We start from the raw sequence: 57,671 nt of genomic DNA, 5'->3' as shown, positions 1-57,671 counted from the left end.
CACCACGCAGCCTGACTCCTTGGCGAGACGCAGTTGCCAGACAGCGCTTTACCATATTGTTCAGGCATTGGCGCGTTGGGTAGCCCCCATCCTTGCCTTTACGGCAGAAGAGATCTACGAAAACATTCCGGGTGAACACCTTGATAGCGTTCACCTTGAAGAGTTCTATGATGGCCTCTTCCTTCTGCCAGAAGATTTCGCCTACGGGCGTAATTTCTGGTCGGAAGTGATGGAAGTAAAAGGGGCTGTCAACAAGTGCCTTGAAAACGCGCGTAATGAAGGGCTGGTCAAAGGCTCTCTGGATACGGAAGTCACGCTCTACGTAAATGAGGCGCTTCACACATTACTTTCCAGCCTGGGTGATGAGCTACGATTTGTGCTGATTACGTCAGAAGCAACGTTGAAACCATTGGATCAAGCCAGTGAGGGCGCTCGTGATACAGAGCTTGAAGGCCTCAAGGTAGACGTTATTGCCAGCCCATGGCCCAAGTGTGAACGTAGTTGGGAGCACCGTCCTGATGTAGGGACACACGAAGAGTATCCGACATTATGTGAACGCTGCATTCAGAACCTCCCAGGCCATCCCGGTGAGGTGCGCCGGTATGCCTAATGCCAATGACAATAGTCGTGGAGATGCTCAGGCCGTTGGCAACAGCCAGCAGAAACATGGCGACCTTCAGGGGCAGGCAACTGCCCCACGTATGAAAGCGCCCCTACAGTGGCTGTGGTTGGCCGTGGTCGTGATCATTCTTGACCTTGGCTCCAAATGGTTGGCGCTCTTTGCACTCAACTATGATCAGCCGGTCACGGTCATACCGGGTTTTTTCAACCTGACCTTGATGTACAACCACGGTGCTGCCTTTAGTTTTCTGGCCGATAATTCGGGGTGGCAACGCTGGTTATTGGCTGCGATCGCGATCATTGCCGCGCTACTGCTGGGCTTTTGGCTCACTCGCCTTAAAGCGGGGCAGGCCCGTATGGCGGCTGCATTGGCTCTCATCATCGGGGGGGCTATCGGTAACCTCTTCGATCGCATGGTGAATGGCTATGTCGTCGATTTTCTGTCGTTTCACTGGCAGCAGGTCTATTACTATCCAACCTTCAATATCGCTGATAGTGCTATTACTATCGGGGCTGTGCTATTGATTCTCGATTCCTTTACCGGAAAAAAAGTGAAGCGTTAAGGGGGATACTGTGGGTCAGGATCAGTATGACGATGTGCGCGTGGGAGAGGGTACTCAAGTCAACCTTCATTTCACGCTTAGCCTTGAAGATGGAACGCAGATTGATTCCACTCGCGGCAAGCGTACGGCCAACTTCGAATACGGTGATGGTAATCTGCCGCCCGGGTTTGAGAAGCCACTCGTTGGTATGAAGGCCGGGGAAACCGGTACGTTTACCATCACACCGGAGCATGCTTTCGGGCAGTACAATGAACAAAACGTTCAGGTGCTCAAGAAAGAGAGTTTTGATGAACAGATCGAACTCGAACCTGGTGCAGTGGTTGCGTTCACTGATCCCAATGGTGGCGAGCTTCCCGGAGTCATCAAGTCGATTGAAGGTGAGCGTGTCGAAGTCGACTTCAATCATCCATTGGCAGGTAAAACGTTGATGTTTGATGTCGAAATTCTTGACGTCACTCCTGTCACGATGCACTGACCTTGTTGCGGACGGTGTTTAGGCACCCTCCGCATTTCACTTTGTCCTTTATCACCATACGCCCAAGATGGGTGGAATTGGGTACGGCATCGGTTTCATACTTATCTCGCTTCTCGCTTCTCGCTTCTCGCTTCTCGCTTCTCGCTTCTCGCTTCTCGCTTCTCGCTTCTCGCTTCTCGCTTCTCGCTTCTCGCTTCTCGCTTCTCGCTTCTCGCTTCTATTTCCTTTCTGTCTCTATTCACCCGTTTCATTGTCAGTGAATGTTTGCTGTCAATCCGATTGGACGCCTGTCCGTATTTGTCATGTACTGTATGAGTTGGTAACGCTTTAATTGTCTTTATATTTTTTACAATATGTCCATTATTGGTTTGTATATCAATCATCATGAAGGTGCTAATGTAGATATCAGTAAAGGGTTGAATGTCTCGGAGCTTTTGGTTCCCTGCAATAACAACCACGTATTTACAAGGCTCATACGAAATACCAGTGAGGTATTGCTTTGTAGTGTTTGTTGATGCGGGCCAAGCCCAGGGTTCCAGACACCCTATGATTGATTTCTGGAGGGGCACATGATTCAGATGAGATATGCGGCTGACCGCGGTCATGCCAACCATGGCTGGTTAAACTCCAACCATACGTTCTCTTTTGCGAATTACTACAATCCCAGTGAAGTTGGTTTTTCCGACTTGCTCGTGATCAATGATGATCGTGTGGCGGCGGGTAGGGGCTTTGGTCAACACCCTCACCGTGACATGGAAATCTTTTCCTACGTACTTGAAGGTGCATTGGAACATAAGGACAGCATGGGCTCTGGTGGAGTTATCTACCCCGGTGATATCCAGTTAATGAGTGCCGGCACCGGTGTTGTGCATAGTGAATTCAATCACTCATCTTCGGATGAGGTTCACTTTCTGCAGATATGGATAGTTCCTGATGCCTTGGGTTATTCTCCGCGTTATCAGCAAGAAAATTTTAGTGAAGCTGATAAACGTGGAAAATTCTGCAAAGTTATTGCTTCTGATAGTGATGGATCGACCAAGCTTAAAATCCGTCAGGATGTTTCTGTCTATGCCGGACTTTTCGATGGTGATGAAAGGGCGAGTATTGATCTTGCTGAAGGCCGTTATGCCTATGTTCACGTTGCGCGTGGGAGCGTAATAGTCAATGGGCAACTGTTCAATGAAGGTGATGGTGCTCGCGTTCGTGATGAGCGCACTCTCACGTTTACGGATGGTAAAGATGCGGAAGTCCTGGTATTCGACCTGCGTGGGCATGAACTTCCACAAATGCCGAATTAATTCAAGAATGGTATAGGCTATGATCTTCAAGCGCGTATTAGGATCACTGCGGTCACTTTTTTCAAAAACGCCAACACAACCCTCTACCAAGGAGCCCAAAATGGCCAAGGTATTAGTATTGTATTACTCCATGTACGGACACGTAGAAACCATGGCGAATGCCGTTGCTGAAGGTGCTCGCTCTGTTGCAGGTACAGACGTCACCATCAAACGTATTCCCGAGACAATGGACGCCGATGCCTTTGCTCAGGCCGGTGGTAAAACCGATCAACAGGCACCCGTTGCGACACCTGCTGAATTGGCCGATTACGATGCTATTATTCTGGGAACACCTACTCGCTTCGGTAATATGGCGGGTCAGGTACGTACCTTCCTTGATCAGACAGGTGGCCTTTGGGCTGAAGGCAAACTGCGTGGCAAAGTAGCGAGTGTCTTTACCTCTACCGGCACGGGAGGTGGTCAGGAACAAACCATTACGTCTACCTGGACGACATTGGCTCACCACGGCATGGTCATTGTTCCGATTGGGTATGGTGTACCTTCTCAGTTTGACATCTCTGTCCCCAAGGGGGGGACTCCGTATGGTGCAGCTACTTTGGCCGGTGGCGACGGTAGCCGCCAGCCCAGTGAAGATGAGTTGGGTGTTGCTCGCTTCCAGGGTGAATACGTAGCTGGGTTTGCCGCTAAATTGGCCTAATGCCTCTGGCTAGTGAGAGAACCGGACTTTAATACAGGTCCGGTTTTTTATTACGACGATTGAATTTACGTTTATCAGGGAGATATCTTATGGGATTGCTGGTGGATGGTGTATGGCACGATCGCTGGTACGATACCAGCTCTACTGGCGGACGTTTTGAACGTTCCAAAGCCCAGTTTCGCAATTGGCTGACGGCTGACGGCTCAGCGGGCCCATCTGGCAAAGCTGGCTTTAAGGCTGAAAAAGGGCGGTATCACCTGTATGTCTCCTTCGCTTGCCCGTGGGCTCATCGCACGCTGATTGTTCGCAAACTGAAAGGGTTGGAAGACCTGATTACCGTTTCAGTTGTGCATCCGGTCATGCTGGAACACGGCTGGACGTTTGCTACGGATTTCCCAGCAGCCACTGGCGATACACTGTATGGTCTGGATTACATGTATCAGATCTATCTGAAAGCAGACCCCAACTATAGTGGGCGCGTGACGGTTCCCGTGCTCTGGGACAAACAGGAAGAGACAATCGTCAGCAACGAGTCTTCCGAGATCATCCGCATGTTCAATACGGCGTTTGATGATCTGGGAGCCAAACCGGGGAATTATTATCCCGACGCGTTGCATGAGCAGATCGATGAATTGAACAGCTGGATCTACCCTTACGTCAACAACGGCGTCTATCGCTCCGGTTTTGCTACCGAGCAAGAACCCTATAACGAGGCGGTGATACAAGTATTCGAAGGGCTGGATCGTCTGGAAAAAATTCTTGATCAACATCGTTACCTCACCGGCAATGAGCTGACAGAAGCGGATATACGTTTGTGGACGACACTGGTGCGTTTTGATCCGGTGTATGTGACCCATTTCAAATGCGATCGTAACCGTATCAGTGATTATCCCAACCTGTTCGGCTTTCTTCGTGATCTTTATCAACACGATGGTATTGCTGAAACAGTCAACATGGCACATATTCGTAACCACTATTTCAGAAGCCACCCAACGATCAATCCGACCGGGATTATTTCCATTGGACCCAATGAGGATTGGAACGCGCCTCATGATCGCGCTTCTCGATTCGGATAATTGACTTCTGGTTTCTGGGTTTCTCAGGGCGGTGAGGGCATCAAACCTTCGTCGCCTTTTTCTTTTCTTCCGCCTGCTTTTTCAACAGAAGCCTTTTTAAAAAGAGACATGTAATCTTCCTTTCCTTTCCTTTCCTTTCCTTTGCTTTCCTTTCCTGATCACTGACTTTTTTCTTTTGCTGGCTTATATCCCGTTGCTACCAATAAATTTCTTGTTGTTATCTATAAAGAAAATGTGTTTCCGGCCGATACATACCTTTGAACATATCGTTGTCTAAATCCATGTTCATGCGTCGCTATCACAAAATGTCGGGATAGTTCTTCCCAAGGATAGTGAATCGGTGGGTTGATGAATTAATCAGGCTTCAATCAGTTTGAAGAAGAGAGCAGGTGAGTCAATGTCAATGAAGAGTCTTCCTGCCTCCAGCTCTGTCATCGTGATTCCTTTGTGTCTGCTAATGAAAATGCCGAAAGGTATTCGTTACATATTCCTTGAACTGACACGAAGTAGGCGAAGGTGGATAAATTGTCTGACAAAAAGAGCCAGTGACGCAGGCTCTCTGGGGAGTATCAGTTTGGAGATCATGACGGCCCTTTTTCTTGTTTCATTAACCTTCGCGGCATTCATCACTGTGACTGATCATTTGAAACACCAGGGGTATTTATTGCGCGTCAGGGGGGAAGGCGTGGCAGCCTTGAGCTCCCGGTATGAAATGGCATCTCTTGGCGTACCTTTTTTGCCCCTGCTACCGAATACGTTTCGTGTATGTCAGCAAGAATCAGGTATGTATCAACACCTGTGGCTCTCCATCGCAGCGGTGGGGCAGCGAGCTGATTGCAATATTCCAGACTCCATGAGCCTTGTGTTGAGGACATCTTCATTATGAGAACGGGAATGCTGTCGAAGACCTCTGGGGCCGCTGGGTTCATTTTGCTGGAAGTGGTAAGCCTTACCCTGGTAGCCGCATTAGTGATGCTTGTGGCGCTTGAAGCCTATATGGTTGCCCGTGCGGTAATTCAACGAGAGCTTGCCCAATGGCAAGTACATCATCGGTTATCGATGGCCTCCTCGCTCATGGAAAAGGAACTTCGAATGGCAGGTTATCGCGGAGGTTGGTTTCCTTTGGCAGAAACATTTGCACTACCAGCGATTCAAGGTGGCTATGGGCGTATTGATTGTACCGCCCCTCCTTGTGTTACTGCGCAAGGTGACCATTTTGAGCCAAGTGGGCAAGATAGGGGCGTACATGGAATCACGCCTTGGCAATCAACACATACTGCCGCCCCCCAGGGGGGCACGATAAAAGGTCATCGTGATGCGATCCTCCTTCGCTACTGGCGAACACGGGGGGACGCCTACGCCTATCATCTTCCTCTTGTTGAAGAGCAAAAAGGAGAAAGAACAACTACAGAAGCTCATTTTAATTACGTCACCGGTTTCTATATCGAAAAATCCCCGAGCGGGCAGTATGGGTTGTATCAACGCACAAGTGGTCAGCGTTATGGGCAGGAAATGGTTACAGGAGTGAATGGGCTCAAGTGTGAGTTTCTTGAGCGATTATCTGAAGGACATCTATCTGAGCATTTCGTGTCAGCTAACCACATTCGCCATTGGTATCGGGTTGTTGGTGTTCAGTGCCAGCTTTCTGCTGAAAGCGATCCACATTATTTGCGATCCGGCTTACCTTACAAGGCCAGCGGTACACGAATGTTCAGTGTTGCGCTTCGCAATATGGATTTCAGAATACGTGGCGAGCAGCGCTTTCAGCAATGGATGGCAGGAGCATCTCCATGAATGTCGCGTATGAAAGAGGAGTGATTCTTCCATTTGTTTTGGTGGTATGCCTTCTTATGACATTACTCCTGCAGGGTATGCTGACATTGCTCCAGCGAGAGCCGCATCTATTGCAAACTGAATGGCTCTCGTTATATCAGAAAGCACGGATGCAACAAGTCATTGATGAACACTGGCAACGATTGGAACAAAGCGGTGTGCCTCTCTACAGGAAAATCGAGCAATCACGAATGAATACGAGCGTCCCTTCCCGTTTTCTTTTGCAACACGCAGTAGATAACCAAATGGAGAAGATATTGACCAGTCAATCTTTGGCTCATAGTGATAGAAAATTACCCGCTGATTCTCTTCTCACCTCCAGTTCCTCAATGAGTCAGGCCATGGAAGAGCTGAACGGTTTTGATACAGTGACTTTACCTGATCCCTATATTCATTCTGACGGCGTTTTTAATATCCCCACCAGTAAACTCATCTATTGGCCATCCGATGCATGGTGCAGGATGAAAAAAAAGGCTAATGAAAAGGAATGGCACTGTACCCGTTTTGAAATATCGGCGCATATTGGTCACAAGGATAGGCTACCAGTCTCCGAAGAGCCGTCTGTCTGGCGCAATCAAATGGCGCGTTTGATATACGCACGCAAGTTAAAAACAGGCTTCGTGAGTATTGTGCAGGGCGGAGTGGAGCTGGTTAGAACACATGCAAACAACAAGGTTGAAAAAATACTGATACCGCTCTATTGGCGGTTATCCACAGCGGAATAATTTCTAGACAAAGGGTGTTGATAAAATAACCTCAAGTTGATTGGCAACGCTTATCCATGGAGGGGAACAGTACTCTGGTTCTTCCGACACGATTCACAATGATAGGAAAGCCAACGCCATGAGGTGTGCAAATAACAAAAGTAGCATTTAGAACATTGGCCGAGGGGTCTGGGAAAAACTCAAGCGAATGGTTTGGACCGTACAAATGTAGCGCATCTTCCAAACGTACTGTATAGGGAGCATCACGTGGGCCACCAGGGTGAAAGGTTATGAGCAGGGCACCTTGAGACCAGTTGTCAGCACAGGTATAAAAATTTTGTGTGCCGCATAGTGTGAGTGAAATACCACCTGTCATGCTTTTCAGGCGCGCATGTTCTATCAATTGAATCAATTCCAGCCTGCCTTGATAGGCATATCGCTCATTCAGCCAAATACGGCCATGATGGAATGCAAAGGTATAAAGTAGCGTCAGGCACAGTATTCCTGCCACCAACTCCAACATGGTCGCCCCATATTGATTGTGTTTCTCCAGCCTCGGCCGGCAGGAAATCATCATGGGGGGTACCATGCGAAAGCGGAAGGGGATGAGGTTGCCCGAAGGTGTGCGTAAGGCCACGATTACTCCATTATCAATCTTGGAAAGATAAATGAAATAACGGTCAGCACCGATAAAACTTAAGGAAGATGACAGGTGATTAAGCTAAATCACAGCTCCATGGTCTACGTACAGGGATGCTCATGATGGCTGCTATATATGTGGGCGAGTATTGAAAGGCCAGTACTTAAAGAGCTATTTACGTCTGAAACGTGGACCTTTTTCAGCATGCTCTGGCGTGCAGTAAAGCTTGTTATCACCGCGGGGGGAACGTACTGCTTCATCAACAGGCATATGTACACCACAGTGAGCACACTTAACGCTATCAATACTTCTAGGCGCATTGGCCGAGTACCTGGGCGAACCTGCATTATCCCCCAAAGGATTATGTTTTAGCCCTTTCCAGAAGCGGTAGATCACGTAGGCCAACAGGCCAATGGCAAGTAATTGCAACATGTGGAGTATTCTCCAAAATGGCGGTTGAGCGTACCGTGTTCTCAAGAAAGGATGGGATACGGCGCATGCCCGGAATAATGTCCCTAGTATATCAAAGGTGTTACCAAAAAAGGCAATGCAGGAGCTCCCCACATTGCCTTGTGATACGCCAGTTATAACGAAATGGGGTCGTTGATTAGCCTTGCTCGTTCAATGAGAGGCTATGGTGCAGATAGCGTGGATGGAACGTAGTGCCGTGCAAGCGCGGGTAATTCGGATCATTACGGACCAAAATGGCAAGTGTCTGACGAGCACGGTCATCCATGTTCAAGCCCATATAGCCTTCGATCATGTAGGCCAGCGCATCATAGCTGCCCTGCGCCTGCGGATAGTGCTCGATCACCCAACGACCACGTTCTACTGCAGCCACATAATCACGGTCGCGCAGATAAAAATCCGCTACCTGAAGCTCATGGCGTGCCAGCACGTTTCTCAAATAGATAATACGTTGGCGGGCATCGGGCGCATAGGCGCTTTGCGGATAACGATTGACCAGCGTATAAAAATCCTGATAGGCATTGGTGGTATCGCCCAGATCCCGCATGGAAATATCGGTCAGGCTCAGGCTTTCCAAGGTTCCACGGCCCGCTTCCCAATGGGATAATCCGCGTAGATACAACGCATAGGCGGCATCGGGGGAATTGGGGTGCAATTGCAGGTACGTTGCTGCCTGTGAAATGGCCGCGCTGTAATCCCCGTTCTGATAGTGGGCATAGATGAGGTCAAGCTGCGTCTGTGTCGCATACTGACCAAAGGGGTAACGTGAATTCAGCGCGTTGAGGGAGGGCAGTGCATCACTGTAACGCCCCGATTTCAAAGCCTTCAGCGCATTGTCATGCAAAACCTGCTGAGGGTAATTGGGAACTTGTTTGACACTACCACCGCAACCGACCAGCACAGCTGAAACCAGCGCGAGAGCACAAATTTGATAAGCGCGCATCATTATCCTCATGTCGGGGCAACCCACGGCGAGTGTGCTAGAATTCGCCGCTTGATTTACCCTGTATATTGCCGTTAACCAACGATGTTGTACAAGGGGTATAGGATTTCATATCGTACGTGACTAAACAGGCATCCCTCTGTTCGCGAATGCCGGTATAATTGTCCGATACGCTAAACGCTTTACTATAAAGCACACAAGCCTTTAATGACACCGCCAGTTAATGTAAATCCTGCGGTTTTGTCTTGAAGGGTGTCAGGAGTTTTCAATTTTATGAGTGAACAGGTGAGCTTGCGACAACGCGTCCCTGATGAATTCCATGGTCAACGTCTGGATCAGGTCGCGGCCAATCTGTTTGATGAATATTCGCGTGAAAAGCTCAAACAGTGGATTTCGGAAGGTGCTTTGCGCCTGGATGATAATATCGTCAAACCGAAAACCCGAGTGATGGCAGGGCAGACGCTTGCTCTTGAAGCCACGATCGAACCTGCGGGTGATTGGGAAGCAGAAGACATTCCTCTTGATATCGTGTTTGAAGATGAGCATCTCCTCGTCATCAACAAACCGGCGGGGCTGGTTGTGCATCCGGCGGCAGGAAATCCGGACGGTACTCTGTTGAATGCATTGTTGTTTCATTTGCCCGAACAGATACAGCTCCCCAGAGCAGGAATTGTTCATCGACTGGACAAGGATACCAGCGGGCTGATGGTCGTCGCGAAAAGCCCGTTGGCACAACGATCCCTTATCGCACAGTTGAAAGAACATACCGTGGCACGCGAGTATGATGCTGTCGTTACTGGTACACCGATCGCCGGGGGGAAAGTCGATGCACCCATTGGGCGCCATCCAAAGGATCGCAAACGGCAGGCGGTAGTGCCGGGAGGCAAGGAAGCTGTTACCCATTTTCGTGTACTTGAGCGCTTCCGGGCGCATACATTGGTACGTTGCCAATTGGAAACAGGCCGAACCCACCAGATCCGTGTCCACATGGCTCATAAAAAACTGCCCCTCGTGGGTGACCCTGTGTATGGTGGTCGCCTAAGGTATCCCCCGGGGCCGAGTGAAGCACTTAAAATCGAGCTGAGCGAATTCCCCCGTCAGGCACTGCATGCCCATCACCTGAAACTGGTGCATCCGGAAACAGGGCAAACAGTCTCGTTCAGTGCCCCTTTGCCGCCGGATATGAAAATGCTGATTTCCGCATTGCGAGAGGATGCCCAATAAATAACAGGAGGCCTCATGGCAGCCAATGATTCTGAAATACTGTCTCTCTTTGAGGGAGCACAAATGCCACGCTGGCTGGTACCCGACTGGCCCGCGCCGGAGTCAGTAAATGCATTGGTGACCACGCGTTCTCAGGGCCCCAGCCAATCCCCGTACGATCATCTGAATCTGGCTCAGCATGTAGGGGACGACCCAGTGATGGTGGATGCCTGTCGTACCTGGCTCTCCCATCAATTGGGCGATGACCGGCCCGTGTTGTGGATGGATCAGGTACATGGTACCGAAGTGCTTGATCATTTCCCTTCCGGCGATGAATTACCCAAGGCCGATGCCTCGGTCGTTTTCGATGCAGGTTATGCTTGTGCGGTATTGACCGCTGATTGCCTGCCGGTTTTCTTCTGCAACCGTCAGGGTACCCGCGCGGGGGTGGCTCATGCGGGGTGGCGAGGGCTGGCGGCTGGCGTTCTGGAGAACACGCTGGCAGCGCTTGATTGTCCTGCTGAAGACGTCATGGTGTGGTTAGGCCCAGCGATCTCCAACGAACAGTTTGAGGTGGGCGGTGAAGTCTTCGCTGCTTTTGTTGAGCAGCATGCCGATGATGAACTTGCGTTCGAACCCAGTGCCTATCGGCTTGGGCATTACATGGGGGATCTATACAAGCTGGCGCGATTGCGTTTGGAACGGGCAGGCGTTTCGAGTATTAGTGGTGGCAATTTCTGTACGGCTTCAGACCCTCGTTTCTACTCATATCGACGTGAAAATGGAAAGACTGGCCGAATGGCGAGTGTTATTTGGCTTGGGTACTAACTATTACAATTTATTATACGATAAAAAAATAGAGATTTTTTAGGCGTTTTTGTCTTGAAAAAAAGAGATGAAACCCCATATATCTTTACAGTTAATAATTTTATTTTATGCAAGTGAGTGTTTGTGGGGTGTGCCACCTAACTGCCAAACCCTGTATTGGATTCATACAAGGTGTGTTTATCAGGGCCCTTTGTTCGCCCGCTGATGCTTCATCATCATGGCATGGCTGGCGATACACGCCTGCTACCTTCACTTGCATAATTAATCCCGACCAACAATGACATCGGTGCCGCGTGTGCCTGTCGGATTATTCTTTCATCGCTTTTGTTTGCGTTGCGGGGATAACCGAGTGATTGCGTCGCTGGCGTATACAAGTGGATGACGATATTGGATAAATCGCCGCTGCAATTGAAATGTTACTGCGTGCCCTTATTTTTATTTTATAGATAGGTAACATGATGACCATAATGGCAGCGTAGTGTGTTGCCAGGCACGTTGATACCGAATGTCAGATTTGCAGGAGTCTTGTGAATGAGAATGGATCGTTTAACGACCAAGTTTCAAAGTGCACTTGCCGACGCCCAGTCCCGCGCAGTAGGGCTCGGCCAGAATGAACTTCAGCCAGTGCATCTGGTACTGGCGCTGCTTGAAAGCAGCGATGGTGGCTTCCGTGGCCTTGTACAGAAAGCCGGTGGCAACACCGATACGCTCCGTCAGGAGCTGACCCAACAGCTGGATAACCTTCCCAAAGTCAGCCAATTCGACGGCAACGTCAACATGGGGCAGGATCTGGCCAAATTGCTGAATCTGACGGATCGCGAAGCACAGAAACACGGCGATCAGTATATTGCTACCGAATGGGTATTGTATGCCGCGCTCGAAGCCGGTGGTGCGGTGGCCAAGGCATTGAAAAATGCTGGTGTGACACTCGATTCAGCCAAAACAGCGATTGATAGCCTACGGGGAGGTTCGGCAGTGGACGATGCAGGGGCAGAAGACAAACGTGAAGCACTGGAAAAATATACGCAGGATTTGACCGAACGTGCAGCCAGCGGAAAACTTGATCCGGTTATCGGCCGTGATGATGAAATCCGTCGCACCATTCAGGTGTTGCAACGTCGTACGAAAAACAATCCGGTACTGATCGGTGAGCCTGGCGTGGGTAAAACTGCCATTGTTGAAGGCTTGGCTCAGCGTATCATCAACGGTGAAGTGCCGGAGTCACTGAAAGACAAACGCGTATTGGCACTCGATCTGGGTGCATTACTGGCAGGTGCCAAATTCCGTGGTGATTTCGAAGAACGTTTGAAAGCCGTTCTGAATGAACTCGCCAAGGAAGAAGGGCGCGTTATTCTCTTTATTGATGAGCTTCATACCATGGTCGGCGCAGGTAAAGCGGATGGTGCCATGGATGCGGGCAATATGCTCAAACCGGCATTGGCACGTGGTGAGCTTCACTGCGTAGGGGCCACTACCCTGGATGAATATCGTCAGTACATTGAAAAGGATGCAGCGCTGGAGCGCCGATTCCAGAAAGTATTGGTGGATGAACCCTCTGAAGAAGACACCATTGCCATTCTTCGTGGCTTGAAAGAACGCTATGAAGTTCACCACGGTGTTCAGATTACCGATGGTGCCATTATTGCGGCTGCTAAACTCTCGACCCGCTACATACCGGATCGTCAGCTGCCTGATAAAGCGATTGACCTTATCGACGAAGCGGCCTCTCGTATCCGTATGGAAATGGATTCCAAACCTGAATCCATGGACAAACTGGAACGTCGCATTATCCAGATGAAAATGGAACGCGAAGCGCTTAAAAAAGAGGATGATGCGGCGACGGTAAGACGCCTTGAATCTCTTGAAGAGCAAATCCAGTCACTGGAGGAAGAGTACGCCAATCTGGAAGAGGTCTGGAAATCCGAAAAAGCCAGTCTGGAAGGCGCTGCTCAATTCAAGACGGAACTGGATCAGGCGCGTACCGATTTGGAAGCGGCCCGTCGAGCCGGTGATCTTGGACGCATGTCCGAGCTGCAGTACGGTGTCATTCCAACGCTGGAGCAGAAAATTGCCGAAGCCAATGAAACGGATGAGACTGACCAAAGCAAGTTGACGCTGTTGCGTGCGAATGTGACAGAAGAGGAGATCGCTGAAGTTGTCTCCCGCTGGACGGGGATTCCTGTTTCCAAGATGCTGGAAGGCGAACGTGAAAAACTGCTGCGTATGGAAGATGCGCTTCATGACCGTGTGGTAGGGCAGGATGAAGCTGTGAATGCGGTATCCAACGCTGTGCGTCGCTCACGCGCGGGTATCGGTGACCCTAATCGCCCCAATGGCTCATTCCTCTTCCTCGGCCCTACCGGGGTGGGTAAAACAGAGCTGTGTAAAGCATTGGCCTCTTTCCTGTTCGATACAGAGGAAGCCATGGTACGTATCGATATGTCCGAATTCATGGAGAAACACTCCGTGGCACGCCTGATCGGTGCACCTCCGGGCTACGTCGGTTATGAAGAGGGTGGTTATCTGACCGAATCAGTCCGTCGTAAACCCTATTCGGTTGTATTGCTTGATGAGGTTGAAAAAGCGCATCCGGATGTCTTCAATATTCTGCTTCAGGTATTGGAAGATGGTCGCTTGACTGACGGTCAGGGGCGTACGGTGGACTTTCGTAATACGGTGATTGTCATGACCTCCAACCTGGGTTCAGACATCATCCAGACCTACGAAGGCCAGAGCGACAAGTACGACGAGATGAAAAGCGCAGTGATGGAAGTCGTGGCATCCAACTTCCGGCCTGAACTGGTTAACCGTATTGACGAAGTGGTGGTTTTCCATCCGCTGGGTCAGGATCAGATTCAGCACATTGCCTCTATTCAGCTGGATCGCCTGCGTTCGCGTTTGGCAGATCGCGAGATCGGCCTCGAATTGACCGATGCTGCACTGGCACAGTTGGCAGTGGTTGGATTCGATCCTGTGTATGGTGCTCGTCCGCTGAAACGCGCGATTCAGACGCGGCTTGAAAATCCGCTGGCGCAAGAATTGCTCGCAGGCAAATATGGCCCGGGCGATACCGTCAAAGTGGATGCCAAAGACAGTGAGCTTACCCTCAGCTAAAAGAGCTGTTGATTATAGCCACTGATGAAGCGGCGTATCTTGAACCGGAAAGGGCAGTGTCCTTTCCGGTTTTTTATTGTCTGCAAATAATATAATAAAGAAGAGTCGGTGGTAGTGATGGGGCAGTATTGACCTTGTAATCACTGCAGGGTTTAGTCTTGAGTAAACAATGTGTTTGCTGATTCATCCTTGGTTTTTGATCTCTCCATGATGATAGAACCATTGTTGATTTCATTGAGCTGTTTTCGATATGACTGACTGGAGAAATGACCATGGCAGGCGGATGTTGTCACCATTGCGCTACGGATACCCCTCCAAAGAAAGACAAACGCTGGGTACGGGTAATCTGGATAGCACTGATACTGAATGCCCTTATGTTTGTGATTGAAATTGGGGCCGGTGTGTCCTCCCGTTCGGCCTCCCTCAAGGCGGATGCGCTGGATTTTCTGGGGGATAGCATCAACTATGTTATCAGTCTTGGAGTAGCAGGAATGGCGCTGCAATGGCGTGCCCGAGCTGCTTTTTTCAAAGGGATTACCCTGTTTTTGCTAGGCCTTTGGATTCTTGCTGATACCGTTTGGATGATTTATGAACATACCCTGCCGAAAGCGGTTACCATGGGGGTTATAGGTGTCATTGCATTATTGATTAATCTTGTATGTGCTTTTCTTCTTTGGCGACACCGGCATGGGGATGCCAACCGTCGCTCGGTATGGATCTGCTCAAGAAACGATGCCATTGGCAATATAGCTGTCGTTTTGGCGGCGCTCGGTGTGTTTGGAACGAGTACGGGTTGGCCAGATGTTATTGTGGCTATCGTGATGGCTGTTTTGGGGGTAAGCGGTGGATGGCAGATTATGCGTCAGTCCCTGAATGAGCTGCGAAAGCCTATTGTTTCAGCATAAAGTGACTTCACCTCATACTCAGCTACCACGTTATTTTTTATGAAAACAAGGTGTCATGGGAAAGTTGCCGGTCAGGCCTGTAAGTTTATTACGATGGTGATATCTGGCGCCTTGTTTTTATTTGTTGGTGCAATATGCTTCACATTAAGGCTAATTGAGTCATTAAAATTCACATATAAACTTTTTTGTGACATATGTTGACTTTTAATCTGAAATGAACGACTCTTACTAGCATCCTGATGACGGAAAACGTTGTAGGGCATGCTCACCCACGCTTCTCCTACGCAAGATACTACCCCCTTTATCCCGTCTATCGACCTGCTCCCGGGAAGTGATATCCACTTTGACAGGAGCCACAGCATCCATGCAATGCCTGTCATTCACTGGAATGTATAGCATGCATGGGATGAACAGGGCCGTACCCGGTCGTGGGCGATACAGGGTGACTTCACCCCCTGGCGTGAATCACATGCCATGAAGTCACTACTGCTTCGCCAAGGTCTTCATGAGGTATTGGCGCCATGAGCATCATGCCGTCGTGTCTCATTGCATCAGGTGTTTTCTGTCATGGACAGTGAACAGGCGACTTTTCGCCCTCGGACACCTTTGCGTACTGCAGGGGCTTCGTTATCGAGACCTAAGAGGAATTCTCAGTGGAAATGCTTTCAGGCGCAGAAATGATCCCACGCTTTCTCAAGGATGAAGGCGTCGAATACATTTATGGTTATCCCGGTGGAGCAGCCCTGCATATTTATGATGCACTGTTTCGTCAGGATGACGTAAAACACATCCTTGTACGACATGAACAGGCTGCTACACATATGGCTGACGGCTATGCACGTTCAACCGGTAAGCCGGGTGTCGTGCTGGTAACTTCCGGCCCCGGGGCGACCAATGCGGTCACCGGTATTGCAACTGCCTACATGGATTCAATCCCCATGGTGGTTCTATGCGGTCAGGTCGCCAGCCACCTGATTGGTGAGGATGCCTTCCAGGAGACAGATATCGTCGGTGTGACGCGTCCCATCGTGAAGCACTCGTTCACTATCAAACATCCAAGTGAAATACCGACTGTCCTGAAAAAGGCTTTCTATATCGCGTCTTCCGGTCGCCCGGGGCCCGTTGTCGTCGATATTCCCAAGGACATGACTGCTCCGAATGACCGATATGAGTATGTGTATCCAAAGAAAGTGAAGATGCGCTCCTACTCACCGGCAACCAAAGGGCATGCAGGGCAAACCCGTAAGGCACTCGATGCACTGTTGGAAGCACGTCGCCCTGTTATCTTTGCGGGTGGTGGCGTTATCGGTGGGCATGCCAGTGAGCCTCTCACGGAGTTGGCCCAGCGTTTGGATATCCCTGTAGTGACGTCTCTCATGGGCATTGGTGCCTATCCACAAACAGACCGCCAGAGCCTTGGTTGGCCCGGTATGCATGGTAGTTATGAAGCCAATGAAGCCATGCATAATTCGGATCTGATCTTTTGTGTAGGGGCGCGTTTTGATGATCGTGTCACCAATAACGTTGCCAAGTTCTGCCCGAATGCGAAGATCGTTCACATTGATATCGATCCCAGTTCCATTTCCAAAACCATTTCGGCCGATATCCCGATCGTGGGTGCAGCCTCGAATGTATTGACTGAAATGCTGGGATTGTTGAACGAGCGTGATATCGACACTGAACAGCACAAGCAAGCGCTGGCACCCTGGTGGGCGCGCATCGATGAATGGCGTGACAGTCGCAAGGGTCGCTTGTATGAGCCTGCCAAAGGTCACGATGCATTGCTGAAACCACAGCAGGTTGTTGAAGCCGTGTGGAAAGCCACTCATGGTGATGCTTATGTCGCCACGGATGTGGGCCAGCACCAGATGTTTGCTGCGCAGTATTACAAGTTTGATAAACCCAATCGTCTGATTACCTCTGGCGGGTTGGGCACCATGGGCTTCGGGTTGCCTGCGGCCATGGGGGTCAAACTGAATCATCCGGAAGACGAGGTGGTCCTGTTCACCGGTGAGGGCAGCTTTCAGATGATGATGCAGGAACTATCCACCTGTCGTCAGTTTGATATCGGTATCAAGATCATTAACCTGAATAACGACTCGCTGGGTATGGTACGGCAGTGGCAAGACCTCAACTACAAGGCTCGCCACGCACAGTCCTACATGGAGTCGCTGCCAGATTTTCACACCCTCTTCGAGGCGTACGGATTCAAGGCGATCACCGTGACTCATCCGGACGAGCTGGACGCTGCGCTGGAAGAAACCTTCCGCAACCGTGATGAGTTGGTATTCCTGAACGTAAAAGTAGACCCTTACGAACATGTATATCCCATGCAGATTCCACAAGGGGCGATGAATGACATGCTGTTGTCCAAGACGGAGAGAACCTGATGCGCCATATCATCTCAATTTTGCTCGAGAATGAACCCGGTGCACTGTCACGTGTTGTCGGACTGTTTTCTCAACGCAATTTCAATATTGAAACACTTAACGTTGCGCCTACTGAAGACCAGTCCCTATCCCGGTTGACAGTCACGACTACAGGGGATGAACGAGTGGTTGAACAGATCACCAAGCATCTCAACAAGCTGATCGATGTCGTCAAACTGGTTGATCTGCAGGAAGGGGGGCGCGTTGAGCGTGAACTGATGCTGGTAAAGCTCAGGGCGGTAGGTGATGATCGTGAGGAAATCAAACGCACGGTGGACATCTTCCGCGCCCAGATTGTCGATGTAACATCCAGCATTTATACCGTTCAGATTACCGGCGATGCCGAAAAGCTTGATGGTTTCCTTCAGGCGGTGAAGCCTCTGGAAGTTCTGGAAGTAGCTCGTACCGGAGTGTCAGGGATTTCTCGTGGTGAACGTACACTCACCCCCTGAAACAGCAACGCATTTGAAAAATTGATCAGCAACGCCGGCGTGCAACATAACGCCGGTATATGCCCCGAGGTTAAATCCAATCGGCTGCGCTGACTAGTCACATACTATTGGCAAAATACGCTTACATGCATAGGCATTGACGAAGAAAAGGTGAAGATAATGCAGGTTTATTACGATAAGGACAGTGATCTTTCTCTCATCCAGGGTAAAAAAGTAACCATCCTGGGCTACGGATCACAGGGCCATGCGCATGCCAACAATCTGAAGGAATCAGGTGTAGACGTCACTGTTGCACTGCGTAAAAGCTCTCCTTCATGGAAGAAAGCCGAGCAGGCGGGCCTGAAAGTAGCGGAAGTGACTGAAGCTGTGAAAGACGCCGATGTAGTCATGATTCTGGCGCCTGATGAACTACAGAAACAGATTTATTATCGTGATGTAGAGCCGAACCTGAAAGAAGGTGCAGCACTGGCCTTCGCACACGGCTTCAACATCCATTTCCAACAGATCGAGCCACGTGAAGATCTGGACGTTATCATGATCGCACCGAAAGCCCCCGGGCACACGGTACGCCAGACGTATACACAGGGTGGGGGTACACCGAGCCTGATCGCTATTGCCCAAGATAAATCCGGTCAGGCTCAGGATATCGCCTTGTCTTACGCGAGCGCCATCGGTGCAGGGCGTTCAGGGATCATCAAAACCAGCTTCCAGGAAGAGACAGAAACTGACCTCTTCGGCGAACAGGCTGTTCTCTGCGGTGGTGTGACGGCACTGGTTCAGGCTGGTTTCGAAACCCTGGTAGAAGCAGGTTACGCACCTGAAATGGCATACTTTGAGTGTCTGCATGAGCTCAAGCTGATTGTTGACCTGATGTATGAAGGCGGTATGGCCGACATGCGCTACTCTATCTCCAATACCGCTGAATTCGGTGATTATCTGACCGGGCCGAAAATCATCACCGACGAAACCAAGGAAACCATGCGTGGTGTTCTGAAAGACATTCAGGATGGTGAGTTTGCGAAAAACTTCATTCTGGACAACCAGTCCGGCTTCCCGACGCTTAAGGCCAAACGTCGTATCAATGCCGAGCATCAGATCGAAAAAGTGGGTAGTAAACTGCGCGCGATGATGCCATGGATTGAAGCAAACAAAATGGTTGATAAAGGCAAGAACTGATCAAACATTTGCTGGCTTGTAAAGCTGAAGCTGCGTAGAAAAAATACGCATCTTGAAATGAAAGGGGGCGATGCCAAACGACATCGCCCCTTTTTTGCATTCTGAATGCAGACTGGAACAGAGTAGGCCACGCAGAGGATATTTTTCAGATTTTATCTGAACCTCTGTCCAGCAGCTATCACCAGGCCCTACTCATCCAGGCCTGTCGGTTCTCAAGTCCTATTGATTATCAAGAGCAGCTTGCACGCTTTCCGACAGTGGTGTCGTTGGGCGACCAATGAGTTTGGAGAGCGACTTGTCGTCAGAGTAGAGTGCACCCTTGGATGCACCGATATCAAATTGAGCAATTGCACCCGCCAGGTCTTTGGGCAGTCCGGCCTCTACCAGTTTTTCTGCGTATTCGTTTTCAGGAAGATTAACGTAAGGAACATCCTTGCCTGACGCCTGCGAAATTTTTTCGGCCAGATCACTGAGTGTATAGGCATGGTCACCGGCCAATTCATAGATCTTTTTGTCAGGATGGGCGGTCGTGGCGATCACTGCAGCCGCTTCCGCATAATCGGAACGTGTCGCTGAGGAAATCCTGCCGTCGCCAGCACTACCGAGCAATGCGCCATGCTGAACCGCTGATGGGGCACTATCAGTGTAGTTTTCGGTATACCACCCATTACGCAGAATGGTGTAGTCGATACCTGACTCTTTGATCAGAGTCTCGGTTGCCTTGTGCTCATCCGGCAGTATAGGCATTACAGAGGTATCGGCATGAAGCAGGCTGGTATAGACAATACGTTTTACCTGGGCTTTTTTGGCGGCTTCGATCACATTGCGATGCTGTTGCGTACGCTTGCCTACCTCAGAGGATGAAATCAGTACCAGTACATCAACATTCGCCAATGCAATGGGTAGCTCTTCGGGAAGATCATAGTCGAAGCTGCGTGTACTAATCCCTAGATCCGCTGCCTTTTCAGGTGAGCGAACGAGCGCAAGGAGGTTCTCTTTGGTTGTTTTATTCAGTAGATATTCTACAACAAGGCGGCCGAGCTGGCCGTTGGCACCTGTGACTGCAATCATTGTTCAGCTCCTTCATGTATGGTGAATTCATTCTATTCACAAAACTTACTAATTGTAAGTACCTACAAAAATGTTCGTGCTATAATGTCTGGCAGCTTACGTTAAGTTGATAATTCATGATGAGGTATACACCATGAGCGAAGCTCTCCATACACAGGCTATAACAGAAGCGAGCACAACGACAGGAAATGGCACGCTGGTGGAAAATGATGCTGTTGGCAATGTGCTGGCTTCCGCATGCCCAAGCCGGCGTATCCTGAAGCATCTTACCAGCCAGTGGGGTGTCTTGATTATGCTGAAGCTGGCCTCTGGTACCTATCGTTTCAGTGAGCTACGTCGAAGTATAGAAGGGATCAGTGAGCGCATGTTGGGCCAAACGCTCAAACATCTGGAAGGCGATGGGTTGGTAAGGCGTGTGGAGCATCAGGTGGTTCCCCCTAAAGTGGAATACAGTCTGACCCCTTTGGGGAAAGAGGCAGCTCAGCATGTCAAATCACTGACTGACTGGATTGAATTGCATCTACCACTCATGATGGAACGCTGGACAACCATCGGTGAATAATATCCACCGATGGTGTGATTAGTGCTTTGCGTTCAAATATTACTGGTTTCGAACGTTTCCCGCGTGCCCCCCACCACCAAAGACGCTGGCTTCTCCGAAGGACGAACGTATTCTGTCCAACGGCGATTCAATCCCCAGTTCGGGGAAGAGTAATTCGGCTACCGTATAGGCTTCTTCGAGATGGGGGTAACCTGACCCGATGACTGTATCGATGCCCAACGCTTGATATTCACGAAGCCGTTCAGCTACTGTCTCCGGAGAGCCGACCAATGCCGTTCCCGCACCTGAGCGTACCAGCCCGATCCCTGCCCAGAGGTTGGGAGAAACCTCAAGCGCGTCTCGGCGTCCATTGTGAAGATCGAACATTCGCTGCTGGCCAACAGAATCCGATTGGTCGCGTAATGCTTTCTGTGCATTGGCAATTGTTTCATCGGAAAGGTGCTCAATCAGTTTATCTGCTGCTGCCCATGCTTCTTCATCGGTTTCACGTACAATGAAGTGGAGTCGAATGCCGAAGGTAACGGTATGGCCTTTTTTCTCCGCAGCGCTTTTCACACGATCAATTTTTTCTTTCACTTGTGCCGGCGGTTCTCCCCACGTCAGATATTTATCAACAAAACCTGAAGAAAACTCGATCGCAGCATCGGATGACCCCCCGAAATAGATCGGCGGACGTGGTTCCTGAACGGGTGGTAACGTTAGTCTGGCGTTCTGTGCCTTGACGTATTTACCATCCAGATTTGCTTCTCCTGTTTCAATCAGAGGATTGAATACATCAAAAAATTCCTTGGCAAAGTCGTAGCGTTCATCGTGAGGCAAAAAGACACCATCTCCTGCCAGCTCACGTGAGTTTCCGCCCACCACAATATTGAGCAGTAGCCGCCCCTGTGAAACACGATCCAGCGTTGAACTTAGGCGTGCATAATAGGCTGGAGACGCCACCCCCGGGCGAATGGCCACAAGGAACTTGAGTCGGCTAGTGCTGGCGGCCAGATTGGCGGCCAATATGAATGACTCTTCACATGAAGCACCGGTGGGAATCAGTACGCCAGAATATCCCAGACGATCTACTGCCTGAGCCAATTCCTTGAAATATCCGGGTTCCGGTGGGCGTTGGCGTATATCGCTTCCCAGGTAAAAGCCGTCTCCTGATCCGGGAATAAACCAGAGGAAATCTAGAGGCTTGTTGTCAGAAGGCATAGTGGTTCCTATCTATAGTATCTATCCTGCGATTACATTCAGGCTATCGTTCAAGACCATGAATAACGGCACGGACAATCGAAAAAGTCAAAGCTTCAGTCCACATTTGAAATTCTGTTAACTGGATATATTTACGTGCCCGGTCTGTTTGCCTTGTTGGGTATATATAAAGCTAGCAAAGCATGTGCCACTCCCTCAGACCCACGATTACGCGGGATATATGTCTCGTTGGTGGTGAGTGTTGTTGGGAATGCAGCGAAAAGCCGGAAAGGATGTTGGATTTCCAACACGCATCAGAAGTGGAAAATAAATCGATAATGTATATATTTTATTCTTATGAAATAATAACGTCTGCTATCGTTAGTCCATCATTATAAAAAAGACAATCTGTAGTGAACCATCATCGATAACAGTTACAAGCCATACATTAGCAGTAGCTGGATAAAAAAGACATTAAGGGATTTTCATGGGTACTTCTTTCGGTCGCCGTTCTCTCGCCTTGCCGATACTGGCTGTAGTTGGCTCTACAGGCCTCTTCTTATCGTTCGCTGCAAAAGCGGACATTACACAGATAAATAGCACACCTGATGGTATCTGGTTGCCTGATACCGATATTCCTCTTTTCAGCGATCAATCCCTTGGTCTTCATATCAATGGTGGATTGTCACTTTATGGCTTTGGCGCCGGTACGCATGATGTCAATTTCGGTAGCCGTGCCTACAATAGACACAAAAGCCCTGCATGGTGGGAGACCTCTGTTGTTCCTTCCCTGAGCGCGGAGTGGGATATCCCCAACGGAGGTGAGCTCTTTGGCGGTTTGGCGGGCTCCTACAGTATGACCCGAGGTAATTCGGATGGTGATCCGGACGGAGATACTCCCGATCATCCTGAGCATGCCCGTTTGGATCGCGCTTATTTAGGATGGCGAAGCGGCGATCTTCTGAATGAATCGCTGGGCCATAATGCCTTGTCCTTCTCTTTCGGACGTCAGGCGTTTCGCTTTGGCGATGGTTTCCTTGTCGGTGATGGCTTTACCGATGAAGGAAAATACGGCGCTTTCTACATTGGGCCCAGCGTCGCCTTCCAGTCCACTGCCGTTGCCACATTGAATACAGGCAACTGGCATGTAGATCTTTTCCACTTAAAAGATCATCAGTATGAACCTCATTTCCGCCATACTCAGCGTGTGCCGGATGAAAATACTTCCGCCAATGGGGTGAACCTCGATTACACGATGGGGCAGCGTGCGCAGTTTGGTGCGGCCTACATGCACGTTTACAACAGTAACGTGGGCGATCGTAATGGTATGAATGTCTATAACCTGCGTGCAAAAGGGCGCCCCTTTGATACATTGCCAGGGCTCTCTTTGGCGGGGCAGTATGTCTATGAACACAATGGCAAAACAGCTCATCATGTGAGCAGTACTGGTTGGTTCGGGCAAGCGACCTATACCTTCGATGCACCCTGGAGCCCTGCGGTTTCCTATCGTTATGCCCAGTATGGCAAGAACTATGATCCGCTCTTCTACTCCTTCGCCGGCGGTTGGGGAACGTGGTACTTCGGTGAGATTGCCGGTGAGTACATGTTCTTCAATACCAATATGAAGGTGAACATGTTGAAATTCTCCATGCAGCCGACCCAGTCATTGGATGCAGGTGTTATTGCCTACAACTTCGACTACAAGAGCCCGTCTGCAGCGGGTGCACGTAAAGGCAATTTTGCTTCTGAACTTGATTTATATACGGACTGGAGCATCACTCAGCACCTCTCCCTGTCAGGTGTGTATGGCATTGCTTCTCCGGGCAAAGGGGCTCAGCAGGCCTATTCAGGAGGGCACCGCAGTACGTCCCAGTTGGTTGAGCTATTTGCAACCTACACGTTCTAAGAGCTACTCCGGGATGATGTGAAGAATCATGATGCCTTTACATCATTGGTACAGGTAAGCAATAGAAAGGCCTGCTGATCTCTTCGGCAGGCTTTTTTCATGGGTGATCGCTATATTGTATTTACTGTTGGAGTTACTTTTCCCAGTGCTTGAATGTTACCGGGTAAGGCCTTCAGGTACGCCGATATCTATCCATGATATAAAGGTTCTTGCATCAAGGCAGATAATTGCTTTTGATAACGCCGATGTATGCTAGTGGGCTGACCAGTAATGTGTTTATGCTGAAAGGGTGGCTGTAACGCCTCAGGTGCAAGGGTAATCGATGGAAAGAATCGAATGTGATCGAATGTTTGTTGCGGTTATGGAAAGCGGCAGCTTCTCACGTGCAGCCCAACAACAGGGCGTTAGTGTAGCCAAGGCATCCAAATTGGTAACGAGTCTGGAACAGCAGTTGGGTGTCAGATTGTTGACTCGCTCGACCCGTGCATTATCGCCCACCGACGTAGGTCAGCTTTATTACCAGCGTATTCAGGCGATTCTTCAGCAACTTGATGAGCTTGATAGCACTATCCAACAGTCAACCGGCAGTACATCGGGTCGCTTGCGAATGACAGCACCCTTATCGTTTGGGATTGGGCAATTAACACCTGCCCTGGAGGCGTTTGCCTTGGCCTATCCTGACATTCAGCTTGAAGTGGACTTTTCTGATCGCCTGGTCAACCTTGTCGAGGAAGGCTTCGATGCAGCTATTCGTATCGGTATGCCTTCCGATAGTAACCTGATTGCTCGACGGTTATGTCCTGCTCGAATCGTGACGGTAGCCTCTCCTGAATATCTCAACCGTCATTCAATTCCTGAAGAGCCCAATGATTTGAAACAGCATGTCTGTATTGTCGATACCAATTTTAGCGAACCCAATACATGGCGCTTTATCAACGGAGATACGGAGTTTAGTGTCCACGTCAAAGGCAAAATGCGGTTATCCAATGCGGATGCCTGTTTGAGTGCCGCCAAAGCAGGTATTGGCATTACACATGTCCCCGCATTCGTAGCGAGTGATGCGCTGGCAGAGGGCAGCGTCGTGAGGCTATTACAGGCGTACGAAATTTCCACGCATGGGATATATATCATGTATCCCTCCAATCGTTTTTTACCTTCACGTATACGTCATTTGATAGATTTTCTGGTCGATTTCTTTCCTGAATCACCGGCGTGGGAACATTCCTGACGTAATATTTGAGAATACTTGAAGGGCACTGTTACGTTCGTGTGAAATGACGGCATTGCTTTTTCCTCATAACTTCTCGTATGCCCTTAAGTGTGCGAATTTCCCATCCATTTCCCTGCGTACAGGCTTTTTCGACTCCACCTCTTTTATTTTTATCCAGCCTTTCCACCACGATTGCCTTTTGTGGTTAGCTTCGTTTACGTCCCATTATTGCACGGTGGGGGCTTGTCATTGTTTGCTTGAATGGCTGTTTGCCATGATCGATTTTCAGGGGGGGCTCATGATGACTCATCACTCTTTGTGATGACGCTTTCTGAAGGAATCAACCTTTATTTTTTCCAATATGGAAAAACTGATATGGGCTCACGGGGGATTATCTGGGAGAAATCCAGCGATATGATAGGCACAACGATAAAGGAGTTGTAGGAAACAGATACTCCTTACCCAATGTGCACTGTCGCTGGTTTATTGCGTACAGGATTGACTCATTGATCTGACTCATATCTTCCTGACCCTCATCTGCTCAACACTCTGGGTAGAAACAGGTCAACGAAGTACCTGAAAGCAGGAGCATACGATGGCTAATCTTCCTTCTTTATTTATTTCTCATGGTTCCCCCATGACGGCCTTGAATCCGGGTATCGTCGGAGAACGGCTCAAGGCTTTAGCCGCTTCCATAGCGCCTCCCCGCGCGATTGTGGTGGCTTCGGCACATTTCGAGACAACCTCTCCCGTCGTTGGTGGTGCGTCACATCCGGCGACCATCCATGATTTCGGAGGCTTCCCTCAGGCGCTCTATGAAATGCAGTACCCCGCACCGGGAGCTCCTGAGCTTGCCCGACACATTACCTCATTACTCAATGAGGCCGGGCTAGAGGCACATGTCAATCCTGACCAAGGGTTCGATCACGGTGTCTGGGAACCGCTCACGATGCTTTATCCGAAAGCGGATATTCCCGTTATCCCGCTCTCCATTCAGCCTCATCAGAGTCCGGAGCATCATTATCGAATGGGGCGCGCATTGGCCCCTTTGCGGGAAGAGGGCATATTGCTGATAGGTTCGGGAAGTATTACCCATAATTTAAGGGATGTGTTTGGCGGCCACGAATCGCGTGATGCGGGTTATGTATTGCCATTTATTCAGTGGATTGAACACTCATTGGAACGCAATGACATTGATGCCTTGCTGGATTATCGGCAACAGGCACCCTTTGCAGAACGTGCACATCCCACTGATGAACATTTATTACCACTCTATTTTGCGATGGGGGCCGCGGGTAATGACACCTTGGGTGCTCAGCGCATTGATGCGGGGATAGATGCAGGAGTACTGGCCATGGATATTTATCGTTTCAATGGCGACGACGTAGTGACCTTGTCATCAGGTGAGACCGAGGTATGAGTGCTCGTTCATTGGACAACTTTTCGTTGCAGCGCCTCGGTTTGGATTATATAGAGCGCCCAGCTGCCTCCGGCGAGCCTCAGGGTTTGTTGATTCTGCTTCATGGTGTGGGTGCCAATGAGCGAAGCCTATTACCTTTTGCTCTGGAGCAGTCTGAACACCTTCATGTGGTATTGGTTCGTGCTCCCATTGAATTGGGACCCAATGCCTATGGTTTTTTTCAGGTTCGTTTCACGGCACAAGGGCCTGTTATCAATCCGCAACAGGCTGATGCCAGTCGGAAAAGAATCATTGAGTTCGTAGCCGCGATTCAGGAAAAACAGGGAATATCACCTGACAAGACCATCATCGCTGGTTTTAGCCAGGGAGGGATTATTAGTGCCAGTGTTGGTTTGACACATCCGGAGAGTGTTCAGGGGATCGGTATTTTTTCAGGGCGGATTCTACCTGAAATCGAGCCACTGATTCCCCAGAACATTCAACAGTATCCATTGAATGCTTTGGTAACGCATGGGTTATATGACAGTAAATTACCCTACTCGTTGGCAGAGCGTTCTGATCGGTTACTTGGTGAATGTGGTGTATCGCATGAACTTCGCCCCTATCCCTGTGATCACGAATTTAATAGTGAAATGCAACGGGATATTACTCAGTGGATAAATGCTCGCCTATTACTCGCTAATGAGTGATATGGCGCCCTAAGGGGGATGTAGTGCCCCCTCTACTGGGAACGCAAGAAAAAAAGCTGTTCTGTGGGGAAGGACAGCCGTACTCGAGAGTAAGTGATAAACACGCTAAAACTACGCGTATAATTAATTTAGAGGATAAAATCATGATTGACTTACGTACTGCATCCCTGGGGATTCTCATCCTGCGCTGGGCAACCGGTATTCTCTTTTTGGCACATGCAGGGCTGAAAATCTTTGTTTTCACCCCGGCGGGCACTGTTCAGTTCTTCCAGTCATTGGGGCTTCCCGGATGGCTTGCCTATATTACAATCATTTGGGAAATTGTCGGCGCGTTGGCCCTCATCATCGGCATCTGGCCTCGCCTGGCGGCATTGATCATGATTCCAGACTTGTTGGGTGCTATCTTCACAGTGCATGGCCCTGCAGGTTTCTTCTTCACCAATGCCAATGGAGGTTGGGAGTACCCTGCATTCTGGATCGTTGGATTGCTGGCGATTGTATTGCTCGGTGATGGGCCTTCCCTGATTAAAACACCCATCGTTGCCAGAGAGGCTGCTTTTTCGAAAGAGTAAATAATGTCTCATCCGATATAAATATTCTTTCCGTGAATATATAAAATAGCTAGCCCTTGTTATACGGGCTGGCTATTTTTTATTTGATTGTGTTTGTTGGGTTATGCTTTTTAGTCATACGCTGCATCATCTACTATATTTCAGCCCTTGCAGTTTCCAGCCCCAACACACTGACCCCACCTCCTGTGCATCATTTTTATAATGATTTGGATGTTAATAATAATCCTGCCGATTATATTCAAACATTAACTGGGTATTTCCAAAGTCAAAGTGTCGTTCTCTAGTATGGACCTATCCTCCCAACAGTTTTAATGGCTGTAACGGTTGCCATGATTATTGATGGAGATGACTGTTGAGGACTCGTTTTTTCAGGTTAAGTGAGGCGCTATGACGTGTGACTATGCCCGCCAATTACATCTTAACGTCAACGTTTTTCTACAAGGGTTTGCCCAGGCAGCATGGCGTGCGCCGGAGCTTGACCCAAGAGGGACAGTGGGTCTCGACCATTATCTAGCCAATGCCCGCATTGCAGAACGTGGGAAACTGGATGCGCTGTTTTTGGCTGATTCCGTTGCAACGTCTTCGTTAGGTACCGGCCCCGTTACCGCTCTGGAGCCTACGATTGTGCTGGCAGCATTGGCACGGGAAACGTCTCACCTTGGGCTTATCGCCACAGCATCCACCACATATAACGAGCCTTATAACATCGCTCGCCGTTTTGCCACGCTGGATTTGATAAGTCAGGGACGTACGGGATGGAACGTCGTCACAACGGCAGACAGCTCATCAGCGGAGAAATTCGGGCTGGGTGAAACGCCGGATCATGCGACACGTTACCGCCGTGCCGAGGAATTTACCCGCATTGTAAAAGGGCTATGGAATAGTTGGGAAGACGATGCACTGGTGGCAGATCAGCTAACCGGTGAGTTTGTCGACACCCAAAAACTGCATCCTGTTCATCACGAAGGTGAATTCTTCAAGGTGGATGGAGTGCTCAACCAACCCCGCTCACCGCAGGGGCACCCTGTCATTCTACAGGCAGGAGGGTCCAGCGACGGACGTCGGTTGGCTGCCAGATATGCGGAGGCCGTCTTTTCAGCCTCTATCTCTTTGCCCGAGGCGACAGCCTATGCCAATGAGTTGCGGGAAGGTGCTTATAAAGCAGGCCGTGGTAAAAACGCCATAAAAATCATACCGGGGCTGGGGTATTTTCTGGGCGGTACAGAAGAGGAGGCCTTTCGCCGCCATCGGGAGCTGGTCGCCATGATTCCTCTCGAACATAACCTCAACCGCCTGGCGGGAAGGCTGGGTATCGATCCTTCCATTCTGGACCTGGACAAACCTCTTCCCTCGGATCTTCCCTTACCCAACGGTGGGCGAGGCGGCCACACGTTTTTCAATGCCATTCGTGCCCGTTTCAAGGAAACCGGTTTCACTCTGCGCGAGTATCTGGAAACGTTCGGGGGCGGGGGAGGTCACCGTGAAGTCGTGGGGACGCCCGAGCAACTTGCGGATGATATCGAACAATGGTTCAAGGCGGGGGCAGCAGATGGCTTCAACCTGATGCCCAGTCTGACACCAAATGGGCTGGAGGACTTCGTTGATGAGGTCGTGCCTATTCTTCAAAAAAGAGGACTGTTTCGAACGGAGTACGAGGGAACAACGTTGCGAGACAACCTTGGGTTACCCATTCCTCCAGCGCGGACCTCGGATGCATACTGAGGTATTCCACCTGCAGAGGCATTCGCTAATCATTCTAGGGCGGAGCTGGATGGATACGTTCAATTCCGTCACCTTTCACATGTTTCAGATTCAGGATTGAATATGAGTATTGCGGAAAAACTTTCTTCACAGTCTTCCTATCAAGAGGCTTCTCATTATGTGTGGGGTGCTGACCCAAGTGATCGCTACGAGGCTTTGGCTGATCAATGGCGTCCGGTTTTTGATCGTATTCGTGAAAAAGCGGTAGAGCGGGATTACGACCACCGATTGCCCCATGAGGAAATTCAGTGGCTGCGAGAATCGGGCTTTTTACGTGTCCGTTTACCGGAAGAGTACAACGGTTCAGACGCTACCCTGCCAGAATTTTTTGCGCTGTTGATCGAACTGGGCGCGGCCGATACCAACGTGGTTAATGCTGTGCGCTCACATTTTGGTTTTGTGGAGGATGTGCTTTCTGCACCACACAGCGAATGGCGTGACTATTGGCTGGATAAACTGGCGAAGGGAGACTCTATTGGTGCCGGATTTTCCGAGGGGCCGAACAAGGCAAAAGTCGGCACCTTCATTACCCATATAGATCGCACCGATTCTGGCGCGGTATTGAATGGTGAAAAGTTTTATACCACAGGTTCGCTTTTTGCGGATTGGATTACAGTGGGTGTGCAAGACGGAGAGGAGACTAGCTCTGTTCTGGTGCCTCGTGAAGCGGAAGGCGTCACCGTTATTGATGACTGGGATGGATTTGGGCAAGCCTTGACGGCTAGCGGTACCACCCGGTTTGTTAATGTGGCTGTGGCGCCTGAATGGATCAAACCCGGCCAAGGGCGTTTTCCGTATTCCGTTGCGTTTTTTCAGCTTGTGCACTTGGCCTCCTTGGCAGGAATCGCCCGCGCTCAAGCAGTAGATGTAGCTGAAAAAGTGGCCAAACGTGACCGTATCTATACCAATGGCAACGCTGCCAAAGTCAGTGAAGACCCTCAGATTCTTCAGGTTATCGGGAAGTTATATGCTGCTGCCTATGCTTCACGCGCCACTGTATTACAAGCGGCACGTGCGATTCAAAGCAGTTACGAAGCAGTAGTTAATCGCGCTCCTGAAGAGGTATTTCTGCAGGAACAGACACGTGCACATGTTGAAGTGGATTCAACAGTCTCGGTGGTGACGGAGTTGGTGCTTAATGCGGCGACCATTCTCTTTGATGCGTTGGGTGCATCTGCCACCTTGCGCAATAAGGGGCTGGATCGCTATTGGCGCAACGCACGCACAATCACTTCACATAATCCTCGTATTTATCGTGAGCGTCAGGTGGGTGACTTTGCCGTGAACGGTACACCCCCGCCCACTTCCTATCGTGTGGGTAAAGGAAGCTGAAGGGTGCTGGCGGCTCACCCGAACCGTCAATTCACTCATTTAATTGAGAGTATTTATTCGAATGACAACAATAAAGAGTAGCAATCTTGATGGATTGTCTTCCGCTAAAAAAGGTTTGTTGCGGCCAGCCTTGTGGCGAACCATAGCAACGGTATGTACTGTTGCCTTTGTGTTGGCAGGATGTCATTCCGGCGATCACGAGGGGCACTCAAACGATACAAGTTCCAACAACACTCACCTTATTCGCATGGGGTTTGTTCCCGGCCCCTATCGTCAGGAATTTGAGGAGGGTATTGCGCCACAGCTCAAGAAGGAAGGCTACACTATTCGGTACCAGGAGTTTGCTGATGGAATAGCCTGTAATGATGCCCTGGCGCACGGGGAGATTGATGCCAATATTATGCAGCATCCGACGTATTTGGCCTCGACCAATGCACAGAATGGCACCCATTTGAAGGCTATTGTTGAAGTGCCAACGCCGCCCATGGGGCTTTTCTCACAAAAACATCCGGGGCCACAAAATGCTGATGGCTCACCCAAAAAAGGGGTATTGACGCCACCCCAAAATGCGCAGATTGCCGTGCCCGATACAGCCGTCAATTTGTTGCGCGCACTGCGTATTCTGCATCGTATTGGATGGATTGATTACAATAAGCAAGCGAAGCCGGATTCGATTTCACCTCGTGATGTCACCGCTAACCCCTATCACCTGAAATTCGTGCAATTGGATGCCAGCCAGGGGCCACGAGCATTACCGGATGTGGATTATGCGGCCATTCAAGGTAACTTCGTGATTTCGGCAGGACTCAAGCTGAGCAGCGCGTTGGCACTGGAGCAGCGTGACCCTGCGTTTATCAATGTTGTGGCAGTAAATCAGCCCAGTCTGCATAAACCGTTCGTGAAAGCGATCGTTGACGCTTACCACTCCCCATTCTTCAAGCAAAAAATAGAGGCCAATCCTGAGTTCAAAGGCTATATACCTCCGCAATATTTTAGCGCGACTTCCCACGATTCTTAGAAAAAAAGCGTAGTAGGTGTGTTTTTAGTGACCTATCAATTAGCATATGACCTAGAAAACTTGCCACTATCAAGAAGTTTGATATTTGTGACCAATACGTTATCAAAAACGCGGTAGTTGTTAGGTATTAAGCCTTAAGCTCGGAAATCTCGACTAGGTTAAGGTCGGGGTCACGTAAGTAAATGGATCGAATAGGTCCTGTTGCGCCTGTTCGATCTATGGGGCCTTCAATAATCTGCGCGCCTTTCCTTTTCAAAGAGTCGATGACATCATCCAATGGAATAGCAGCAATGAAGCAGAGATCGAGTGCGCCTGGTACTGGGGTATGAGCTTTAGGCTCAAATTCATGTCCCTTGACATGCATGTTGATTTTCTGGCCCCCGAAACGAAAGGCCTTTCGTTTCGGTCCGAATTCCTCAAGCTTCATACCCAGCAGGTTAACGTAGAAATGTATACACGCTTGTTCATTGGCTGTTGTCAAAACGAGATGATCCAGGTGACTAATCATATTCAGTGGCATTCCGGTTTCTTGGTGACTTTTGATTTGTCGGTGCTGATCTTGGTTTTCAAGGGCCAATGTAGTTAATGTTGTCTAAGTAAGCGAGTAAGGAATGAGTTTGGACACAAACCATCACAGCTTTATATAGGTTAACTATTGATCTGCTAAACCGTAATGCTCCCGCAACGTACTTCCCTTATAGTCTGTCCGAAAGAGCCCTCGCTGTTGTAAAAGCGGCACCACTTCCTCGGCAAACCGGTCGAAACCGCCGGGGAACCAGGGAGGCATGACATTGAAACCATCCGCGGCGCCTTGTCCAAACCACTGCTCAAGATGATCGGCGACCTGTTCCGGTGTGCCAGTAACCACAATGTGACCGCGCGCTCCCGCCAATCGGTGTGTTAGTTGCCTAAGCGTTGGTTGTTCACGGCGTACGATGTCTGTAATCAGCTGAAAGCGGCTGGCTTTTGCCAGGGGGCTGGCCTCATTGATGGCGGTAATATCGACAGGGCGATCGAGGTCTTCAAGGCCAAATTCAACTCCCAATTGAGCTTTCAAAATACCCAGTGAATATTCCGGTTGAATGAGCTCGTTGAACTCTTCTTCCAAGTGCTGCGCCGCCACCTCCGTATCTGCAATAAAAGGACTGACACCGGGCAAGACGAGAGGGATACCTGATGGTCGGCCAGCCTGCTGGGCGCGACTTTTTATATCCTTGTAAAATGCCTGTGCGCTCTCCAACGTTTGGTGTGCTGTGAAAATTGCCTCCGCATGGCGTGCGGCAAAGTCGCGCCCCTCGGGGGAAGAACCGGCCTGTACATAAACAGGCCGACCTTGTGGGGTCCGCGACGTTGAGAGAGGGCCTTTCACATCAAAATAGTGGCCATAGTGATCAATGGGGTGGATTTTATCCGTATTGGCAAAAATACCCGCTGCCTTATCTGCCACAATGGCATCTTCTTCCCATGAATCCCAAAGGCGACTGACGACCTCGATAAATTCTTCCGCTCGCTTGTAACGTTCTTCATGGGCAGGGTGTGCGTCGAGACCAAAGTTGGCTGCCGCCGCTGGTGCGCTGGTGGTCACAATGTTCCAGCCTGCACGCCCGGCACTCAAGTGATCCAGCGAAGCAAACAGGCGCGCCAGATTGAAAGGTTCGTAGTAGGTCGTAGAGGCGGTACCGATCAGACCTATCTGCGATGTGACCGAGGAGATCGCCGACAACCACGTGAGTGGTTCAATGCGGGGGCGACTGGTATAGCGGACATCATGAGGGAGGGACGGACTATCCGCCAGGAAAATGGCATCGAACTTGGCTTGTTCCGCGCGTTGGGTCAATTGCTGGTAGAAACGTATATCGTTGATGCTTTCAGGTGGAGTGCCCTTGAAACGCCAGGCGGCCTCATGATGGCCGCCGGGGTAGAAAAAGAGGTTGAGATGCATCTTCCGGTGCGGAAAAACCATAACGTAAAATACTCGTGGTAAAAAGACTGAGTTTTTACGCTATAACGTTGGATTCTTATGTTCCAATACAGCTTTCTTATAAAATTATTGGAATCGAGAATACCACGCCTTTTATTGTATGAGTTCTTTTGTATTGACCCATTCAGCAAAGTCACTGAGCAGGACGGTTTCAACGTCGAATATTTGTCGTGCAGTTAACGAATGATCTACCAATCCAAAGGTAAGTACAGCATCTTTGACCAATTGGACCTGATAGCCTTTGTCATGCGCTGAACGCGTGGTGGAGCTGATACAGAAGCCTAATACTGCACCCGCAAGCGTGACACCATCGATATGGTGCTGTTGTAGCCATTCATCGATAGCGGTCGACTCAAAAGGCGATGATGTATGCTTGATAAAAACAGGCTCACCAGAGGCAGGTATTGCCCAGTCGACTAGCTCGGCTGTTGTTTTATCCGGGTGAAATGGTGAATTTTTGTCATGTGAATGGTGTTGTACATGCAGGATGGGCCAGCCTTTTTCTCTCCATGAACTGATCAATGCCGTGGTATGTGTCGCAATATCGTTGCCCACATAATCTACTCCTTCGGTTATGCGTCGCTCCATTTCTTTTTGCAAGTCTATCAATATTAATGCGCGCACCATCGTATTGATCCTTTATTATTTGAAACAAAAAACACTCCCCCCGAACCCCTCTCTCAAGATGGACTATGGATGGAGTGTTTTCATTTATTCACTGATCACATTTTCCCCACGTGATTTATAAGCAATATTTGTTGTGTGATGGCCTAAAACAAGTGATTCTTCCCACCAAAAACGGCACTCACTGAATGATTTGTAAATATCTTGCCAATTGTATTGGCAAGTAATGATGCGCAGGAGAGCACTTCGATTTTACTGGGTGCATTTTCGGGAAGGGGAATACTGTCAGTGACAACAATACGCTCAAAAGGTGAGGCTTCCAGCCGCTGAATGGCATTGCCACTTAGAACGGGGTGAGAGGCACCGGCCAATACTTTATTGGCGCCTGCGGCCATGACCGCATCACCCGCTGCACATAATGTACCTGCGGTATCAATAATATCATCGATGATAATGGCTGTTTTACCGCGGACATCGCCGATTATCTGCGTGATTTCGGCCTCTTGCTGGCGTGGGCGTTCCTTGTCCAGAATGGCGAGCCCTGCCTTGATGCGCGTAGCAAACTGCTTGTTTAGTTTTACGCGCCCTGCATCGGGGGCGACGACGACGATGTTGTCTTCTACCTGTGAAAAATAGTCGGCCAGCATCATCAATGATGTCATGTGATCAACGGGGACACCAAAGAATCCCTGAAGCTGACCTGCATGAAGATCCATCGTCAATACACGATTCACGCCGACCGTTTCCAGCGTACGTGCCACCATACGTGCAGAGATAGGTTCTCGTGCATCGGATTTCTTGTCCTGACGGCAATAGCCAAACCATGGTGTTACGGCAGTAATGCTCCGCGCACTGGCGCCCACAGCGGCATCGATCATTAGCAGGAGTTCAACAAAGGCATCATTTGGATTCACCCCGGTGTCTGCATTTGCACACATGGGTTGAATGATAAATACGTCCGCACCGCGGATAGATTCGTCATAGCGGCAATAGATTTCACCGCTGGTGAACGTTTTCAGGCAAACATCGGATAATTGGGTAGAAAGCTGATCGGCGATGGCTTCAGCGAGGGCAGGGTTGGCTCTACCGGAAAAAAGCATCAGCTTCTTTTCGAAGGGGTAGCTCAGTGGCACGTTCAAACTAATCTCCATGAATATTGGCCCCAAGGGATCCAGTATTGTAAATCAGAAAGTGTACAAAGGAGCTACGTGCTCCTGAGGCGTTATATACCCGCCCACCAGATGAAAGAGCCCATGTTTGACTAGTCAGCAGGCGCTGTAGCAGCGAAGTCCATAACATTGATGCGGTCGAGGCTGTGCTGCAAACGTCAAAAAGAGTGTGATCTATCAGGGTGAGTCATGAATGGACATTCCGATTGTAACAGACTAAGAGATTCCTGTAGTGGCGCGCCGATAGTAATAACTGCTTTTTTTGAAACCTCGCACTATAAAATGCCGTCTATTATCACTCTTTTGCAAGGGAATATGTTAGAAGTCTGCAACCCCCGGGGCCGTCCTGGGTACGTTGCATAGGGTGAGTAATTCCTTAAAATAGCACTCTACAAAGGCTTGAAAATTACTCTCGCCGTGATTCTTTTTCTCCGATCCAGACCTCTTCACTTCAGACATTTTTCATACTGGCCGTTTCATGTTTACCGCAGAACTTTCAAAAGAACATTCACGTGGATTGATGATCCTCTGCGCCACGACCTTTATGGCGCTGACCACAGAATTGGCTCCCGTTGCACTGATTCTCGACATCGCCAAGACCTTTCATATGGAGGTTGGCCATGTAGGTTTGGCCATGGGTGCCTACGCCATTATTGTGGCGGTCTGTGCTGTACCATTGACACGCCTCTCCAGTATTTTTGATCGCAAAAGGATGATGGTCGTCGCTGCACTGGCCTATATGGTGTGTAACCTGATTGGCGCCGTTGCGCCCAACTTCTGGATATTGTGTGCGGGGCGAATGATCGGTGGTGTGGCCCATTGTATAACAATGTCAATGGCGCCTGCTTATGGCGCCCGTATGGTAAGTGCCAAATACAGGGGGCGAGCCATCACACTGGTATTTTCAGGGGCATCAATCGGTTCGGTAGTAGGCATGCCCGCGACGGCGGCGTTGGGTGGCTGGATCGGGTGGCGGTTGACGCTGGTGATCACCGCATTGATTGGTTTGATCGGCATGTTCCTTCTTATGCGTTATTTACCACGGATTTCTGCTGAAGATGAAGAGAGTCAACGTAAATCCCAGGCCCCGATCACGGGAGCCGCCAAAACGTTCTTTTGGGCGATCTCCGTCACTACCGTGATGTTTACAGCGCGGAACCTGCTCTATACCTTCATGGCACCCATACTGGTAGAACATGGGTTGGCAGAAGCATGGATCGGACTGGTATTGCTGATCATCAGTTTCGCAAGCCTGTTGGGCGTCTGGTATTCAGGCAAGGTCGTGGACAGGAACCCTCGCCGTGGGGCTTTTGCGGGGGCTATCGCAATGATTTTGGGAATGTTGCCGGTATGTTTTGCCCACTCGTCAATCTCATTGGTGACTATTGGGGCGATTGTTTGGGGAGCCGGGTTCTCTTCCATGGTGCCTATTGCGATGTCGGGTGCCATGTCGACCCGTATTGCATCTTCGGATGTGACCAGTGCGGCCATCAATAGCTGCTGTAATGTGGGAATATTTCTTGGGGCAACGGTGGGCGGTCAATTGATTGCCTATTTGAGTATTGCGCACCTGGCGGTTGTTTCCATTGTGCTGGTCCTTGTCGGAATGACCATCATACAAGGTGACAAACAGGCTTTCCCTAACACGCCTGCCCATGTGAGTGACACGTAAGGCTGCCGCTCATGTGCCAATCCCAGTATTGACTGTCGATAGGCCTGCCTGGATAAAACTGCGCAGATATAGCGATTGTCATACCCTCAGTTGTGGATTCGCTGTATGAGGCGAATCGATCCGGCTATCGGCCGATATCATCAGGGGAGGTGGGTGAGCCGCTCTTCTGTCAGATGTGACTAAACTGTTGTAAAAACATCAGCTGCTTCACTTTTTTGATGATAATTCGGCACCTGTCGACCAGCCTTCAGACCATTTTCCATATAAATCAAAACGTTACCCTTGGCACAAAAGTTGCCCCTGCCCAAGTACATACATATTGAGTGATGAGGTGGTCAGTGACCCACTGAGTCGCCTACAAGGTTTGTACCAAGGAGGGCCATGCATGGCGTCCAACTATGAATTACGCTCGAATGGTGGTGCTTATGACCATCTGTTGAGTGCGGAAGAGCAGGATGGGGTCACGCCTACGGATGCCTATCCACACGGGGCTTCTACGCCGCCTACCCTCGATGCTTCTCGGCTACGATATGGGCCTGACCTTCAGAAGGAGGTGGGGCGACCGCACATTGTATTTCGTGATGTATCCAAACATTACGAGGCCTCGTCTGGCCCGGTACAAGCATTACGCCACATCGACCTGACCATTCGTCAGGGGGAAATATTCGGCATTATTGGGCGCAGTGGTGCCGGGAAATCCAGCCTGATCCGTACAATTAATCGTCTGGAAAATATCAATAGTGGTGAAATTGAAATCGATAACACCAATATCAATACGCTGAAAAGTGCGGAACTTATCAGGTTGCGTCAACGTATTGGTATGATTTTTCAGCACTTCAATCTTCTTCGCTCCAAAACGGTTTTCGAGAATCTGGCACTTCCGGCGCGTGCCGCGGGTCTTGATTCATCGGCCATTAAAAAGCGTGTAGATGAACTCTTGGCACTGGTTGGCCTGGAAGGAAAGGCCGATGTATACCCGGCACGGTTGTCCGGTGGTCAGAAACAGCGCGTAGGTATCGCACGGGCGCTGATGCTGGAACCGGAAATTCTGCTGTGTGATGAGGCTACTTCTGCACTGGATCCGATTACCACACGCAGCATCCTTGATCTTTTGCGTGATATCAATCAACGGCTGGGATTAACAATTGTATTGATCACGCACGAGATGTCTGTGATCCGTGCAGTGTGTGATCGTGTGGCTGTTCTGGATCAGGGGGAATTGCGTGAAGAGGGCCCCATTTGGCGTGTATTCGGGACACCTCAGGATTCGGTGACACAAACACTGCTGGCACCGCTGCAGGTTACCTTACCCTTTGATTTACAGAAAAGAGTACAGTCGCAGCGTGACAAGGATCATCCCACCTTGGTGTTGCAACTGGACGTGGGGCGCCAGCACGGTGGCGATGCCGATGTGGACGTATTCACCATTGCCAATGCCCTGGGGCAACATGCGCATCTGCTGAGTGGCAACATCGATCGGCTTCAGGGGCATGCACAAGGTCGCCTGTTATTTGGTATCACCCCTAAAGGTGCCATTGATGCGGAAACGGTATCCATGAATCACATTCACACAGCGTTGAGCCACCTGGATGTCAGTACGGAGGTATTGGGCTATGTATGACGGCATGTGGAGTGATCTCCTTAATGCAGGTGAAGACACACTGACCATGGTGATTGTGTCCGGTATTATCGTCTGGTGTATCGGTATTCCGCTGGCCGTCCTGTTAGTGACGACTGCGCGCGGCGGTATCTTTCAGGCCACTTGGCTGAACCGCCCTCTGGCCTGGGTGATCAATGCCTTTCGTGCAACCCCCTTCATAATTCTGTTGGTGGCCCTTATTCCATTAACGCGTTTGATAGTGGGTACGAGCATTGGAGTATGGGCCGCTATCGTTCCCATCAGCTTTAGTGCAACGCCTTTCTTTGCGCGAGTGGTAGAAGTGAGTCTGCGTGAGGTGGATAGCGGTGTGGTAGAAGCCGCTCAGGCGATGGGATTAAAACCCTTGGCTATTATTTTTCGGGTGATGATTCCTGAGGCATTACCGGGGATTATCGGTGGTTTCACTATTACGATAGTAGCGATGATTGGTGCCTCTGCCATGGCCGGTGCGATCGGTGCCGGTGGATTGGGAGATTTGGCCATACGCTATGGTTATCAACGCTATGACACCACAGTGATGGCGATTGTGATTGCTATATTGATTGTGGCAGTGTGCGCTATTCAAATTGTCGGTGATCGTTCGGTAGCATATCTGCGTAACCGTTAATGCATGTCGATATGTGTGCTCGTTTCGGGATTTAGAGGTGAACGTTTTCTCTGAGATATTCGTCTGAGAGGTTGATGCCGAGAGCGTAGATTTCGAGGAAGATAGTTTTCGAGGAAGGTAGATTTCGAGGAAAGTCGCTCCTGAGAAAAGCAGATGGGCGGATATGAGGGATTGAGAGAGGCTGACCGCACTTTTTCCGTAAGGTGAGAAACAGTGTCGGCAGCCTTTTCCCTATTATTCAGACGATATCTTTACGCTATCTTGAGAAGCACACTATTTCGCGCATATTATTTCGTCTCCTTACTCCGTGCTGGGCGCAATGATTTTTTCAAAAAACAGATCCGGATACGGATCATCATTGAAACGGTCTATTTCATGCCAGCCATGCTTGCGATAAAACGAAACCGCCTTGATCAATACACTATTTGTATCCAGTCGTAATTTCGAATAGCCGAGCGATTTGGCTGTTTCCTCTAAAACATTCATGAGTGAATGAATAACACCCAGCCCCCTTGCTTCAGGCGCTACCCATATGCGCTTGATTTCAGCATAGCCTTTGTTTGTTCCCTTCAAACCACCACAGGCAATCGGGCAGCCATCGGAAAATCCCAGTACGAAACTACCTTTGGGCGGGCGCATATCGGCCTGGTCAGGATCGCATGACAGCGATACATCGAATCCCTGGGGAAAGCAGGCCGCCAATTCATCATAGTAGGCATGCATACAGCGTTGGGCCTCAACATCCGCCGGATCTACCGCTTTGAATTCAAACTGCTCCCGTCCTAACGCTGTGGCGATTAGCGCCATTGCAGCCACTAGTTTTTCAGGGTGGGCGTGCTTTTCCAGCAGTGCCTGAATGCGCTGGTTGGAAAGCGACTCATAAGCAATATATTCCTCTTTACCCAGTGCGGTTAAATGTGCGCATCGACGCCGTGAGTCTGCTTCTGAAGGCGTGACGTTCACCATGCCTTCTTCCTCCAGACTACGCAGCAGTCTACTCATCAAGCCTGAATCCAGCTTGAGATAGTCACGAATATTGGCGACCTCTGTGATTCCATTGCCGATGGCATTGATGACGCGTGCAGGCCCCAATGGGCGCCCCCGTCCCAGGAATGAAGCATCCAGTGCACCTACTTCCGTTGTGACAGCACGTTGAAAGCGCCGGATCTTTTCAATGTCCGAGGGCGAAACAGATGTGGTGCCGAAGGTTTTCCTTGAGTATTTGGAGGAAGCGCTCACCGATGAATGTTGATCCGTTGTCATATCTAATCATCTTTGTAATGTGATTTATCTGACAATGGTCAGATAAAATTCGATGTATGACAAGTCATATTGATCGTATTTATGAAACTACGGTGAATAACGTGGCTTTTAAAATGGTGGCGCTTTATCGAGGGGCCAAGTTGTCCTGTGTAAAGAGATTGTTCGACTCCAGTGGTAGATTGAGCCTGCAGAGACAAGGTTAATGCAGGACGGTACCTTCCTCTTAAAGAACAATATGACGCTGAAATAGCATGCAGGGGAGGGGAACGAGAAAGGAAAAGAACGAGAAAGGAAAAGGAGGGATAGTGCAAAAGATCGAAGCCGCATTAATACCTTTTGGGATATAACTCATAGTAAACAGTTATAGACACAGGATTGATTCTTTCGTCTAGTACGAGCATAGTAATAACTACGTAGCCAATCATTGAAATGATGCTACGCAAATGTTCTCAGGGCGGGGCGAAATTCCCCACCGGCGGTAATCGTACTCGTAAAGAGGTACGTCAGCCCGCGAGCGCCTGTAGCCATTTTCGTTACAGGGACAGCAGATTCGGTGAGATTCCGAAGCCGACGGTTAAAGTCCGGATGAAAGAGAAGCAATGTCGAAATACACCAACACGCAAGTGATGGCTCGTCATTTGTTTTAGCCCTGATTCTGGCCCTCTGGATTCTTCTTAATAGAAGAGAAAACAGGAAGAGAAAACCATGAATCAGTCTGTTGAAACCCCCTTCACCCAGTCTTCGGAATCAACAAATAATGGTGGTACGCGTGTGGCCTTTATTCAGGCCGGTTGGCACGCTGATATCGTTGACAATGCTCGGGTGGGCTTTATTGAAGAGTACGAACGCCAGGGCTTTAATCGTGATGATATTGATCGCTTTGAAGTACCGGGTGTTTTTGAAATTCCCTTACTGGCGAAGAAGCTGGTAAAAAGCGGCCGCTACTCTGCCGTTGTGGCTGCAGGGTTTGTCGTGGATGGTGGTATTTATCGTCATGATTTCGTTTCAGATGCTGTTATCAAGGCATTGATGGACGTTAATCTGGAGTTTGAAGTCCCCGTGTTCTCTGTCGTTTTGACGCCTCATCACTTCCATGAACATGCGGATCATGCGAACTTCTTCCAACAGCATTTCATCAAGAAAGGGCAGGAAGCCGCGCAAGCCTGCATTCAGACAGTTGCCACCCATGCGATGGTTTCTGCCTGATTACGTAAATGAATGCTCCGGGTGAATCCAGGAGCGACATTGACACTAAAAAACGAACCCCCATAGGGTTCGTTTTTTTATGATTCATCTTTACAGGTTCACGTTGTCTGTTCCTGTCTGTTTAGAATCCGACACTTCTTTTTTCAGTTGTTGCCTTTCTTTCATCAATTGCCCCTGGGTTTCCTTTCTTTCCTTTTAAAACAATGCGTTATGAGTGGCATACCTGTTGCTTGAGGTAAGGTATCGACATTCATTTTTAATTGATCGGACACTGCTATGGCGGCTTCTGTAGAGAAGAATCGCAAGCCCGTACTTCTAAACGCATTCAATATGAATTGTGTCGGGCATATCAATCACGGCCTGTGGGCACATCCGCGTGATACTTCGATTGAATATAACACGTTGGAATATTGGCAATCGTTGGCTAGAACACTGGAAAGCGGCGGTTTTGATGCCCTGTTTCTGGCAGATATCCTTGGGGTTTATGATGTTTATCAGGGAAATATCGATCTGACGGCGGCGGAATCAATTCAGCTGCCCGTTAATGATCCCATATTGCTGGTACCGGCGATGGCTAGCGTGACGCAGCATTTGGGTTTTGGCATTACAGTGAACTTGAGTTACGAAACGCCTTATACCTTCGCAAGGCGTTTCTCCACGCTGGATCATCTGACACGAGGCCGGGTTGGGTGGAATATCGTGACCGGCTATCTGGACAGTGCAGCACGTGCCATGGGAGAAAGCGGCCTGGCGGACCATGATCGTCGTTATGATCAAGCCGAAGAGTTCATGTCCGTGGTGTATCAGCTGTGGGAAGGCAGCTGGGAAGATGATGCGGTATTAAGAGACAAGGCGAATCGTACCTTCGCTGATGCCAGCCGAATTCATCCGGTCGAACATTCGGGCGAATTCTATCGCGTACAAGGGTATCACTTGAGTGAACCTTCACGGCAGCGTACCCCAGTGCTGTTTCAGGCAGGAAGCTCTGCACGTGGGCAGGCCTTTGCAGCTCGGCATGCTGAATGTGTTTTCATCTCCATGCAGGAAGAGGAAAAAGCCAAAGCGTTGGTCAAACAAATTCGTGAACAGGCCGTTGCGGCCGGGCGTCGAGCGGATGATATCAAGATATTGGCGGGCGCAACGGCTATTGTGGGTGCCACTGACAAGGAAGCAGAGGAACGTTACCTTGAGTATCAGCGTTACGCCAGTGCCGAAGCCGGAATAGCTCACTTCTCAGCCAGTACGGGGATCGATTTTTCCCGTTATGAACTGGACGAACCGATACGTAAAGGTAACCGGAATGCGATCCAGTCTGCGGTAGATAATGTTGAGAATGCGAGTAAGCCCATTACACGCAGGGAGTTGCTCTCACATTATGCACTGGGAGGGCGCTATACACCGATGGTAGGAAGTGGTGTAACAGTGGCCGACCAACTGGAACACTGGGTTGATGAAGTAGGGGTGGATGGCTTCAATTTGGCTAGAACAGTGGTTCCCGAATGCTACGATGATTTTGTACGCTATGTGACACCGGAACTGAAGTCCAGAGGGCGGCTCTCCGACGATGCTCGGCAGGCATCGGATGCCTCAGCCTCATCGCCCTTAAGCTTGCGCGACCGGTTATTTGGGGAAGGGGATCATTTGCCGAACCGCCATCCTGCAGCGGCGTATCGACGATAGCTCAGGGCCGCTCTACAGCTACGACCCTTATTGCCGTGCTGTAACGCATGGCAAACGCATTGGACAAGGAGTTTACATGTCTACTGACTATGAAAATACCGCGTTGCCCGTACTGGATTTACGCGAACTGGATGACGAAACCAAACGCGATGCTTTCATTCAGCGTCTGGGGAAGGTCGCGCGTGAAGTCGGCTTTTTTTATCTGACAGGTCATGGAGTAAGTACCGAACAGGTAGAGGAAATCGAAACGGTTGCCAAACGTTTTTTTGCGCTTCCCCAAGCGCAAAAGGATGCCATTCGTATGGCTAACTCGCCCCATTTTCGTGGTTATACCGCCACAGGGCACGAGATAACACGCCAGCGCCCGGATCGCCGTGAGCAGATTGATATTGGTGTAGAGCTGCCTGCTCTTGAGGAAACTCCCGATCTTCCTGTGTGGAAACGGTTGCAAGGCCCTAATCAGTGGCCTGCGGAATTGCCTGAGCTGAAGGATGTGACATTAGCCTGGTCGGCTCAGTTGCGCAGTATTGCCATTCGATTGCTGCATGCCTTTGCAGAGGCATTGGAACAGCCGGAAGATGCGTTGGATAGTCTAATTTCGGGCACTCCTGCGCAATTACTGAAACTGATACGTTATCCGGGCAGTAATGATCCGACGCTTAGGCAGGGCGTTGGTGCACACAAGGATGCCGGTATTCTAACGTTGCTGCATCAGGATCATCATGGCGGCTTACAGGTTGAGCGCGATCATGAGTGGTTGGATGTTCCACCGTTGCCGGGCACGTTCATCATCAATATTGGTGAAATTCTGGAGTTGGCCACCAATGGCTATCTGCGCGCTACCAATCACCGTGTTGTGACACCCCCAGAAGGGGTTGTCCGCTATTCGATCGGGTATTTCCTGTCCCCTTCACTGGACGGTAATGTCCCACTGTTGCCGCTTCCCGAACATTTGGCGGTATTAGCCAATGGGCCGGAAAGTGATCCGGAAAATCCTTTGTTTATAGAAATCGGACCCAATGCCATCAAAGGGCGATTGCGTTCCCATACAGACGTTGCTGAGCGTCATTATCCACAACAATACGCAGCACTGAACAAGGGGCATTAAGCCTCGAAAATAACGTAGGGGGTCGCATGATGTTCAAGAATAAAGCGAAGGTCGCAGGGGTAGCGGTGCTGGTGTTGGCTGGTTTGGGACTCTATCTGAAAGCCACGGAAGCACATGAAGCAACGCTGAAAATAATGGCATCCCCCAATCCGCATGCCGATATTCTTCGTTTTGTGGAGCATCATTTCAAGGATGCCCCCCGTATGGATATCATTGAGATAACGGGGCAGATGGACCCTAATCAACCGCTTGCTTCGGGTGATATAGATGCCAACTATTTCGAACATGTACCGTTTCTGAAGGAAGACCAAAAGCATCTATCTACCCCGTTGAAAGTCGTGGCTACCGTTCATCTTGAACCATTGGGGTTGTATTCTTCCCGCTATCATTCGGTAAAAACAATTCCGGATGGCGCTACAATAGGCGTTCCCAACAATACGACTAACCTGGCACGTGCTTTGCTTTTGCTTCAAGCCAATGGGCTGCTGCAGCTCAAGAAAGGCGTTAACTATTTGTCTATTACACAGAATGACATTGTCAGTAACCCTCATCACTACAAGATCGTGCCCACCGATGCTGCCTTGTTGGCGAGAGCATTACCCGACTTTGGCGCGGCTATTATCAATGGCAACTTTGCGCTGGAGGCTGGCCTGAATCCCGCCAGGGATTCACTCCTCCTTGAGAAGGCAAAAGATAACCCCTATGCCAATGTGCTGGTGGTAAGAGCCAATGAAGTGAATGATCCGCGTATCAAACGCCTTGCTGAAGAGCTATCTTCCCCGGCAGTTGCACGTTATATCCAGCAAACCTACAAGGGCGCGGTGATTCCCGTGCACGTAACCCAATAGACTTGGACGGGTACTTTTAGTGGATTGCGGTTACCTGAATCGCGGGTATCTGAAAAGAAGGTAAAGTGAAGGAAGATATGCCTTTGAAGGCCAAACGGTGAATCCAGGATATAATAATTTGGCTTTCAAAGGCGTCTCCGTGAGAGGGTAGGGAGGGGCTATTGGCCGGAGAATCAAGTTTCGGGTTGGTATTCTTATTGGTTATGTTATAACATATTAATTATGGAACTAATCCTCTCTGTGAATCGTCGGAATTTCATCATGCAAAAACTGTCTTCTCTCAAATCTGCAAAAAAGCGCCACCCCGATTGCCAGGTAGTTAAGCGTCGTGGTCGGCTCTATGTCATTTGCAAAAGCAATCCACGCTTTAAAGCGGTGCAGGGGAGAACCCGCCCTCGGCGTTAGCCTTGGCAAGTAGGTTGGGCGTATCTCATCCGGCTAATAACTGAAGCATTGGCTCTTCAATGAAATGTTTCTTTTATGAGTGTCTTTGTTTTTAACGTTGGGATACGTTCATCGTAATGAGTGTCAGCTTAACTGCTCGATCACTACAAACTCTTCACCGAGTATTTCCATGGTTGGGCTGAATGCACTCACCGATTCGCCTGCGCCATTAATTACCTTCATTCCCTCAAAGAAGCGTTGATGCTCTTCTCGCCAATAGGCGAGTGAACGATCGCCTTCTCCCTCTTTATAAGCGAAATCCTCTCCTACACTGTCAAAAGTAAATAGTGTGTGTCGAATCACTCTAATGACACAGACAGGTATGTCATTGCCATCCAGGATGATGTGATAGTCCCCAACCGAAAAAGGGCGGCCCTCCTGTACATATTCACTATAGGCACAACTTGTTGCGGTTTTTATACCTTTTGCCACAAGCTCGGCCAATGCGTTTGCCATGTCGGGTGAATCACCAAAGGCCCAGACGTGGGCACCGGGGTATTTCCTCTGTAAGACATTCAACATATCGAACACTTTCCTGTTGGATTTTCTGCTAGTGGGAAAAACAATCGGCTATTTTATCCCTATATATCAAAAAGTTACCGTTGGCATGCAAGTTGTAAGTGGAAACAGGCAAAACGCCATGTGGTGCAAAGCAGGGTTGGTTTACATGAAACATTGAGTGTGACCAACCCCACTTCGAGAGGCGTTTGCCAAGTCATACACTTTATCCCTACATAAGAGCGTCCATTTCCTCTGGATAAACTATATCAGAGAGAAATGAGGTGACATGGAGTACTTTGCCAATGGTTTCATTACATTCGTTTCGTTCAAAAATACTGGCTTTAACAGGTATTGCGACGTTAACAACACTGTTATGCGGTAGTTACGTACATGCTGACGAAACGCTGAATATCGGATATCAGAAGGGGAGTGGTGTTCTCTCGGTTATTCGTGAACAGGGAACGCTGCAAAAGGAACTCGCTTCGCAGGGAATTCATGTCACATGGAATCAATTTCCTGCAGGCCCTCAACTGCTGGAAGCTCTGAATGCAGGCAGCATTGATTTTGGAGCGACTGGGGCACCACCGCCCATTTTTGCCCAGGCGGCCGGGATCAACTTCTACTATGTGGGCGCTGTCAAAGTACCGGTTAATGGTGAAGCCATTATCGTGCCGCAAGGTTCCTCCATCACTTCGGTGAGCCAGTTGAAAGGTAAGCGGATTGCCCTGCAGAAAGGCTCCAGTTCAAATTTCCAGCTGCTTGCGCTATTGCAAAAAGCCGGACTATCGTTCAGTGATATTACACCCGCCTATCTGGCACCCGCCGACGCCCGCGCTGCGTTTACCAATGACAATGTAGATGCATGGGTCATCTGGGAGCCTTATCTGTCTTCGGCTGAGCATGATTTACACGCGAGAGTATTGGCGGATTATAAGGGATTGAAGCCGGTTTACAGTTTTTATGAGGCTTCTGGCAATCTTGTGAAACAACATCCCAAGGTGTTGGCTGCCCTTATGCGGCAGATAAACTCGACCTCAGAGTGGGCGAACCAGCACCGTCAGCAGGTGAACAAGATACTGATACACCAGCTTGGTCTTCCAGTAGAGGTCATCGATGAGTGGCAGAAAAAGGTGGATTACGACGTTATTCCGCTGAACAAGCAGATCATTGAAAGTCAGCAGGCGGTTGCAGATGCCTTTTCAAAGCAGCATCTCATTCCGCGTCCCGTGAACGTCAATCAGCTTTTTCTGCTTCCTGAATCTGAGCACCCAAACAACTGAGTCAAAGTAGTAACAGGCGATTGACATGATGAAGAAGTGTCGTGGAAGTGAGTGAACCTGAACAATAAGCTTTAGATCAGCGTGAGGATTCTCTATGCTTGGTGATATTATTCCACAAGGATTTCTCAAGAGACGTTTCAATATGTCGATACCACGACCTTCTTCACTGGAGGAGTCAACTCCCCATATTAACTGGCATTTGGAGGATACTGTCGCTGAGTTGAGGCAGCGTCGTTCCAAATGGCGAAGTGAGCAGCAACGTGCCAATGAAATGGCAGGTCGTGAGCTCCCCTCACCAGATGTGATTCGTACTGCAATTACGGCTGTTATTCAGGCACTTTTCCCCATGCGGCTGGGGCCAGCGGACCTGCGCGAAGAAAGTGAAGACTTTTATGTTGGCTACACGCTCGATATGGCCATGAATACGCTCTTCGAACAAGCGCGTCTGGAACTTGATTATGCCGCCAGAAGAGGCCAGCGTGATCCGTGTCCTCATCAGCGTCGTGAATGTGCAGAACAGATCCTTCAAGGGTTCGTAAAGGAGTTGCCTGCTATTCGTGCCAAGCTGGATGACGATATTGTCGCCGCCTATCGAGGCGACCCTGCAGCACGAAGCGTCGATGAAGTATTGCTATGTTATCCGGGGGTTGAAGCGATCATCCACCACCGTTTGGCACATTATTTCTATAAGCAGGGGCTGATGATGCTTGCACGTATCATTGCCGAGCAAGCACATTCAACGACAGGTATTGATATTCACCCCGGGGCAACCATTGGCAATAGTTTCTTCATTGATCATGGCACCGGTGTGGTCATTGGTGAAACAGCGATTATTGGTGACAACGTGCGGATCTATCAGGCGGTAACGCTTGGGGCCAAACGTTTCCCTGCCCATGAAGATGGGCATCTCGAAAAAGGGCATGAGCGTCATCCCATTATTGAAGATGATGTGGTGATCTATGCAGGCGCCACACTGCTTGGACGCATCACGATTGGTAAAGGCACCGTTATTGGCGGAAATGTCTGGTTGACGCGCAGCGTACCAGCCGATAGTAGCGTTTCCCAGGCGAGTATGGCGAATGGTGAACTGATCAAACAGAATCGTGTGACGTAACCGAGCCTTCAGACATCGGTCATCTTATTTGCGCCCATCACTGATTCCAGTGGCGGGCGTATTTGTGTGCATGGCGGAAACTCTGGTTGGATATCCTGAAAGAGTGGCACAAGGCTGGTTTGGCAAATCCGCCTTGGCGGTTCATCATGAAAGGCGACAGGATGTACTTCACGTATACAGGAATCGGAGTACTTAATTATTTATCACATGCAATCACTCAGTGCCTGTATTCATTCTGAAGAAAATTTTTAGCATATTTGCGCGAAAATTTGTCCAATGTGATACATGTGATGTGTGGCCGATCAACCTGATTCAGGTGGTGATTTCGCGCGAGCATCCACTTGTAAAATTTATACCCTTTATAGTGATTCACATTGATGAACGGTTGATGTTTATAAGCGCTGAGTGTTTATAGACTTTAGATATGAGTGTTTATAGACTTTTGATAGAAGGAACACAGTCATGAAGACAGGGATGTTATTTCCCAATGCACGTTTCTCCAAGCGCTTGACCCGTTTGGGGGTAGGGTGCTCAATTTTAGCGACATTGGCCGGTTGTGCACAGGCTAATACTGTTCCCACCAGTGGCGCTCGTGGCATGACAGGGGCGCTATCCACGCAGACCACCAGCGGTGCTTCTGCCAATAATAACGTGAGTGATGCTGCATCCAATGAGTCGGATCAGAATTATACGCAGGCAGGCTTTAGACAGTGGATAAATGGTTTCCGAGCTTATGCCCTGGCGCATGGGATTTCATCCACCACGTTTGACAATGCTTTCCGTACGGCACAGTTGCAAACCAGCATTACGCACCTGTCCTCTTCCCAACCGGAGTTTGTTCGCCCCATATGGCAGTATCTGGATACTGCGGATTCTTCCCTGCGTGTTTCTCACGGGCGTACACTCATGGAACGTTACCATGATGTTCTTGCACAGTCTGAGGCTCGTTATGGTGTGCCGGGGTCTATCATCGTGGCGATCTGGGGGATGGAGAGTAATTATGGTGCCAACTTCGGCAATTATCCAACCGTGGATGCACTTGCAACGCTTGCTTACACAGGGCATCGAACCAATTGGGCAAAATCCGAGCTGGTGGATGCACTCAAGATCATTCAGGAAGGGGACATAGCACCTTCACGCATGCGTGGTTCATGGGCCGGCGCCATGGGTAATACGCAATTCATGCCTTCGAGCTTCCTGGCCTACGCGGTGGATGCCGATGGGGATGGCCGCCGTGATATCTGGGGCGATATCCCTGATGTGGTGGCTTCAACGGCAAATTTCCTTCAGCACAATGGATGGCGGCGTGGACAGCCATGGGGGGTAGAGGTTCGCTTGCCGGCGTCATTCAATTATGCGCAGGCGGATGGTGTCGTGCAGCACTCGGTAGCACAGTGGGCACAAATGGGCGTACGCTCAGTGAATGGTGGTGCTTTGCCCCAGTTGGATGAAGCGTCCATTCTTCTTCCCGCAGGCGCCCATGGGCCGGCCTTTTTGATTGGGCACAACTTCCGAACCATTCTCCGTTACAACAACTCGACCAGTTATGCGCTGGGCGTCAGCCTGTTGGCACAGCAGGTAGCCGGGGGCTCAGGGGTGCAGGCAAGTTGGCCGCGCTATGAGCATCTGGTGAGCCGTACGCAGAAGAAAGAAATGCAGAGTGCGCTCAACCAAATGGGCTTTAATGCAGGTGGCGCTGATGGCATCGTTGGGCGCACAACACAGAATGCCTTACGACAATTCCAGCAGGCGCATGGTCTTGCTGCCGATGGTTTTGTGACACAAGCCATGTATGAGCGTGTCATGCAAGCAGCTAGCCAATAGGGCGACGCTGCGATATCGCCCGTATAAACATGAGTGACGCGCATGAATAGCGGCCATGGCGGTATCATGAACCTTTCTGGTTTTCGCATGGCACGTCGGTACTCAAATATGTTCCAAAGCCCCTTCGTGGGGCTTTTTTTTTGTGTGATGGGTATTGTATGGAGGGTGCATCCCGGCAATGTACCTCCAGGCTAGCCCTAAAGGGAATAAATGAATATCTGTAAGATATTTCCCTTAAGCATTGTGCTGTAGGAACATGGTTCTATTATTAAAGATGGAACAGTAACCGCACTTTACGTCTAATGAGATGCTGCCATGCCCCTTACCGCTGTCGTTAATTATTTCAATGAACATCTTGATGATTTCAACCGTTCTGCTGAATCACGGCATCAGGCGCGATATCTTTATGATTCGGCCAAGGGGGAGGTCAGTGGTGAAATCAATGGATTAACGGTTCATTCACGTCAAAGTGCGCTTTATAACAGTGAACTGACGACACCGGTGGCTTACGAATCCCACCTTGATATTCGTGATAATCAGGGAAAATCCCTGAAACGAAAGGCGTTGTACTACTCGGCATGGGCGTCAGAAGAGGTCATCTTCCTTGACCGTTTTCTGCGCATTTTACATACGCTTCACTATCTGGCGCAGCATACGGAAGTACCGGTAGAGGAACTGGCGCCCATCATCATGGATGTGCATTGGTGGCATGTGCGCGCAGTGGAAACCTCCCACGGTCAGGTATTTGAGCAATTATTGACGCAATTGGGCATCAAGCCCAGTCAAATCATTCTCAGAATGCAGGCGCAATCGCTTATAGAGGATGAACACGTCAGAGCCGCTGTGCGGAGCTTTGAACAGCGCGGGTATCGGTTGCTGGTTGAAGGATTACCGGTGGACCACGTTCATTGGTCTTTGCTTGCAGAAATGGGAGTATCCTGGGTGGCGGCAGATCCGGATTTTCTTCAGGCGATGCTACGCAATCGTTTGTTGCAGGCACGGTTGGATCAGTGGATCCAAAGTGCCCATGGAGAAAAACTGAAGGTCTGGTTGCAGGCACTGGAAGGGCCAAAGGCGCTGGAGTTGGCGTGGCGATTAGGGGCAGATGCGGTGAGTGGTTCACGACTGGATGAAATTGTGAGTGCTTGAGTTAGCTTTGTTCAGTAGGAAGGTGGGGTGCTGCTGATACCCTGGCTAGTGTGAAATTTCTGCCTGTCATTTCTTCTTCTTATCCTGATAATGAAGTTTCCAGCACAAGCAATGCCCTTGGCGTATATCGTTGCCACTGGGCATTACTTATAAAATTAGCTTTTAGCCGTTGCTGTTGACGTTGCTACGACCGAGGTTGCCGCCAAGTAGGGGGCAACCGCTTTTCCTGAGCAATCTGTTGGAGTCGCTATAGTGTTCGGTATCATACGATATCGAGCGGGACCCGACGGTTGGGTGGAGGAAAGGCTTCGTTCAGCCTCTGCAGTTGTTCTGAGGTCAGGTCAACTTCCAGCGCTTTTGCATTTTCCCTGATATGCGAAGGATTCACCGCCTTGGGAATCGCAACAACATCCCGTTTTCCCTCTACAGGTCGAATTGCCCACGCGAGGAGCAGCTGAGTCGATGATATTCCCAGCTCACTGGCGATATCCTGTACTGTCTCGTTGTTAAGCAGGTGCCGACTGTAGCTCCCTCCTTGTGCGACAGGGCAATACGCCATGACAGGAATGTTTAGCTTGCGTAATTGAGGACGTAAATCAAACTCGATACCGCGTGAGCCCAGATTGTAGAGCACCTGATTGGTTTTGCAGTGATCGCCCCCTTCAGCAGTGATCAGATCATTGATGTCATCCGAGTCGAAGTTGGAGACTCCCCACTCACGGATCTTGCCTTCCTGCTTGAGCTCTTCGAAGCCTTGAATGGTCTCTTCCAGCGGTGTACCTCCACGCCAGTGCAGCAGGTACATGTCCAGATAATCGGTATTCAGGTATGACAAGCTGCGTTCACAGGCACGTTTTACATCTTTCAATGACGCATTGGAGGGAAGTACCTTGCTGACCAGATAGGCATCGTTTCGGCGCCCTTTCAGTGCCCTGCCCACAATATCTTCAGAGCGGCCATTGCCATACATTTCAGCGGTATCAATCAGCGTTAGACCCAGATCCAGTCCAAGGCGCAGAGCATTGACTTCATCTTCCGCAGGATATATACCATCGCCCATATGCCAGGTCCCTTGCCCAATGGCGGGTAACTGGTGGCCGGCGAATTCCAGTGTTGCTGACATACTGTGTCTCCCTTCGTTGAATATTGGTATTACTGGCAAGTCGAATTTTGACTGTCATGTAGCGGATACCGTTCACTGCAGGATTCACTCGTGGAGAATTTTACGGTGCTCTTGAATAATCTATGGGCAGTTGGAGAAATATCCAAATTTATTGTGACATTCGTTAGCTGAAAGAGGGATCACGAGTCAGCTCTTCCAATAGCTCAGCTTCATAGGCCAGAGTGCGCGTATCAGTGGCGGAACGAGGCCGGGGCAGATTAATGTGCAAATCCAGTTTTACCTCACCCGCATCCAGCAGGATAACCCGGTCGGCCAACATGACAGCTTCGGCCACATCGTGAGTGACTAATATCAGGGTAAAGCCATATTCACGCCATAACCGCTCGATCAGCACGTGCATGCTACTTCGCGTCAGTGCGTCTAGAGCTCCCAATGGTTCATCGAGTAGGAGCAATTCGGGTTTATGCGCCAATGCGCGTGCCAATGCCACACGTGAACGTTGGCCTCCTGAAAGCTGTGAGGGCCAGCGGTCCATACGGTCACTCAAGCCTACTTCGCCCAGCGTCTTCCGCCCAATGTCCTCTGTTGTGCCCAATGAGGCATTTTGTAAAACGGATTTCCATGGCAGCAAACGCGGTTCCTGAAACATCAGACGAATGTGAGATGTCTGGCGCCGTATGGGCTCTTCTTTCCAAGTCAACGTGCCACTATTGGCTTCGTCCAACCCTGCCAGTAAACGAAGGAGTGTAGACTTACCGCAGCCACTTTTCCCGATAATGGCAACGACTTCACCGGCAGCAATATCCAGCGATAGATTGTTCAGCACCTGTGTATCACCGAAATGACGACTCACATGCTGAAGTGATAGCCCTGTATTATTACTTTGTTTTGTAAATGGCGTGGCTGAGTGCTGATCAGCTGTCCGCAGTTGACTGCCACTTGAAGCCCGCGGCGAAGTAACCGGAGATGGCTGATTTTGTCGGGTGAGGGCTTCTTCCTCCCCCAACAGGCGATCCTCTGCAGCTTCCTGATCAAAATCGTGACTGTCATCGGAAGTCGAGCGATCCAGCGAAGAAGTCTGGTGTGTTGGAAACGGGGATTTATTGCTCATGGTGAAAGGCTCGCAATGATTATCAGTGACATAACAGGGTTGATAACGGGGCTACTCAACGGGGATGACGCTGAAAAGCAGGGTGCCAGCGTAATAGCCAGAACTCTAACCCCTTCGCGAAAAGGTCAGCGATTTTGCCAAGCAGGGCATAGAGCACAATCGTTAAAAGTACGATATCGGTTTGTAAAAATTCGCGTGCATTCATCGCTAGATAACCCAATCCATTGGTAGATGAAATGGTTTCTGCGACGATCAGGGTGAGCCACATGATGCCCAGTGCAAAGCGTAAACCGACTAGTATGGACGGCAAGGCACCGGGAAAAATGACATGCCAGAAAAGGCGCATGCCTCTCAGACCATAACTTTTGGCCATCTCTACCAACTGCGGATCCACATTGCGGATGCCATGGTAGGTGTTCAGATAAATAGGGAACACGGTGCCTAATGCGACCAAAAAGTCCTTTGCTGTTTCGCCAATACCAAACCACAGGATAACCAATGGGATCAGCGCCAAATGTGGGATGTTACGGATCATTTGCAGGCTGCTGTCGAGCAGTTTTGCTGCAATATCGGACAAGCCTGTCAGAAACCCGAGCACAAGTCCTATGCCCCCGCCAATCACTAACCCTATAAGGGCGCGTTGTGTACTCGCCCACAGGTTGCTGAAAAGTGTGCCATCCTGAGCCAAATGCCAGCCAGCCAGTACGATAGCTGAAGGGGCCGGCAGGATCCGAGAGGATAGCCACCCCTTATCACAAGCGATTTCCCATATGACTATCAGAAGAACAGGAATCAGCCAGGGCGCCGTAATATTAAAGAGTCGTCTGGTAAAAGAGGGCACTGCAATGTTCGCCATTCATGCTTCTCCGACAGTAAAACAATGACAGAAAAACAAGGATATAACCCACTGAATTGGGCGGGAAATGCGGATTCAGCGCTTCTATATTCCATAAATGAATATAACGCACTCTATATTTCCCAGTGCATTGTCACAAAAACTACACGCAAGCTTGTTAGTGTGGATGCGTTCGATAACGAGAGGGAATTAACCTGACCTCTCGGCAGAATTAAAACGACTGAAATTTCTTTGTCCGGCTCACGATCATTCGGAGATTGAGCATGCTCAAGCGCAGTTCATTACTTATCGCAGCGACTCTTGCTGTAGGTGTTTCCATGCAAGCCCCAGTTTACGCCGCTGATACTATTACCGGCGCAGGTGCCACGTTCCCTTATCCCGTTTATTCAAAGTGGGCCGATACCTATCAGAATAAAACCGGTGTTGGACTGAACTTTCAGGCGATCGGTTCTGGTGGTGGGATTCGCCAGATCGAAGCACGTACCGTGACCTTTGGTGCTTCAGATGCTCCTCTGACTGAATCCGATCAGAAATCCCATGGTCTGGTGCAGTGGCCGATGATTATGGGGGGGGCCGTTCCGGTAGCCAATATCGATGTGCCCAAAGGCAAACTGCGTTTGGATGGCCCGACATTGGCAGCCATTTATGATGGTCAGATCACCAAGTGGAATGATCCGCATATCGTTGCTCTTAATCCGGGGCTAAAATTACCGGATGAAAACATCACGCCGGTTTATCGTTCCGATGCATCCGGTACCAACTTCAACTTCACGCATTACCTTTCTCAGGTAAGCTCGGAATTCAAGAACACCGTAGGTGAAGGACAATCCGTGGGTTGGCCTTCCGGCGTCGGAGCCCAGGCGAACGGTGGTGTTGCTTCAATGGTTGGACGCATCAAAGGCGCGATCGGGTATGTTGAATACGCTTATGCGGTAGAGAATCATCTTGATTCCATTCTGCTGAAAAACCGTGCGGGTAACTTCGTTGCTCCCAATGCAAAAAGCTTTGCTGCGGCAGCCTCGCATGCCGACTGGATTTCAGCGCCTGGCCTGCATGTTATCCTGACGAATCAGCCTGGGGCCGATAGCTGGCCATTGACGGCGACCTCTTACATATTGATGCCTACCAATGTGACCAATGCAGCGGATGCCAAACAGGCTCTGACCTTCTTTAACTGGGCTTATGAACATGGGCAGGCTGATGCGGAGTCTCTGGCCTATGTACCTATGCCACAGAGTGTTGTAAATCTGGTCAAGTCCAAAGTTTGGTCACAGATCAAGTCCAATGGAAAACCGGTCTGGAACCAGTAATTCTCGGATAGGCCAAGAGAGTCATCAACGCCTACTGTCTCCTGAAATTCTGGTGAATCTTGTTTGATTGTTTCAGGCTATACAGGTGTTGAAAACGATACCGACAAGCAATGGCTTGCGGTGTCGTTTTTTTGTCATATTAATGACTCATACTATCTGTACTACACTCATAATGAACGAATGTCATGACCACTGAGCCAATACCATCCGACTCTGCCTATCAGCTTAGGGCAACACCTCAGGAGCTCAAGCTGCTATCGCGCAATCGCTTGATTGACCGTTGTTTCGAACGGGGGACTCGAGGGATAGCGATCCTTGTTCTAGTATTACTGGGCGCTATTCTTGCCTCCCTGATAGTCGCTGCATGGCCTGTTCTTTCCCAGCAGGGGGTGGCGTTCATTACTGGTCACCGCTGGGCAGCCAATATGAATGCTTTTGGTGCTCTTCCTGCCATTTACGGGACGTTGGTTACCTCGATCATTGCCATTATTATCGCCTTGCCTGTGTCACTGGGTATTGCCGTTTTCCTGACTGAAATATGCCCTGCTGCGTTACGTCGCCCGCTGGGGGTCATGATCGAGTTGTTGGCGGGTATCCCCTCTATCATCTACGGGATGTGGGGCATGCTGGTACTGGCACCGATTCTGCAAGCGGTGTGGCCGAGTATTTTCCCTGCAGGGAGTGGCCTACTGACAGCGTCCATTATTCTGGCCATCATGATCATTCCCTTTATCACCGCCACTACACGCGATGTCATGGCGACCGTACCTGCAGTATTACGTGAGTCTGCGTACGGAATCGGGTGTACGCGATGGGAAGTTATCAAGAATATTGTATTTCCTTCTATCCGTAGTGGGATGGTAGGGGGCGTCATTCTGGGGCTGGGACGGGCGCTTGGTGAAACCATGGCTGTCACATTCGTGATCGGTAATAACCTGTTTTTCCATTTCACGATTACAGGGCAGGGGACTTCCATTGCGGCATTGATTGCCAGCC

Annotated in this window: 53 protein-coding genes and 1 riboswitch (2 of these 54 cut by a window edge); of the genes, 39 read left to right on the top strand and 14 right to left on the bottom strand. The window is 49.8% G+C overall.

Annotated features, from left to right (window positions below):
• The 9 genes from ileS to LMG33818_RS10985 form a co-directional block, all read left to right on the top strand.
• Nucleotides 1-610, top strand: the end of a protein-coding gene (ileS, locus tag LMG33818_RS11025) for an isoleucine--tRNA ligase (protein ID WP_442323445.1). The gene continues 2,258 nt to the left of window position 1, outside the view; only the last 610 of its 2,868 coding nucleotides appear in the window; its start codon lies beyond the left edge, outside the window; its stop codon occupies nt 608-610.
• Nucleotides 603-1,184 (top strand): signal peptidase II, encoded by a 582-nt coding sequence (lspA, locus tag LMG33818_RS11020; RefSeq protein ID WP_442323444.1) that lies wholly within the window; start codon nt 603-605, stop codon nt 1,182-1,184. Before ileS ends, lspA begins: the two co-directional genes overlap by 8 nt.
• Nucleotides 1,185-1,194: 10 nt before the next feature.
• Nucleotides 1,195-1,659: an FKBP-type peptidyl-prolyl cis-trans isomerase gene (gene fkpB, locus LMG33818_RS11015; protein WP_442323443.1), complete on the top strand. Its 465-nt coding sequence runs from the start codon at nt 1,195-1,197 to the stop codon at nt 1,657-1,659.
• A 569-nt stretch (nt 1,660-2,228) separates the two neighbouring features.
• Nucleotides 2,229-2,957 (top strand): pirin family protein, encoded by a 729-nt coding sequence (locus LMG33818_RS11010; RefSeq protein WP_442323442.1) that lies wholly within the window; start codon nt 2,229-2,231, stop codon nt 2,955-2,957.
• 100 nt (nt 2,958-3,057) lie between these two features.
• Nucleotides 3,058-3,654 carry an NAD(P)H:quinone oxidoreductase gene (wrbA, locus tag LMG33818_RS11005; protein WP_442323441.1) on the top strand — a complete coding sequence of 199 codons (597 nt, stop codon included), beginning with the start codon at nt 3,058-3,060 and terminating at the stop codon, nt 3,652-3,654.
• Nucleotides 3,655-3,743: 89 nt separating this feature from the next.
• The gene (locus tag LMG33818_RS11000) at nt 3,744-4,730 is read left to right on the top strand and encodes a glutathione S-transferase family protein (RefSeq protein WP_442323440.1); all 987 of its coding nucleotides are present in this window, start codon (nt 3,744-3,746) and stop codon (nt 4,728-4,730) included.
• Between the two features lie 397 nt (nt 4,731-5,127).
• Nucleotides 5,128-5,616: a hypothetical protein gene (locus tag LMG33818_RS10995; protein ID WP_442323439.1), complete on the top strand. Its 489-nt coding sequence runs from the start codon at nt 5,128-5,130 to the stop codon at nt 5,614-5,616.
• Between the two features lie 8 nt (nt 5,617-5,624).
• Nucleotides 5,625-6,524, top strand: coding sequence for a hypothetical protein (locus tag LMG33818_RS10990; protein WP_442323438.1), 900 nt, complete (start codon nt 5,625-5,627; stop codon nt 6,522-6,524).
• Complete coding sequence (locus tag LMG33818_RS10985) at nt 6,521-7,288, top strand: hypothetical protein (RefSeq protein WP_442323437.1); 768 nt, start codon at nt 6,521-6,523, stop codon at nt 7,286-7,288. Before LMG33818_RS10990 ends, LMG33818_RS10985 begins: the two co-directional genes overlap by 4 nt.
• Nucleotides 7,289-7,319: 31 nt before the next feature.
• On the opposite strand, the gene LMG33818_RS10980 is transcribed toward LMG33818_RS10985, so the two are convergent.
• The 3 genes from LMG33818_RS10980 to LMG33818_RS10970 form a co-directional block, all read right to left on the bottom strand.
• Entirely contained in the window at nt 7,320-7,904 is a 585-nt protein-coding gene (locus LMG33818_RS10980) for a hypothetical protein (protein WP_442323436.1), read from the bottom strand.
• A gap of 174 nt (nt 7,905-8,078) precedes the next feature.
• Entirely contained in the window at nt 8,079-8,339 is a 261-nt protein-coding gene (locus LMG33818_RS10975; protein WP_442323435.1) for a PP0621 family protein, read from the bottom strand.
• Between the two features lie 175 nt (nt 8,340-8,514).
• Nucleotides 8,515-9,318 carry an outer membrane protein assembly factor BamD gene (locus LMG33818_RS10970; RefSeq protein WP_442323434.1) on the bottom strand — a complete coding sequence of 268 codons (804 nt, stop codon included), beginning with the start codon at nt 9,316-9,318 and terminating at the stop codon, nt 8,515-8,517.
• 273 nt (nt 9,319-9,591) lie between these two features.
• On the opposite strand from LMG33818_RS10970, the gene rluD reads away from it, so the two are divergent.
• The 7 genes from rluD (at nt 9,592) to ilvC (ending at nt 19,425) form a co-directional block, all read left to right on the top strand.
• A complete protein-coding gene (gene rluD, locus LMG33818_RS10965) occupies nt 9,592-10,542 on the top strand; it encodes a 23S rRNA pseudouridine(1911/1915/1917) synthase RluD (RefSeq protein ID WP_442323433.1) in 951 nt (316 codons plus the stop codon).
• A gap of 15 nt (nt 10,543-10,557) precedes the next feature.
• Nucleotides 10,558-11,349 carry a peptidoglycan editing factor PgeF gene (gene pgeF / locus LMG33818_RS10960; protein ID WP_442323432.1) on the top strand — a complete coding sequence of 264 codons (792 nt, stop codon included), beginning with the start codon at nt 10,558-10,560 and terminating at the stop codon, nt 11,347-11,349.
• 531 nt (nt 11,350-11,880) lie between these two features.
• The gene (gene clpB, locus LMG33818_RS10955) at nt 11,881-14,463 is read left to right on the top strand and encodes an ATP-dependent chaperone ClpB (RefSeq protein ID WP_442323431.1); all 2,583 of its coding nucleotides are present in this window, start codon (nt 11,881-11,883) and stop codon (nt 14,461-14,463) included.
• Between the two features lie 272 nt (nt 14,464-14,735).
• Complete coding sequence (locus tag LMG33818_RS10950; protein ID WP_442323430.1) at nt 14,736-15,368, top strand: cation efflux transmembrane domain-containing protein; 633 nt, start codon at nt 14,736-14,738, stop codon at nt 15,366-15,368.
• A 653-nt stretch (nt 15,369-16,021) separates the two neighbouring features.
• Nucleotides 16,022-17,758: an acetolactate synthase 3 large subunit gene (locus LMG33818_RS10945; RefSeq protein WP_442323429.1), complete on the top strand. Its 1,737-nt coding sequence runs from the start codon at nt 16,022-16,024 to the stop codon at nt 17,756-17,758.
• The gene (gene ilvN / locus LMG33818_RS10940) at nt 17,758-18,249 is read left to right on the top strand and encodes an acetolactate synthase small subunit (RefSeq protein ID WP_442323428.1); all 492 of its coding nucleotides are present in this window, start codon (nt 17,758-17,760) and stop codon (nt 18,247-18,249) included. The genes LMG33818_RS10945 and ilvN overlap by 1 nt, the downstream gene beginning before the upstream one ends.
• Before the next feature lie 159 nt (nt 18,250-18,408).
• Nucleotides 18,409-19,425: a ketol-acid reductoisomerase gene (gene ilvC, locus LMG33818_RS10935; protein WP_442323427.1), complete on the top strand. Its 1,017-nt coding sequence runs from the start codon at nt 18,409-18,411 to the stop codon at nt 19,423-19,425.
• A 219-nt stretch (nt 19,426-19,644) separates the two neighbouring features.
• Here the strand turns inward: ilvC and LMG33818_RS10930 are convergent, their stop codons facing one another.
• Nucleotides 19,645-20,496 carry an SDR family oxidoreductase gene (locus tag LMG33818_RS10930; RefSeq protein ID WP_442323426.1) on the bottom strand — a complete coding sequence of 284 codons (852 nt, stop codon included), beginning with the start codon at nt 20,494-20,496 and terminating at the stop codon, nt 19,645-19,647.
• 133 nt (nt 20,497-20,629) lie between these two features.
• Here LMG33818_RS10930 and LMG33818_RS10925 point away from each other — a divergent pair, with 133 nt between their 5' ends.
• Entirely contained in the window at nt 20,630-21,058 is a 429-nt protein-coding gene (locus LMG33818_RS10925; protein WP_442323425.1) for a winged helix-turn-helix transcriptional regulator, read from the top strand.
• Between the two features lie 39 nt (nt 21,059-21,097).
• Here the strand turns inward: LMG33818_RS10925 and ssuD are convergent, their stop codons facing one another.
• Nucleotides 21,098-22,258: an FMNH2-dependent alkanesulfonate monooxygenase gene (gene ssuD, locus LMG33818_RS10920; RefSeq protein WP_442323424.1), complete on the bottom strand. Its 1,161-nt coding sequence runs from the start codon at nt 22,256-22,258 to the stop codon at nt 21,098-21,100.
• A 466-nt stretch (nt 22,259-22,724) separates the two neighbouring features.
• Between ssuD and LMG33818_RS10915 the strand changes: the two genes are divergently transcribed.
• From LMG33818_RS10915 to LMG33818_RS10880, 8 genes are all read left to right on the top strand, one after another.
• Nucleotides 22,725-24,143, top strand: a complete 1,419-nt coding sequence (locus LMG33818_RS10915) for an alginate export family protein (RefSeq protein ID WP_442323423.1) — start codon at nt 22,725-22,727, stop codon at nt 24,141-24,143.
• A 322-nt stretch (nt 24,144-24,465) separates the two neighbouring features.
• Nucleotides 24,466-25,371, top strand: a complete 906-nt coding sequence (locus LMG33818_RS10910; RefSeq protein WP_442323422.1) for a LysR family transcriptional regulator — start codon at nt 24,466-24,468, stop codon at nt 25,369-25,371.
• 577 nt (nt 25,372-25,948) lie between these two features.
• Nucleotides 25,949-26,773 carry a DODA-type extradiol aromatic ring-opening family dioxygenase gene (locus LMG33818_RS10905; RefSeq protein ID WP_442323421.1) on the top strand — a complete coding sequence of 275 codons (825 nt, stop codon included), beginning with the start codon at nt 25,949-25,951 and terminating at the stop codon, nt 26,771-26,773.
• Entirely contained in the window at nt 26,770-27,462 is a 693-nt protein-coding gene (locus LMG33818_RS10900) for an alpha/beta hydrolase (protein WP_442323420.1), read from the top strand. Before LMG33818_RS10905 ends, LMG33818_RS10900 begins: the two co-directional genes overlap by 4 nt.
• Before the next feature lie 143 nt (nt 27,463-27,605).
• Nucleotides 27,606-28,034, top strand: a complete 429-nt coding sequence (locus LMG33818_RS10895; RefSeq protein ID WP_442323419.1) for a DoxX family protein — start codon at nt 27,606-27,608, stop codon at nt 28,032-28,034.
• Between the two features lie 387 nt (nt 28,035-28,421).
• Nucleotides 28,422-29,756 (top strand): LLM class flavin-dependent oxidoreductase, encoded by a 1,335-nt coding sequence (locus LMG33818_RS10890; protein WP_442323418.1) that lies wholly within the window; start codon nt 28,422-28,424, stop codon nt 29,754-29,756.
• 102 nt (nt 29,757-29,858) lie between these two features.
• Nucleotides 29,859-31,127 carry an acyl-CoA dehydrogenase family protein gene (locus LMG33818_RS10885; RefSeq protein ID WP_442323417.1) on the top strand — a complete coding sequence of 423 codons (1,269 nt, stop codon included), beginning with the start codon at nt 29,859-29,861 and terminating at the stop codon, nt 31,125-31,127.
• A 61-nt stretch (nt 31,128-31,188) separates the two neighbouring features.
• Complete coding sequence (locus LMG33818_RS10880; RefSeq protein ID WP_442323416.1) at nt 31,189-32,145, top strand: MetQ/NlpA family ABC transporter substrate-binding protein; 957 nt, start codon at nt 31,189-31,191, stop codon at nt 32,143-32,145.
• Nucleotides 32,146-32,272: 127 nt separating this feature from the next.
• Here the strand turns inward: LMG33818_RS10880 and LMG33818_RS10875 are convergent, their stop codons facing one another.
• From LMG33818_RS10875 to LMG33818_RS10860, 4 genes are all read right to left on the bottom strand, one after another.
• Nucleotides 32,273-32,665, bottom strand: a complete 393-nt coding sequence (locus LMG33818_RS10875) for a VOC family protein (RefSeq protein ID WP_442323415.1) — start codon at nt 32,663-32,665, stop codon at nt 32,273-32,275.
• Between the two features lie 132 nt (nt 32,666-32,797).
• Nucleotides 32,798-34,108 carry an LLM class flavin-dependent oxidoreductase gene (locus tag LMG33818_RS10870; RefSeq protein ID WP_442323414.1) on the bottom strand — a complete coding sequence of 437 codons (1,311 nt, stop codon included), beginning with the start codon at nt 34,106-34,108 and terminating at the stop codon, nt 32,798-32,800.
• 111 nt (nt 34,109-34,219) lie between these two features.
• Nucleotides 34,220-34,753 carry an isochorismatase family protein gene (locus tag LMG33818_RS10865; protein ID WP_442323413.1) on the bottom strand — a complete coding sequence of 178 codons (534 nt, stop codon included), beginning with the start codon at nt 34,751-34,753 and terminating at the stop codon, nt 34,220-34,222.
• 143 nt (nt 34,754-34,896) lie between these two features.
• The gene (locus tag LMG33818_RS10860) at nt 34,897-35,883 is read right to left on the bottom strand and encodes a ribose-phosphate diphosphokinase (RefSeq protein ID WP_442323550.1); all 987 of its coding nucleotides are present in this window, start codon (nt 35,881-35,883) and stop codon (nt 34,897-34,899) included.
• 514 nt (nt 35,884-36,397) lie between these two features.
• On the opposite strand from LMG33818_RS10860, the gene LMG33818_RS10855 reads away from it, so the two are divergent.
• The 3 genes from LMG33818_RS10855 (at nt 36,398) to LMG33818_RS10845 (ending at nt 39,858) form a co-directional block, all read left to right on the top strand.
• Complete coding sequence (locus tag LMG33818_RS10855) at nt 36,398-37,591, top strand: MFS transporter (protein ID WP_442323412.1); 1,194 nt, start codon at nt 36,398-36,400, stop codon at nt 37,589-37,591.
• A gap of 385 nt (nt 37,592-37,976) precedes the next feature.
• Nucleotides 37,977-39,212 carry a methionine ABC transporter ATP-binding protein gene (locus tag LMG33818_RS10850; RefSeq protein WP_442323411.1) on the top strand — a complete coding sequence of 412 codons (1,236 nt, stop codon included), beginning with the start codon at nt 37,977-37,979 and terminating at the stop codon, nt 39,210-39,212.
• On the top strand, nt 39,205-39,858 hold the full coding sequence (locus LMG33818_RS10845; RefSeq protein WP_442323410.1) for a methionine ABC transporter permease: 654 nt from the start codon (nt 39,205-39,207) through the stop codon (nt 39,856-39,858). The genes LMG33818_RS10850 and LMG33818_RS10845 overlap by 8 nt, the downstream gene beginning before the upstream one ends.
• 300 nt (nt 39,859-40,158) lie before the next feature.
• Here LMG33818_RS10845 and LMG33818_RS10840 read toward each other — a convergent pair whose 3' ends face one another.
• Entirely contained in the window at nt 40,159-41,121 is a 963-nt protein-coding gene (locus LMG33818_RS10840; protein WP_442323409.1) for a bifunctional helix-turn-helix transcriptional regulator/GNAT family N-acetyltransferase, read from the bottom strand.
• Between the two features lie 441 nt (nt 41,122-41,562).
• Nucleotides 41,563-41,722, top strand: a riboswitch (FMN riboswitch).
• A 104-nt stretch (nt 41,723-41,826) separates the two neighbouring features.
• Between LMG33818_RS10840 and LMG33818_RS10835 the strand changes: the two genes are divergently transcribed.
• The 5 genes from LMG33818_RS10835 (at nt 41,827) to ykgO (ending at nt 46,368) form a co-directional block, all read left to right on the top strand.
• Nucleotides 41,827-42,327 carry a 6,7-dimethyl-8-ribityllumazine synthase gene (locus tag LMG33818_RS10835; RefSeq protein WP_442323408.1) on the top strand — a complete coding sequence of 167 codons (501 nt, stop codon included), beginning with the start codon at nt 41,827-41,829 and terminating at the stop codon, nt 42,325-42,327.
• A 276-nt stretch (nt 42,328-42,603) separates the two neighbouring features.
• Nucleotides 42,604-44,007: an LLM class flavin-dependent oxidoreductase gene (locus tag LMG33818_RS10830; RefSeq protein WP_442323407.1), complete on the top strand. Its 1,404-nt coding sequence runs from the start codon at nt 42,604-42,606 to the stop codon at nt 44,005-44,007.
• A gap of 76 nt (nt 44,008-44,083) precedes the next feature.
• On the top strand, nt 44,084-45,115 hold the full coding sequence (locus tag LMG33818_RS10825; protein ID WP_442323406.1) for an isopenicillin N synthase family dioxygenase: 1,032 nt from the start codon (nt 44,084-44,086) through the stop codon (nt 45,113-45,115).
• Between the two features lie 26 nt (nt 45,116-45,141).
• Nucleotides 45,142-45,963, top strand: a complete 822-nt coding sequence (locus tag LMG33818_RS10820) for a MetQ/NlpA family ABC transporter substrate-binding protein (protein ID WP_442323405.1) — start codon at nt 45,142-45,144, stop codon at nt 45,961-45,963.
• A gap of 261 nt (nt 45,964-46,224) precedes the next feature.
• Entirely contained in the window at nt 46,225-46,368 is a 144-nt protein-coding gene (gene ykgO / locus LMG33818_RS10815) for a type B 50S ribosomal protein L36 (RefSeq protein ID WP_442323404.1), read from the top strand.
• Between the two features lie 123 nt (nt 46,369-46,491).
• Here ykgO and LMG33818_RS10810 read toward each other — a convergent pair whose 3' ends face one another.
• Nucleotides 46,492-46,929: an ASCH domain-containing protein gene (locus LMG33818_RS10810; protein WP_442323403.1), complete on the bottom strand. Its 438-nt coding sequence runs from the start codon at nt 46,927-46,929 to the stop codon at nt 46,492-46,494.
• Between the two features lie 281 nt (nt 46,930-47,210).
• Here LMG33818_RS10810 and LMG33818_RS10805 point away from each other — a divergent pair, with 281 nt between their 5' ends.
• The 4 genes from LMG33818_RS10805 to LMG33818_RS10790 all read left to right on the top strand — a co-directional run bounded on the left by LMG33818_RS10805 (nt 47,211) and on the right by LMG33818_RS10790 (nt 52,275).
• Complete coding sequence (locus LMG33818_RS10805) at nt 47,211-48,188, top strand: aliphatic sulfonate ABC transporter substrate-binding protein (RefSeq protein WP_442323402.1); 978 nt, start codon at nt 47,211-47,213, stop codon at nt 48,186-48,188.
• 142 nt (nt 48,189-48,330) lie between these two features.
• Nucleotides 48,331-49,302, top strand: coding sequence for a serine O-acetyltransferase EpsC (gene epsC, locus LMG33818_RS10800; protein WP_442323401.1), 972 nt, complete (start codon nt 48,331-48,333; stop codon nt 49,300-49,302).
• Nucleotides 49,303-49,764: 462 nt separating this feature from the next.
• Nucleotides 49,765-51,126, top strand: a complete 1,362-nt coding sequence (locus tag LMG33818_RS10795) for a lytic murein transglycosylase (RefSeq protein ID WP_442323400.1) — start codon at nt 49,765-49,767, stop codon at nt 51,124-51,126.
• A 315-nt stretch (nt 51,127-51,441) separates the two neighbouring features.
• Entirely contained in the window at nt 51,442-52,275 is an 834-nt protein-coding gene (locus LMG33818_RS10790; RefSeq protein WP_442323399.1) for an EAL domain-containing protein, read from the top strand.
• 262 nt (nt 52,276-52,537) lie between these two features.
• Here LMG33818_RS10790 and LMG33818_RS10785 read toward each other — a convergent pair whose 3' ends face one another.
• The 3 genes from LMG33818_RS10785 to ssuC form a co-directional block, all read right to left on the bottom strand.
• A complete protein-coding gene (locus LMG33818_RS10785) occupies nt 52,538-53,398 on the bottom strand; it encodes an aldo/keto reductase (protein ID WP_442323398.1) in 861 nt (286 codons plus the stop codon).
• Nucleotides 53,399-53,561: 163 nt separating this feature from the next.
• Nucleotides 53,562-54,509 carry an ABC transporter ATP-binding protein gene (locus LMG33818_RS10780; protein ID WP_442323397.1) on the bottom strand — a complete coding sequence of 316 codons (948 nt, stop codon included), beginning with the start codon at nt 54,507-54,509 and terminating at the stop codon, nt 53,562-53,564.
• A 55-nt stretch (nt 54,510-54,564) separates the two neighbouring features.
• Nucleotides 54,565-55,365 carry an aliphatic sulfonate ABC transporter permease SsuC gene (gene ssuC, locus LMG33818_RS10775; protein WP_442323396.1) on the bottom strand — a complete coding sequence of 267 codons (801 nt, stop codon included), beginning with the start codon at nt 55,363-55,365 and terminating at the stop codon, nt 54,565-54,567.
• Nucleotides 55,366-55,628: 263 nt separating this feature from the next.
• Here ssuC and pstS point away from each other — a divergent pair, with 263 nt between their 5' ends.
• Both pstS and pstC read left to right on the top strand, forming a co-directional pair.
• Entirely contained in the window at nt 55,629-56,675 is a 1,047-nt protein-coding gene (pstS, locus tag LMG33818_RS10770) for a phosphate ABC transporter substrate-binding protein PstS (RefSeq protein WP_442323395.1), read from the top strand.
• A 185-nt stretch (nt 56,676-56,860) separates the two neighbouring features.
• Nucleotides 56,861-57,671, top strand: partial view of a phosphate ABC transporter permease subunit PstC gene (pstC, locus tag LMG33818_RS10765; protein WP_442323394.1) — the 5' portion only. 131 nt of this gene lie beyond the right edge of the window; the window shows 811 of its 942 coding nt (coding positions 1-811); it begins with the start codon at nt 56,861-56,863; the stop codon falls past the right edge of the window.

It is taken from the genome of Cernens ardua, from assembly GCF_051251085.1.
Lineage (GTDB): Bacteria > Pseudomonadota > Gammaproteobacteria > Pseudomonadales > Halomonadaceae > Cernens > Cernens ardua.
This window is presented reverse-complemented; position numbering and strand designations above follow the sequence as displayed.

Excerpts from the sequence above, each read along its gene's own strand:
- ssuD (WP_442323424.1), bottom strand. The coding sequence starts at position 22,258 with ATGCCTTCTGACAACAAGCCTCTAGATTTCCTCTGGTTTATTCCCGGA.
- LMG33818_RS10805 (WP_442323402.1), top strand. The coding sequence starts at position 47,211 with ATGGTTTCATTACATTCGTTTCGTTCAAAAATACTGGCTTTAACAGGT.
- pgeF (WP_442323432.1), top strand. The coding sequence starts at position 10,558 with ATGGCAGCCAATGATTCTGAAATACTGTCTCTCTTTGAGGGAGCACAA.
- LMG33818_RS10900 (WP_442323420.1), top strand. The coding sequence starts at position 26,770 with ATGAGTGCTCGTTCATTGGACAACTTTTCGTTGCAGCGCCTCGGTTTG.
- LMG33818_RS10970 (WP_442323434.1), bottom strand. The coding sequence starts at position 9,318 with ATGCGCGCTTATCAAATTTGTGCTCTCGCGCTGGTTTCAGCTGTGCTG.
- LMG33818_RS10810 (WP_442323403.1), bottom strand. The coding sequence starts at position 46,929 with ATGTTGAATGTCTTACAGAGGAAATACCCCGGTGCCCACGTCTGGGCC.
- LMG33818_RS10830 (WP_442323407.1), top strand. The coding sequence starts at position 42,604 with ATGGCGGCTTCTGTAGAGAAGAATCGCAAGCCCGTACTTCTAAACGCA.
- LMG33818_RS10795 (WP_442323400.1), top strand. The coding sequence starts at position 49,765 with ATGAAGACAGGGATGTTATTTCCCAATGCACGTTTCTCCAAGCGCTTG.
- ilvC (WP_442323427.1), top strand. The coding sequence starts at position 18,409 with ATGCAGGTTTATTACGATAAGGACAGTGATCTTTCTCTCATCCAGGGT.
- LMG33818_RS10975 (WP_442323435.1), bottom strand. The coding sequence starts at position 8,339 with ATGTTGCAATTACTTGCCATTGGCCTGTTGGCCTACGTGATCTACCGC.
- LMG33818_RS10925 (WP_442323425.1), top strand. The coding sequence starts at position 20,630 with ATGAGCGAAGCTCTCCATACACAGGCTATAACAGAAGCGAGCACAACG.
- LMG33818_RS10910 (WP_442323422.1), top strand. The coding sequence starts at position 24,466 with ATGGAAAGAATCGAATGTGATCGAATGTTTGTTGCGGTTATGGAAAGC.
- epsC (WP_442323401.1), top strand. The coding sequence starts at position 48,331 with ATGTCGATACCACGACCTTCTTCACTGGAGGAGTCAACTCCCCATATT.
- LMG33818_RS10985 (WP_442323437.1), top strand. The coding sequence starts at position 6,521 with ATGAATGTCGCGTATGAAAGAGGAGTGATTCTTCCATTTGTTTTGGTG.
- LMG33818_RS10870 (WP_442323414.1), bottom strand. The coding sequence starts at position 34,108 with ATGGTTTTTCCGCACCGGAAGATGCATCTCAACCTCTTTTTCTACCCC.
- ssuC (WP_442323396.1), bottom strand. The coding sequence starts at position 55,365 with ATGGCGAACATTGCAGTGCCCTCTTTTACCAGACGACTCTTTAATATT.
- LMG33818_RS10835 (WP_442323408.1), top strand. The coding sequence starts at position 41,827 with ATGAATCAGTCTGTTGAAACCCCCTTCACCCAGTCTTCGGAATCAACA.
- LMG33818_RS10990 (WP_442323438.1), top strand. The coding sequence starts at position 5,625 with ATGCTGTCGAAGACCTCTGGGGCCGCTGGGTTCATTTTGCTGGAAGTG.
- LMG33818_RS10950 (WP_442323430.1), top strand. The coding sequence starts at position 14,736 with ATGGCAGGCGGATGTTGTCACCATTGCGCTACGGATACCCCTCCAAAG.
- LMG33818_RS10825 (WP_442323406.1), top strand. The coding sequence starts at position 44,084 with ATGTCTACTGACTATGAAAATACCGCGTTGCCCGTACTGGATTTACGC.
- LMG33818_RS10895 (WP_442323419.1), top strand. The coding sequence starts at position 27,606 with ATGATTGACTTACGTACTGCATCCCTGGGGATTCTCATCCTGCGCTGG.
- LMG33818_RS10840 (WP_442323409.1), bottom strand. The coding sequence starts at position 41,121 with ATGACAACGGATCAACATTCATCGGTGAGCGCTTCCTCCAAATACTCA.
- LMG33818_RS10995 (WP_442323439.1), top strand. The coding sequence starts at position 5,128 with ATGTCAATGAAGAGTCTTCCTGCCTCCAGCTCTGTCATCGTGATTCCT.
- LMG33818_RS10880 (WP_442323416.1), top strand. The coding sequence starts at position 31,189 with ATGACAACAATAAAGAGTAGCAATCTTGATGGATTGTCTTCCGCTAAA.
- clpB (WP_442323431.1), top strand. The coding sequence starts at position 11,881 with ATGAGAATGGATCGTTTAACGACCAAGTTTCAAAGTGCACTTGCCGAC.
- LMG33818_RS10930 (WP_442323426.1), bottom strand. The coding sequence starts at position 20,496 with ATGATTGCAGTCACAGGTGCCAACGGCCAGCTCGGCCGCCTTGTTGTA.
- rluD (WP_442323433.1), top strand. The coding sequence starts at position 9,592 with ATGAGTGAACAGGTGAGCTTGCGACAACGCGTCCCTGATGAATTCCAT.
- ilvN (WP_442323428.1), top strand. The coding sequence starts at position 17,758 with ATGCGCCATATCATCTCAATTTTGCTCGAGAATGAACCCGGTGCACTG.
- LMG33818_RS11000 (WP_442323440.1), top strand. The coding sequence starts at position 3,744 with ATGGGATTGCTGGTGGATGGTGTATGGCACGATCGCTGGTACGATACC.
- LMG33818_RS10915 (WP_442323423.1), top strand. The coding sequence starts at position 22,725 with ATGGGTACTTCTTTCGGTCGCCGTTCTCTCGCCTTGCCGATACTGGCT.
- LMG33818_RS11010 (WP_442323442.1), top strand. The coding sequence starts at position 2,229 with ATGATTCAGATGAGATATGCGGCTGACCGCGGTCATGCCAACCATGGC.
- LMG33818_RS10905 (WP_442323421.1), top strand. The coding sequence starts at position 25,949 with ATGGCTAATCTTCCTTCTTTATTTATTTCTCATGGTTCCCCCATGACG.
- LMG33818_RS10780 (WP_442323397.1), bottom strand. The coding sequence starts at position 54,509 with ATGAGCAATAAATCCCCGTTTCCAACACACCAGACTTCTTCGCTGGAT.
- LMG33818_RS10890 (WP_442323418.1), top strand. The coding sequence starts at position 28,422 with ATGACGTGTGACTATGCCCGCCAATTACATCTTAACGTCAACGTTTTT.
- LMG33818_RS10875 (WP_442323415.1), bottom strand. The coding sequence starts at position 32,665 with ATGCCACTGAATATGATTAGTCACCTGGATCATCTCGTTTTGACAACA.
- LMG33818_RS10850 (WP_442323411.1), top strand. The coding sequence starts at position 37,977 with ATGGCGTCCAACTATGAATTACGCTCGAATGGTGGTGCTTATGACCAT.
- LMG33818_RS10855 (WP_442323412.1), top strand. The coding sequence starts at position 36,398 with ATGTTTACCGCAGAACTTTCAAAAGAACATTCACGTGGATTGATGATC.
- LMG33818_RS10865 (WP_442323413.1), bottom strand. The coding sequence starts at position 34,753 with ATGGTGCGCGCATTAATATTGATAGACTTGCAAAAAGAAATGGAGCGA.
- LMG33818_RS10785 (WP_442323398.1), bottom strand. The coding sequence starts at position 53,398 with ATGTCAGCAACACTGGAATTCGCCGGCCACCAGTTACCCGCCATTGGG.
- LMG33818_RS10885 (WP_442323417.1), top strand. The coding sequence starts at position 29,859 with ATGAGTATTGCGGAAAAACTTTCTTCACAGTCTTCCTATCAAGAGGCT.
- LMG33818_RS10790 (WP_442323399.1), top strand. The coding sequence starts at position 51,442 with ATGCCCCTTACCGCTGTCGTTAATTATTTCAATGAACATCTTGATGAT.
- LMG33818_RS10820 (WP_442323405.1), top strand. The coding sequence starts at position 45,142 with ATGATGTTCAAGAATAAAGCGAAGGTCGCAGGGGTAGCGGTGCTGGTG.
- pstS (WP_442323395.1), top strand. The coding sequence starts at position 55,629 with ATGCTCAAGCGCAGTTCATTACTTATCGCAGCGACTCTTGCTGTAGGT.
- LMG33818_RS10845 (WP_442323410.1), top strand. The coding sequence starts at position 39,205 with ATGTATGACGGCATGTGGAGTGATCTCCTTAATGCAGGTGAAGACACA.
- lspA (WP_442323444.1), top strand. The coding sequence starts at position 603 with ATGCCTAATGCCAATGACAATAGTCGTGGAGATGCTCAGGCCGTTGGC.
- ykgO (WP_442323404.1), top strand. The coding sequence starts at position 46,225 with ATGCAAAAACTGTCTTCTCTCAAATCTGCAAAAAAGCGCCACCCCGAT.
- wrbA (WP_442323441.1), top strand. The coding sequence starts at position 3,058 with ATGGCCAAGGTATTAGTATTGTATTACTCCATGTACGGACACGTAGAA.